General features: G+C 67.5%; 55 protein-coding genes (1 of these 55 cut by a window edge). 40 read left to right on the top strand and 15 right to left on the bottom strand.

Annotation, left to right across the window (positions count from 1 at the left end):
* Positions 1–818 carry the 3' portion of a cytochrome P450 gene (locus tag ACFWVD_RS15940; RefSeq protein WP_379243288.1) on the top strand. The gene continues 388 nt to the left of window position 1, outside the view, so the window shows 818 of its 1,206 coding nt (coding positions 389–1,206); the start codon falls outside the window, past its left edge; the stop codon is at positions 816–818.
* 105 nt (positions 819–923) lie between these two features.
* On the opposite strand, the gene ACFWVD_RS15935 is transcribed toward ACFWVD_RS15940, so the two are convergent.
* Positions 924–1,823: a RecB family exonuclease gene (locus tag ACFWVD_RS15935; protein ID WP_379243286.1), complete on the bottom strand. Its 900-nt coding sequence runs from the start codon at positions 1,821–1,823 to the stop codon at positions 924–926.
* 88 nt (positions 1,824–1,911) lie between these two features.
* On the opposite strand from ACFWVD_RS15935, the gene ACFWVD_RS15930 reads away from it, so the two are divergent.
* On the top strand, positions 1,912–3,066 hold the full coding sequence (locus tag ACFWVD_RS15930) for a hypothetical protein (RefSeq protein ID WP_379243284.1): 1,155 nt from the start codon (positions 1,912–1,914) through the stop codon (positions 3,064–3,066).
* A gap of 78 nt (positions 3,067–3,144) precedes the next feature.
* On the top strand, positions 3,145–3,978 hold the full coding sequence (locus ACFWVD_RS15925) for a tRNA (adenine-N1)-methyltransferase (protein ID WP_379243282.1): 834 nt from the start codon (positions 3,145–3,147) through the stop codon (positions 3,976–3,978).
* Here the strand turns inward: ACFWVD_RS15925 and ACFWVD_RS15920 are convergent.
* The gene (locus ACFWVD_RS15920; RefSeq protein ID WP_379243280.1) at positions 3,941–5,263 is read right to left on the bottom strand and encodes an acyltransferase; all 1,323 of its coding nucleotides are present in this window, start codon (positions 5,261–5,263) and stop codon (positions 3,941–3,943) included. The two genes, ACFWVD_RS15925 and ACFWVD_RS15920, sit on opposite strands and share 38 nt — an antisense overlap.
* 272 nt (positions 5,264–5,535) lie before the next feature.
* Here ACFWVD_RS15920 and ACFWVD_RS15915 point away from each other — a divergent pair, with 272 nt between their 5' ends.
* Genes ACFWVD_RS15915 through ACFWVD_RS15900 form a run of 4 tightly spaced genes read left to right on the top strand, consistent with a single transcriptional unit; the run spans position 5,536 to position 10,841 of the window.
* A complete protein-coding gene (locus ACFWVD_RS15915) occupies positions 5,536–6,798 on the top strand; it encodes a glycosyltransferase (protein WP_379243278.1) in 1,263 nt (420 codons plus the stop codon).
* Positions 6,795–8,381, top strand: a complete 1,587-nt coding sequence (locus ACFWVD_RS15910; RefSeq protein WP_379243276.1) for an ArnT family glycosyltransferase — start codon at positions 6,795–6,797, stop codon at positions 8,379–8,381. The genes ACFWVD_RS15915 and ACFWVD_RS15910 overlap by 4 nt, the downstream gene beginning before the upstream one ends.
* Complete coding sequence (locus ACFWVD_RS15905) at positions 8,371–10,431, top strand: galactose oxidase-like domain-containing protein (protein WP_379243274.1); 2,061 nt, start codon at positions 8,371–8,373, stop codon at positions 10,429–10,431. The genes ACFWVD_RS15910 and ACFWVD_RS15905 overlap by 11 nt, the downstream gene beginning before the upstream one ends.
* Positions 10,428–10,841, top strand: coding sequence for a hypothetical protein (locus ACFWVD_RS15900; RefSeq protein ID WP_379243272.1), 414 nt, complete (start codon positions 10,428–10,430; stop codon positions 10,839–10,841). Before ACFWVD_RS15905 ends, ACFWVD_RS15900 begins: the two co-directional genes overlap by 4 nt.
* Positions 10,842–10,924: 83 nt before the next feature.
* On the opposite strand, the gene ACFWVD_RS15895 is transcribed toward ACFWVD_RS15900, so the two are convergent.
* A complete protein-coding gene (locus ACFWVD_RS15895) occupies positions 10,925–11,461 on the bottom strand; it encodes a hypothetical protein (protein ID WP_379243270.1) in 537 nt (178 codons plus the stop codon).
* Between the two features lie 188 nt (positions 11,462–11,649).
* Between ACFWVD_RS15895 and arc the strand changes: the two genes are divergently transcribed.
* On the top strand, positions 11,650–13,410 hold the full coding sequence (arc, locus tag ACFWVD_RS15890; RefSeq protein ID WP_379243268.1) for a proteasome ATPase: 1,761 nt from the start codon (positions 11,650–11,652) through the stop codon (positions 13,408–13,410).
* A 310-nt stretch (positions 13,411–13,720) separates the two neighbouring features.
* Here the strand turns inward: arc and ACFWVD_RS15885 are convergent, their stop codons facing one another.
* The 3 genes from ACFWVD_RS15885 to ACFWVD_RS15875 all read right to left on the bottom strand — a co-directional run bounded on the left by ACFWVD_RS15885 (position 13,721) and on the right by ACFWVD_RS15875 (position 17,368).
* A complete protein-coding gene (locus ACFWVD_RS15885; protein ID WP_379243266.1) occupies positions 13,721–14,533 on the bottom strand; it encodes a peptidylprolyl isomerase in 813 nt (270 codons plus the stop codon).
* 133 nt (positions 14,534–14,666) lie between these two features.
* Complete coding sequence (locus ACFWVD_RS15880; RefSeq protein WP_379243264.1) at positions 14,667–15,464, bottom strand: methyltransferase; 798 nt, start codon at positions 15,462–15,464, stop codon at positions 14,667–14,669.
* 509 nt (positions 15,465–15,973) lie between these two features.
* Positions 15,974–17,368, bottom strand: coding sequence for a PLP-dependent aminotransferase family protein (locus ACFWVD_RS15875; RefSeq protein WP_379243262.1), 1,395 nt, complete (start codon positions 17,366–17,368; stop codon positions 15,974–15,976).
* Between the two features lie 123 nt (positions 17,369–17,491).
* Here ACFWVD_RS15875 and ACFWVD_RS15870 point away from each other — a divergent pair, with 123 nt between their 5' ends.
* The 9 genes from ACFWVD_RS15870 to ACFWVD_RS15830 all read left to right on the top strand — a co-directional run bounded on the left by ACFWVD_RS15870 (position 17,492) and on the right by ACFWVD_RS15830 (position 25,594).
* Entirely contained in the window at positions 17,492–18,331 is an 840-nt protein-coding gene (locus ACFWVD_RS15870; protein WP_379243260.1) for a nitrilase-related carbon-nitrogen hydrolase, read from the top strand.
* The gene (gene hydA, locus ACFWVD_RS15865; RefSeq protein ID WP_379243258.1) at positions 18,331–19,749 is read left to right on the top strand and encodes a dihydropyrimidinase; all 1,419 of its coding nucleotides are present in this window, start codon (positions 18,331–18,333) and stop codon (positions 19,747–19,749) included. The genes ACFWVD_RS15870 and hydA overlap by 1 nt, the downstream gene beginning before the upstream one ends.
* 26 nt (positions 19,750–19,775) lie before the next feature.
* Positions 19,776–20,819, top strand: coding sequence for a TIGR03842 family LLM class F420-dependent oxidoreductase (locus ACFWVD_RS15860; RefSeq protein WP_379243256.1), 1,044 nt, complete (start codon positions 19,776–19,778; stop codon positions 20,817–20,819).
* Positions 20,820–20,928: 109 nt separating this feature from the next.
* On the top strand, positions 20,929–21,873 hold the full coding sequence (locus tag ACFWVD_RS15855; RefSeq protein WP_379243254.1) for an ABC transporter permease: 945 nt from the start codon (positions 20,929–20,931) through the stop codon (positions 21,871–21,873).
* A 44-nt stretch (positions 21,874–21,917) separates the two neighbouring features.
* Positions 21,918–22,751, top strand: a complete 834-nt coding sequence (locus tag ACFWVD_RS15850; RefSeq protein WP_379243252.1) for an ABC transporter ATP-binding protein — start codon at positions 21,918–21,920, stop codon at positions 22,749–22,751.
* Positions 22,748–23,512, top strand: coding sequence for an ABC transporter permease (locus ACFWVD_RS15845; protein WP_379243250.1), 765 nt, complete (start codon positions 22,748–22,750; stop codon positions 23,510–23,512). The genes ACFWVD_RS15850 and ACFWVD_RS15845 overlap by 4 nt, the downstream gene beginning before the upstream one ends.
* Positions 23,513–23,525: 13 nt before the next feature.
* Positions 23,526–24,662 carry an ABC transporter substrate-binding protein gene (locus tag ACFWVD_RS15840; RefSeq protein WP_379243248.1) on the top strand — a complete coding sequence of 379 codons (1,137 nt, stop codon included), beginning with the start codon at positions 23,526–23,528 and terminating at the stop codon, positions 24,660–24,662.
* Between the two features lie 100 nt (positions 24,663–24,762).
* Positions 24,763–25,119, top strand: coding sequence for an arsenate reductase family protein (locus ACFWVD_RS15835; RefSeq protein ID WP_379243246.1), 357 nt, complete (start codon positions 24,763–24,765; stop codon positions 25,117–25,119).
* Between the two features lie 166 nt (positions 25,120–25,285).
* Positions 25,286–25,594 (top strand): hypothetical protein, encoded by a 309-nt coding sequence (locus tag ACFWVD_RS15830; protein WP_379243244.1) that lies wholly within the window; start codon positions 25,286–25,288, stop codon positions 25,592–25,594.
* A gap of 1 nt (position 25,595) precedes the next feature.
* On the opposite strand, the gene ACFWVD_RS15825 is transcribed toward ACFWVD_RS15830, so the two are convergent.
* The 3 genes from ACFWVD_RS15825 to ACFWVD_RS15815 all read right to left on the bottom strand — a co-directional run bounded on the left by ACFWVD_RS15825 (position 25,596) and on the right by ACFWVD_RS15815 (position 27,447).
* Positions 25,596–26,147, bottom strand: a complete 552-nt coding sequence (locus ACFWVD_RS15825) for an NUDIX domain-containing protein (RefSeq protein ID WP_379243242.1) — start codon at positions 26,145–26,147, stop codon at positions 25,596–25,598.
* 27 nt (positions 26,148–26,174) lie between these two features.
* Complete coding sequence (yidC, locus tag ACFWVD_RS15820; protein ID WP_379243240.1) at positions 26,175–27,053, bottom strand: membrane protein insertase YidC; 879 nt, start codon at positions 27,051–27,053, stop codon at positions 26,175–26,177.
* A 94-nt stretch (positions 27,054–27,147) separates the two neighbouring features.
* A complete protein-coding gene (locus tag ACFWVD_RS15815; RefSeq protein ID WP_379243238.1) occupies positions 27,148–27,447 on the bottom strand; it encodes a DUF6412 domain-containing protein in 300 nt (99 codons plus the stop codon).
* A 159-nt stretch (positions 27,448–27,606) separates the two neighbouring features.
* Here ACFWVD_RS15815 and ACFWVD_RS15810 point away from each other — a divergent pair, with 159 nt between their 5' ends.
* Positions 27,607–28,335 (top strand): TetR/AcrR family transcriptional regulator, encoded by a 729-nt coding sequence (locus ACFWVD_RS15810; protein ID WP_379243236.1) that lies wholly within the window; start codon positions 27,607–27,609, stop codon positions 28,333–28,335.
* Between the two features lie 3 nt (positions 28,336–28,338).
* Here the strand turns inward: ACFWVD_RS15810 and ACFWVD_RS15805 are convergent, their stop codons facing one another.
* On the bottom strand, positions 28,339–29,526 hold the full coding sequence (locus ACFWVD_RS15805) for a DUF418 domain-containing protein (protein ID WP_379243234.1): 1,188 nt from the start codon (positions 29,524–29,526) through the stop codon (positions 28,339–28,341).
* A gap of 216 nt (positions 29,527–29,742) precedes the next feature.
* Here ACFWVD_RS15805 and dop point away from each other — a divergent pair, with 216 nt between their 5' ends.
* The 5 genes from dop to pafA all read left to right on the top strand — a co-directional run bounded on the left by dop (position 29,743) and on the right by pafA (position 34,687).
* Positions 29,743–31,242 carry a depupylase/deamidase Dop gene (gene dop, locus ACFWVD_RS15800; RefSeq protein ID WP_379243232.1) on the top strand — a complete coding sequence of 500 codons (1,500 nt, stop codon included), beginning with the start codon at positions 29,743–29,745 and terminating at the stop codon, positions 31,240–31,242.
* A 120-nt stretch (positions 31,243–31,362) separates the two neighbouring features.
* Entirely contained in the window at positions 31,363–31,557 is a 195-nt protein-coding gene (locus ACFWVD_RS15795; RefSeq protein WP_019047503.1) for a ubiquitin-like protein Pup, read from the top strand.
* Positions 31,554–32,399 (top strand): proteasome subunit beta, encoded by an 846-nt coding sequence (gene prcB / locus ACFWVD_RS15790; RefSeq protein ID WP_379243230.1) that lies wholly within the window; start codon positions 31,554–31,556, stop codon positions 32,397–32,399. The genes ACFWVD_RS15795 and prcB overlap by 4 nt, the downstream gene beginning before the upstream one ends.
* Positions 32,396–33,163 (top strand): proteasome subunit alpha, encoded by a 768-nt coding sequence (gene prcA / locus ACFWVD_RS15785; RefSeq protein WP_379243228.1) that lies wholly within the window; start codon positions 32,396–32,398, stop codon positions 33,161–33,163. Before prcB ends, prcA begins: the two co-directional genes overlap by 4 nt.
* Before the next feature lie 165 nt (positions 33,164–33,328).
* Positions 33,329–34,687, top strand: a complete 1,359-nt coding sequence (gene pafA / locus ACFWVD_RS15780) for a Pup--protein ligase (protein ID WP_379243226.1) — start codon at positions 33,329–33,331, stop codon at positions 34,685–34,687.
* Between the two features lie 92 nt (positions 34,688–34,779).
* On the opposite strand, the gene ACFWVD_RS15775 is transcribed toward pafA, so the two are convergent.
* Positions 34,780–35,415, bottom strand: coding sequence for a TetR/AcrR family transcriptional regulator (locus ACFWVD_RS15775; RefSeq protein WP_379243224.1), 636 nt, complete (start codon positions 35,413–35,415; stop codon positions 34,780–34,782).
* 128 nt (positions 35,416–35,543) lie between these two features.
* Here ACFWVD_RS15775 and ACFWVD_RS15770 point away from each other — a divergent pair, with 128 nt between their 5' ends.
* From ACFWVD_RS15770 to ACFWVD_RS15745, 6 genes are all read left to right on the top strand, one after another.
* Positions 35,544–36,695 carry an acyl-CoA dehydrogenase family protein gene (locus ACFWVD_RS15770; RefSeq protein ID WP_379243222.1) on the top strand — a complete coding sequence of 384 codons (1,152 nt, stop codon included), beginning with the start codon at positions 35,544–35,546 and terminating at the stop codon, positions 36,693–36,695.
* Between the two features lie 16 nt (positions 36,696–36,711).
* On the top strand, positions 36,712–37,461 hold the full coding sequence (locus ACFWVD_RS15765) for an SDR family oxidoreductase (RefSeq protein WP_379243220.1): 750 nt from the start codon (positions 36,712–36,714) through the stop codon (positions 37,459–37,461).
* A gap of 16 nt (positions 37,462–37,477) precedes the next feature.
* Complete coding sequence (locus ACFWVD_RS15760; RefSeq protein WP_379243218.1) at positions 37,478–38,635, top strand: acyl-CoA dehydrogenase family protein; 1,158 nt, start codon at positions 37,478–37,480, stop codon at positions 38,633–38,635.
* Positions 38,632–39,831 (top strand): 3-oxoadipyl-CoA thiolase, encoded by a 1,200-nt coding sequence (gene pcaF / locus ACFWVD_RS15755; RefSeq protein ID WP_379243216.1) that lies wholly within the window; start codon positions 38,632–38,634, stop codon positions 39,829–39,831. The genes ACFWVD_RS15760 and pcaF overlap by 4 nt, the downstream gene beginning before the upstream one ends.
* A gap of 99 nt (positions 39,832–39,930) precedes the next feature.
* Positions 39,931–41,424, top strand: a complete 1,494-nt coding sequence (locus ACFWVD_RS15750; protein ID WP_379243214.1) for a long-chain fatty acid--CoA ligase — start codon at positions 39,931–39,933, stop codon at positions 41,422–41,424.
* On the top strand, positions 41,421–41,876 hold the full coding sequence (locus tag ACFWVD_RS15745; protein WP_379243212.1) for a MaoC family dehydratase: 456 nt from the start codon (positions 41,421–41,423) through the stop codon (positions 41,874–41,876). Before ACFWVD_RS15750 ends, ACFWVD_RS15745 begins: the two co-directional genes overlap by 4 nt.
* A gap of 111 nt (positions 41,877–41,987) precedes the next feature.
* Here the strand turns inward: ACFWVD_RS15745 and ACFWVD_RS15740 are convergent, their stop codons facing one another.
* Positions 41,988–42,293, bottom strand: coding sequence for an MTH1187 family thiamine-binding protein (locus ACFWVD_RS15740; protein WP_379243210.1), 306 nt, complete (start codon positions 42,291–42,293; stop codon positions 41,988–41,990).
* 98 nt (positions 42,294–42,391) lie between these two features.
* Here ACFWVD_RS15740 and ACFWVD_RS15735 point away from each other — a divergent pair, with 98 nt between their 5' ends.
* From ACFWVD_RS15735 to ACFWVD_RS15705, 7 genes are all read left to right on the top strand, one after another.
* Positions 42,392–43,387 carry a helix-turn-helix transcriptional regulator gene (locus ACFWVD_RS15735; RefSeq protein WP_379243209.1) on the top strand — a complete coding sequence of 332 codons (996 nt, stop codon included), beginning with the start codon at positions 42,392–42,394 and terminating at the stop codon, positions 43,385–43,387.
* The gene (locus tag ACFWVD_RS15730) at positions 43,384–44,361 is read left to right on the top strand and encodes a helix-turn-helix transcriptional regulator (RefSeq protein ID WP_379243207.1); all 978 of its coding nucleotides are present in this window, start codon (positions 43,384–43,386) and stop codon (positions 44,359–44,361) included. Before ACFWVD_RS15735 ends, ACFWVD_RS15730 begins: the two co-directional genes overlap by 4 nt.
* On the top strand, positions 44,358–45,386 hold the full coding sequence (locus tag ACFWVD_RS15725) for a 2-dehydropantoate 2-reductase (protein ID WP_379243205.1): 1,029 nt from the start codon (positions 44,358–44,360) through the stop codon (positions 45,384–45,386). The genes ACFWVD_RS15730 and ACFWVD_RS15725 overlap by 4 nt, the downstream gene beginning before the upstream one ends.
* A gap of 91 nt (positions 45,387–45,477) precedes the next feature.
* Complete coding sequence (tatA, locus tag ACFWVD_RS15720) at positions 45,478–45,747, top strand: Sec-independent protein translocase subunit TatA (protein ID WP_379243203.1); 270 nt, start codon at positions 45,478–45,480, stop codon at positions 45,745–45,747.
* 90 nt (positions 45,748–45,837) lie between these two features.
* Complete coding sequence (gene tatC, locus ACFWVD_RS15715; protein WP_379243201.1) at positions 45,838–46,791, top strand: twin-arginine translocase subunit TatC; 954 nt, start codon at positions 45,838–45,840, stop codon at positions 46,789–46,791.
* A 3-nt stretch (positions 46,792–46,794) separates the two neighbouring features.
* Entirely contained in the window at positions 46,795–49,494 is a 2,700-nt protein-coding gene (locus ACFWVD_RS15710) for a DEAD/DEAH box helicase (RefSeq protein WP_379243199.1), read from the top strand.
* Between the two features lie 120 nt (positions 49,495–49,614).
* Positions 49,615–50,409, top strand: a complete 795-nt coding sequence (locus tag ACFWVD_RS15705; protein ID WP_379243198.1) for a DUF4333 domain-containing protein — start codon at positions 49,615–49,617, stop codon at positions 50,407–50,409.
* Positions 50,410–50,473: 64 nt separating this feature from the next.
* Here the strand turns inward: ACFWVD_RS15705 and ACFWVD_RS15700 are convergent, their stop codons facing one another.
* Positions 50,474–51,448, bottom strand: a complete 975-nt coding sequence (locus ACFWVD_RS15700; RefSeq protein WP_379243196.1) for a 5'-3' exonuclease H3TH domain-containing protein — start codon at positions 51,446–51,448, stop codon at positions 50,474–50,476.
* Between the two features lie 124 nt (positions 51,449–51,572).
* Between ACFWVD_RS15700 and ACFWVD_RS15695 the strand changes: the two genes are divergently transcribed.
* Positions 51,573–52,700 carry a M24 family metallopeptidase gene (locus ACFWVD_RS15695; RefSeq protein ID WP_379243194.1) on the top strand — a complete coding sequence of 376 codons (1,128 nt, stop codon included), beginning with the start codon at positions 51,573–51,575 and terminating at the stop codon, positions 52,698–52,700.
* 16 nt (positions 52,701–52,716) lie between these two features.
* On the opposite strand, the gene ACFWVD_RS15690 is transcribed toward ACFWVD_RS15695, so the two are convergent.
* A complete protein-coding gene (locus ACFWVD_RS15690) occupies positions 52,717–53,115 on the bottom strand; it encodes a TIGR03618 family F420-dependent PPOX class oxidoreductase (protein ID WP_379243192.1) in 399 nt (132 codons plus the stop codon).
* A 62-nt stretch (positions 53,116–53,177) separates the two neighbouring features.
* Between ACFWVD_RS15690 and ACFWVD_RS15685 the strand changes: the two genes are divergently transcribed.
* The 3 genes from ACFWVD_RS15685 (at position 53,178) to ACFWVD_RS15675 (ending at position 56,162) form a co-directional block, all read left to right on the top strand.
* A complete protein-coding gene (locus ACFWVD_RS15685; protein ID WP_379243190.1) occupies positions 53,178–53,927 on the top strand; it encodes an SDR family NAD(P)-dependent oxidoreductase in 750 nt (249 codons plus the stop codon).
* Entirely contained in the window at positions 53,906–55,156 is a 1,251-nt protein-coding gene (gene cbiE / locus ACFWVD_RS15680) for a precorrin-6y C5,15-methyltransferase (decarboxylating) subunit CbiE (protein ID WP_379243188.1), read from the top strand. The genes ACFWVD_RS15685 and cbiE overlap by 22 nt, the downstream gene beginning before the upstream one ends.
* A gap of 253 nt (positions 55,157–55,409) precedes the next feature.
* Positions 55,410–56,162: a cobalt-precorrin-6A reductase gene (locus ACFWVD_RS15675; protein WP_379243333.1), complete on the top strand. Its 753-nt coding sequence runs from the start codon at positions 55,410–55,412 to the stop codon at positions 56,160–56,162.
* A gap of 90 nt (positions 56,163–56,252) precedes the next feature.
* On the opposite strand, the gene ACFWVD_RS15670 is transcribed toward ACFWVD_RS15675, so the two are convergent.
* Entirely contained in the window at positions 56,253–56,795 is a 543-nt protein-coding gene (locus ACFWVD_RS15670; RefSeq protein WP_379243186.1) for a PadR family transcriptional regulator, read from the bottom strand.
* Between the last annotated feature and the right edge of the window lie 205 nt (positions 56,796–57,000).

The raw sequence follows: 57,000 nt of genomic DNA, 5'->3' as shown, positions 1-57,000 counted from the left end.
ACGCGGGCAGCGTCGACCTAATTGCCGAATTCACCACGCGCTACCCGGTTCTGGTGATCACCAGGTTGCTCGGGCTGCCCGTGCAGGACGAGTCCACGGTGCTGCGGTGGGCGCACGATCTGTTCTATTTCCCGCTGGATCCGCCTGCGGCCCAACGTGCTTCACAAGAGTTCGCCGACTATGTCGTGCCGATCATCGCCGCGCGCCGCAGCGATCCCGGCGATGATTTGATCTCGAAGCTGGTCACCGAATCCGTTGACGGGACAACGCTTTCCGACGACCAAGTGCTGGCGTTCCTGCGTCTGCTGTTCCCCGCAGGCGCCGACACCACGATGCTGGCCTTAGGAAACACATTGTCGGCCTTGCTGACTCACCCCGATCAGCTCGCCGCGGTCGCCGCCGACCCGGAGGAGCAAGCGCAGTGGGCGATCTGGGAGGGCCTGCGCTTCGAACCTCCGGTGGGCCTGCTCCCGCGCGCGTGCCCGACCGCCGTGCACTGGCAGGGCCTGGACATCCCCGCGCTGACCCCGGTCATCTTCGCCATCAACGCCGCCCACCGCGATCCCGTGAAATACCCTGAGCCACACCGGTTCGACATCACCCGCCGCGTCACCACGATGCTGTCGTTCGGTCAAGGCCCCCACAGCTGCCTGGGCAGTTGGCTGGCCTTGGCCGAACTCCGCACCGGCCTGACAGCCCTGGTTCAACGACTACCGGGACTCCGGTTGGCGGACAACGCGCACGACGACGCGGTGATCACCAGCCAGGTCGGCACGGCACTTCGCGGCCCGAGCGCGCTACGCGTCGAATGGACGTAACACCCTGAGTCGGCGCGTTCCCTCGGCAGGGGGCGGCTGTGCGTCCACACTTACCCAAGGGGGCTCCCTTCTCTATCGGGTCCGGCCGACAGGTGAGCCCGGAGTTCACAGGTCTTCCGGGAGCCGGTCCGTCGGAAGATCAGCCGGAACCGCCGCCTGCACAGGCCATCCCGGATAAGGCGGGGGCGTGCCGCCGTACTCGGGGCACAGCGTTTTGAAGTCGCAGAACTTGCACATCGAATTGCGGGTGGGCGGGAAGTCCCCGGTGCTGCCGGCCTCGAGGATGGCCTGCCACAACGCGGTGAGAATGCGCTGGAAACGGTCGAGCTCATCGCGATCAGGCGTGTAGGTGAGCACGCTCTTGTCGGCGAGGTAGATCAGGCGCAATTGGGCGGGCACGATGTCGCGGGTGCGCAGGATCATCAGGGCATAGAACTTGAGCTGGAACAGCGCGCGCGCCTCGTGCATCGGGCCGGGGGAGCGCCCGGTCTTGTAGTCCACCACGCGCAGCATCCCGTTGGACGCCACGTCGATCCGGTCCACGAATCCGCGCAGCGGCACATCACCGTCCAGATCCACCTCGACCCGTTCCTCGAGCGAATGCGGTTCGAACCGTCGCGGGTCCTCGAGTTCGTAGTAGCTGGCCACCAGCTTGCGCACTTCCCCGAACAGCGCCTCGGGCCCGCTCTCGGCCACCAGCTCGTCCACGCCGTCCCGTTCGGCGCGCACCCGCTCCCACGCTGCCGGCACCAGTTCCGCCGCCCGCTCCGGCTGACGTTCGTCGGCGGGTAACCCGAATAAGTCCTCGAGTACCGCGTGCACCACAGTCCCGCGCACCGCAGCCCGCGACGGTGGTTCGGGCACCCGATCGATCGCGCGCAACCGATATTTCAACGGACACTGCTTGAAATCGCTTGCCCGCGAAGGGGACAACGCCGGACGCGACCGGCGAACCGGCACGTCGACGGTGGCGTCGGCAGGGGGTGAAGACACGGGCACTGACATAGTTCGCAGATTAGACGCACCCACTGACAACCTTGCCCGATCCGGCCCTGGGGGCGAAGGTTCGCGCCAGGTCTGTCAGGATCGCGGGATGCAACTGGTATTGCGGGTGGGGGCGGTCATGGCCGCGGTGATCATGGTGAGCGCGTGCGAGGACCCGCAGCCACCGGTCCCGGCGCCGGTGAGCACCACCACGACCACGGCGACACCGACCACCACGGTGCGCAACGATGAACAGCGGTTGCACGCGGGCAAGCTCGCCGAAGGCGCGCGGATGGCCGAGGTGCTGACACTGCCCACCGACATCGACCCCGCGTTCGTGCGGGCCGGGCAGACCGGCGTGCTCACCGAACCGATGCTCACGATCATGACCGACCACAACAACGCCCTGGGCGCCGCGGCGACCGAGCACGGGATGCTCACCGGTTTCGTCAGCCAACGCTCCAACGGTGCGAGCATGCGCGGTGACATCAGCTGGCTCACGCACGGCATCCTGCGTTTCCCCGACACCGAGGCCGCACAGGCGGCGGCAACGGCGCTGGCCACCACCGCCACGACCCAGAGCGGAATGCTGCAGTCCGGCGTCTGGGCCGCCACCGGCCTGCCCGACGAACCCGACGCGCGTGTGCTGACCATGGACAACCGCGGCAAACTCGAAGGCATGGCCTTCACCCCGCACGCAGAGTTCGTGGTGTTCACCAAGATTCGTGCCGGCGGTGGTCTGCCCGAGATCGAACGGACCGTGCGCGCCGCACTGGCCCTGCAACGCCCCGCGCTGGATTCGTTCACCGCCACTCCCGTGGCCGACCTGCCCGATCTGCCCTACGACCCCACCGGCATCCACGCCCTTGCGGTCGGTGACGGCAGCGCCAGCAGCGGTTCGTTCGGGCCGCACGGCGCGCTGCTGTTCGCCGACGATCAACAGGCCGCGGTGACCCTGTATCGCGAGGTGGGGGTCAGCGCGCTGGGTCGCAAGGACAGCGCGGTGTATCGCACCGCCGACGCGGCAGCAGCAGCAAAATTGTCGGCTGTCACCGCCGCGCAGATCGGTGGGCAGACCGACTGGAAGCAAGCGCCCGCGCCGGCCTCGGTGCCCGGCTCGGCGTGCTGGACCGATGCCGATGCCAGCCGGTGGTCGTGCACGGTATCGAGCGGACCCTACTTCGCATTGGTGTGGGCGAAGTCCCAGGACGAGGCGCACACGCTGACCGGCCAGCAACACACAGCGCTGGCCGCCGCGAAATAGCTGACCCGTCGACCGCGCGGATCCCCGGGCCTGGCAGGCTGGAGTCTTCCTTCGGAGACTTCGATGAACGGGAGATTCATGACGGCCAGACGGACCGGTCCATTCGCGATCGGGGACCGCGTGCAGCTGACCGATGGCAAAGGTCGCCTCTTCACGGTGGTGCTCGAGGAGGGTAAGGAATTCCATACCCATCGCGGCGGCATCAAGCACGACGACCTCATCGGCAAGGACGAGGGCACCGTGGCGAAGTCGGTCAACGGGACCCCGTATCTGGCCCTGCGCCCGCTGCTCACCGACTATGTGCTGTCGATGCCGCGCGGCGCCGCTGTCATCTACCCCAAAGACGCCGCCCAGATCGTGCACGAGGGCGACGTGTTCCCCGGTGCGCGCGTGCTGGAAGCGGGTGCCGGTTCGGGTGCGCTGACCTGCTCGCTGCTGCGCGCGGTCGGCCCCGAGGGCGAGGTGATCTCGTACGAGATCCGCGACGATCACGCCGAGCACGCGGTGCGCAATGTGGAGACGTTCTTCGGTGAACGTCCGCCGAACTGGTCGATCACCATCGCCGACGTGGCGAACTACGACGGCGAACCGGTCGACCGGGTCGTGCTGGACATGCTCGCGCCGTGGGACGCGCTGCCCGCGGTGTCCAAGGCGCTGGTTCCCGGCGGTGTGCTGGTGGTGTACGTCGCCACGGTGACGCAGCTGTCGAAGGTGGTCGAGGCGCTGCGTGAGCAGGAATGCTGGACCGAACCGCGTTCGTGGGAGTCGATGGTGCGCGGCTGGCATGTGGTGGGTCTGGCGGTGCGTCCCGAGCACCGGATGCAGGGGCACACGGCGTTCCTGGTGAGCGCGCGTCGCCTGGCCGAGGGCACGGTCACCCCGAAACCGCAGCGGCGTCCGTCGAAGGGCTGACCGTCGCGACACGGTTGAGCAGGCGGGCGGCCACCAACAGTGCCGCCGCGCCTGCGAACCACGTCCAGCCGTCGGGGGTGAGTCCCCAGCGGGTGGCCTGCAGAATCGCCAGGCCCGCCGCGATCACCGCGAACACGGTCGCGGCGGACCTGGCACCGTGTACTGCGGCGACCGGGCCGTCCCACCAGGGCAGCGGCTTGTTTTCGAGGCCGCGCAGGGCGAGGAACAGAAAACCGGTCAGCACGGCGGTCGACACCAGCTGCACCGCGGTGAGCGACCAGAAGCCGGGTTCGGTCGGTGCGGTGCGGTCGATGCCTGCCACATGGCTGAGCACCAGCACCGTCAGCAGGGCGGGCATGTGCCACAGGTACAGCGTCATCGCGCCGGTGTTGCCGATGACGGTGAGCCACCAGACCCGCGGCCGCTGCGCCACCGCACGCAACCAGGGCGCCACGGCCACCGCCGCGCAGCACAGCACCACCGCGTGCCCCGCCAGCAACAGCGACGGTGGCGCCAGGTTCGACAATCGCTGACCCGGCACGGTGACCAGGCTCGCCTCGTACGGGCCGACCACCACCAGCAGCACATCCACGACCAGCACCGCGCACGCCAGCACCGCCGCCGACCTTCGCGCCAATAGTCCACGCAGATAACCGATTCCGAGCACTGCCGGAATCAGCCAGACGATCACATTCGCGTAGCCGAGCTCGCCCGGACCACCGGTGAGCCGCACCGCGTCCACGATCGCCGCCACCACCACGATCACTGCCACCGTCGCGAACATCCGTCGCGCACTGCTGACAAAGCCTGCGAGCAACGGCGTACACGCCAACACCGCCAGATACATCCCCAGAAACCACAGCAGCTGCACACCGGTCACCGCCAGCGGCCGATGCCACCCCGGCGCGAGCACGAGATCGGTCACCGCCAGCAGCACCGCCGAGGCGGCCACGAAATAGCCCAGCGGACGCACCAGCCGCTGCGTGCGCCGGAAAAGCCAAGCGCCCCACGAGGTTCCGGGATCGATGCCGCGCGCCCCCGCGGCCACGCCGGCGAAGAAGAATAGCGGCAGAACCTGCAGTACCCACGTGAGCGGCTGCAAGATCGGCAGATCGGCGAGGATGTTGCCGAAATGCACCTGGTCGCCCGACACGTGCACGGTCAGCATCAGGCAGTGGCCTACGACCACGACCACCAGCGACGCAATGCGCAGCAGATCCAGGAACCGGTCACGATCGGCCGGGGTGTTGGCGGCGACCACCGCGACACTGGGAAGCGAACTCATGGCATCGACTATCGCGCACTCGCCGCGGGCACCACAGCGCGGAACTACCCGGGCCGTGGGGGGAACTACTCGAGGCCGCGCCTGCAATCTTGCGTAGCGGGTCCGTGAACTGTTGGCACGCAAGGGAATTGCCTGCTGAATGCAGGTATTCCTTAACCTCGAGTTCACACGGGCGAACGTGCGGCATGACGTCGGGCACGTTACGGTGAGTGCGCGACGTCGGGGGCGACTGTCGCACCGCCACCCGGTTCGGGTAAGCCATTGGGGGCTCGATGCTTTCGCTTGTTCTTGTTGTGCTGTCGCTTGCCTTGTTCGCCAACTCCGTGGCCACGCTGACCTGGATGCTGCACGCCTGGCGCACTCCGGAAAACCTTGCCGCGACGCGCTTTCCGGATCCCGATGGTCCCGGCGAACTGAAATTCTCGCTGCTGGTGCCTGCCAGGCACGAATCGGCGGTGCTGGGGCACACCCTGCGCGGGCTGCTGGAAACCAACCACACCAACATCGAGATCGTGGTCATCGTGGGGCACGACGATCCCGACACCGCCGCAGTCGCCGAAGCGGTCGCGGCTACCGCGCCTGACCGCCTGCGGGTGGTCGTGGACTACCACACGGTCAAGAACAAACCCAAGGCGCTCAACACGGGCCTCGCGGTGTGCACCGGCGACGTGGTCGGGGTGTTCGACGCCGAGGATCACGTGCACCCGGACCTGCTCGACCACGTGGACTTCGCGTTCCGCAGCGAAGACGCCGACGTGGTGCAGGGCGGGGTGCAGCTGGTGAACTTCCATTCCAGCTGGTACGCGCTGCGCAACTGCCTGGAATACTTCTTCTGGTTCCGCAGCAGACTGCACCTGCACGCCGCGCAGGGGTTCATCCCGCTGGGCGGCAACACCGTGTTCGTGCGGTTGCCGCTGCTGCGCGCGGTCGGCGGCTGGGACGAGAACTGCCTGGCCGAGGACTGCGAACTGGGCACCCGCCTGTCCAGCCGCGGCGCGCGCACGGTCGTGGCCTACAACTCCGCCCTGGTCACCAGGGAGGAAACCCCCGGTTCGCTGTACGCGCTGTTCAAACAGCGGTGCCGCTGGAACCAGGGTTTCATGCAGGTCTATCGCAAGCGGGAATGGCGTGCGCTGCCCACGTTCACCCGGCGCCTGCTCGCCCGGTACACCCTGGCAAGCCCGTTCCTGCAAGCCTTTTCGGGCATCGCGATGGTGATCGGCATCTTCGTGGGCCTGTTCGTGAAGGTGCCCGACGGCGTCGCGCTGATCACCTTCCTGCCGTTGGTGCCCACCCTGGCCACGCTGGCGTTCGAAATCGTCGGATTGCAGGACTTCGGCAGGCAATTCGGCGTGAAGGTGCGATTCGGCCATTACGTGAAGTTGGTCGTGGGCTCGGTGTTCTACAACCTGGTGCTCACCGCGGCGGCCGCCCGCGCGGTCTGGCGTGAGTACACCGGGCGCAACAACTGGGAACTGACCGCGCACGTGGGCGCGCATCTGACCGGCACACGCACAGCGGAGGTGGCGTCATGACCCTGACAGAACTGCGGCCGGTCCCTGAAATCGTCGCTGCGCCAACGCCACCCGAGCCGACCACCGGGCTGCGCGGGAAGGTCGACGGTGTGGTGTTGGCGGTGCTGTTGCCGCTGATCGCGATCGTGCAGGGCACCAATATCGGCAACTACCCGGCCTTCAGCGACGACGAGGGCACCTACCTCGCCCAGGCCTGGGCGGTGGGCACCGGACACGGCCTGACCCACTACACCTACTGGTACGACCATCCGCCGATCGGGTGGATCCAGATCAGCCTGTTCTCGTGGCTGCCGGAAATACTGTCGCCGTACGAAATGACCGCTGCCAACGGCAGATTCGTGATGTTGGGTGCGGTGCTGGTGTCGGCGACGCTGCTGTACGTGCTGGCGCGACGGTTGTCGATGCGGCCGTGGGCGGCGGGGCTGGCCGTGGTGTTGTTCGCGCTGTCGCCGCTGTCGGTGGAACTGCAACGCCAGATCTACCTCGACAGCATCGCGGTGCCGTGGATGCTGGGCGCGTTCGTGCTGGCGACCTCGCCGCGTCGCGGCCTCGGTGTGCACATGGCGGCCGGATTGTGCGCGGCGATGTCGGTGCTGTCGAAAGAGACCATGGTCCTGGTGATTCCGGCGCTGGTCTACACCCTGTGGACGTCGAGCCATCCGACCACCCGCAAGTTCACCGTCATCGGTGCCGGCGTGTCGTTCGTCCTCGCGATCGCGTTCTACCCGCTGTACGCCCTGTTGAAGAACGAACTGCTGCCCGGTAGCGGCCACGTGTCGATGCTGGACGGGGTGGCGTGGCAGCTGCACAGTCGCGCGGGGACCGGCGCGCTGTGGGCGTCGGATTCGTTGGCGTACATGCTGTTGACGAAATGGTTGACCGTGGACGCGGTCATTCTCGTCGGCGGTGCGGTCGCTGTTGTTGTCGCACTGGCGGTTCGGCGACTGCGTGGCATCGCACTGGCGGGGGTGTTGCTGATCGCGGTTGCCCTGCGCCCCGGCGGCTACCTGCCGACCATGTACGTGCTGCAGCTGCTGCCGTTCTTCGCCCTCGCACTGGCCGGGGTGATCGAAATCGGTGCGCGACAAGGCATTGCGGCACTGGAACGGGTCGACGTGGGGCAGCGGGTGGCAACCGCCGCGGTGCTCGCGGTCCTGGCACTGGTCGGGCTCTCGGTGGTCGCGCCGCGCTGGGTGGCGGGCAACGAGCAGGCGATGACCGAGGGCCGCGCCGACGCCTACGTCAGCGCCGTGCAGTGGATGGGCGCGAACCTGCGCGACAACGGGACCAAGAAGATCGTGGTCGAGGACGTCATCTGGCTGGACATGGTCGATCTGGGCTTCTCGCCGGGAATGGGCGCCATCTGGTTCTACAAACTCGACGTCGACCCCGCGGTGCGCCTGGACAACGGCTGGCGCGATGTCGACTACGTCGTGTCCAGTCCCTTCGTGCGCGGCTCGGCCGCCGAACTGCCCACGCTGCGTGAGGTATTGGAGAATTCGTACCCCCTTGCCGTGTTCGGCACGGGGGAGGGCCGCGTGGAAGTGCGCGCCGTGGACAAGGACGGTACCCATGCCGACTAACTCGATCCTGCGCCGTGTCGCACTGGTCGCCGTGCTCGCGGTGGTCGTCATCGCCCCACCGGTGGCCGCACAGCCGACCAACGTGGTGAGCAACGCGGGCATGGAAACCCTTGGCGGCGACGGCTTTCCGCAATGCTGGGAGAAATCCGGTTGGGGCACCCACGATTTCACCTTCACCGTCACCCCGCAGGCACACACGGGCACCTCGGCCATGCGGATCGAGATCGGCGCGCACACCTCCGGTGACCGCAAGGCGATGATGCTCGAAAGCCCTGCCTGCGCACCGACGGTCACCGTCGGACACCAGTACGACCTGTCGGTGTGGTACACCACCACGACCCCGAACACGGTGTTCACGGTGTTCCGCCACGACATCACCACCGGCTGGCAGTACTGGACCGACTTGGCGTCGCTACCCGTGGCAGGCACCTACACCGCTGCGCAGGTACGCACCCCCGTCGTTCCACCCAATACGGATCAAATCTCCTGGGGCGTCACGATTTACGGTACCGGCGTGCTCACCACCGACGACTACGCCATGTCCGACGCCACGATCACCCCGGAACCGCCGACCTGCACCGGCACCCAGGTCCAGTGCGCCAAGGGCAGCTGGGAGGTGCTGGCCATGCCGTCGCCGGTGCGCGCGGTGCACGCCGCGGTGTTGCCGACCGGCAAGGTGCTGCTCATCGCCGGTTCGGGCAACGACCCCGACGCTTTCGCCGCGGGCACCTTCAAAACCGCCCAGTTCGACCCCGCGACCAACCAGTTCACCGAACTGGCAACCCCCTGGGATGTGTTCTGCGCCGGGCACGCTCAACTACCCGACGGCAAGCTACTGGTCATGGGCGGCACGCAGGCCTACACCGCGCCGGAGCACGGGTACAAGGGGCTGCGCGACTCCTACATCTTCGACCCGGCCACCTCGTCGTACACCCGCACCAACGACATGCTCGCCGGCCACTGGTACCCCTCGGCGACCACGATGGGCAACGGCGACATCCTGTCGCTGGGCGGGCTGGGCGAAGACTCCGCAGGCACCGTGGTCACCGAACGGTTCTCCGCCGCGCAGAACCGGTGGCTCGGGTTCGGCGAAACGAAGCAGACCTGGGCCTGGTGGGGTCTGTACCCGGCGATGATCCTGCTGCAGGACGGACGCCTGTTCTATTCCGGCGCACACGTTTTCGGCAGCGGCCTCGACGGCACGGGCGCCTCGATCTACGACTACGACGCGGGCACCATCGTCGACGTTCCCGGCCTGCAGAACAAGGACGAACGCGACCAGTCCATGAGCGTGCTGCTGCCGCCCGCCCAGGACCAACGCGTGCTCACCATGGGCGGCGGCAACACCTTCACCAACCCCGACGCCAACCGCCTGACCGACCTGATCGACCTCAAACAGGGCAACCCGACCTACCACGCGGGCCCGCCGATCCCCACCGGCACACTCACCGGCGGCGTCGCGCAAACCGCCGCCCAGGGCAAGATGTACCCCTCGGCGGTGATCCTGCCCGACGGCATGGTCCTGGAAACCGGTGGCGCCCTACACAATCGGACCGACCCGGTCTTCGAGGCCTCGATGTTCGACCCCGCCACCAACACCTTCGCCGCGGGCATGGCCACCGATCCGGTACCGCGCGGCTACCACTCCTCGGCGTTCATGCTGCCCGACGGACGCGTCATGGCCGTCGGCGAGAACCCGGCCGACGGATCCTTCGACCAGCGGGTGTCGATCTACTCACCGCCGTACCTGTTCAAGGGCGCGCGCCCGCAGATCACCGCCGTGGCCAGTCAGGCGTGGAGCTACGGCAGCGCGCAGCAGCTCACGGTGAACGGCCCGGTGGTGAAGGCGTCGCTGATCCGGCCCGCGGCGGTCACGCACTCCTCCGATCCCAACCAGCGGTACGTGGACCTGCCGCTGACGGTCGCGGGCGGCACCCTCACCGCCAACGTCACCTCCAACCCCAATATCGCGCCGCCGGGCTGGTACATGCTCACGGTCGTGAACGCGGCCGGGGTGCCCTCGGTGGCCCAGTGGATCCACCTCGGATGAAAGGCCCGACAGTGCCGCGTAGATATCTCACCGGGACCGCCGCAGCCGTGATCGCCGCCGCGGTGGCGTTCACGATGTTCGCCGATACCGACCAACCGGCCTCGGCCGCGCCCGCCTCGACACCCGCCCCGCACATCCTGCCGTTCGCCGACACGCCCAAGGGGCCCAAACACGGGCCTTCGGGACACGGCAACATCAGCAAGAAGGTCGAGTCGAGCATCGACGGCTGCGACCACCGCTACGGGACCGCGGCCCAGTGCGTGCCGTGGACACTGCCCGCCGGGATCAAGAACAAAGACCACTGTTCGTGGCTGGGCGAGCACGGACTGCGGGCGTTGCGCGTGGTCGGTGACGACCGGCTGAAACTGGACCGCAACCACGACGGGATCGCCTGCGGCACCGGCGACTGAGATTCCACACGCGATCTTGATGGGCTAGCCGGCTCACAGCGCGACCGGCAGACCCGGACGGTGTATCGGGGTGGCGAGAGAGGTCAGGCGGGCGTGCAGGGCGCCTGAGCGAAACCCAGCAGCAGGCAACCGCTGGTGTTGGACAGCTTCCAGGAGTGGCCGTCGCGCTGCCAGGTCATCGGGAACGAGGGCGCGGTGCCGTGCGGGGAGGTGATCGTCACGTCGGCGGTGGCGGCGTTGTTGTTGTCGCTGGTAGTGACGTTGTCGACCGCGAAAGTCAGGGTGTAGCCGCCCAGTTTGGCGTTCATCTGGTCGATGCTGGCCTTGTGCTTGTCCCCGTCGACGAACAGCTTCGCCTTGTCGTCGGTGGACACCGACGGATCGGCGAACTGCACCAACGTGGCCTTCAGGGAATCCGCGGTGGGGGGTGCGGCGTTGTCATCGGCAGGGGCCGAAGTTGGCGAAACACTGGACCCAGCGGCGGAAATGCTGGTACTGCTCGTGGTGGCGTTCGTCGAGGAATCGTCGGAGTCGCCGCAACCGGTCAGTGCGACGGTGACAGCGAGTGCCGCAGCGGCGGAAGCGACGGTGACACGGATCGTGCGGGGAGCAAGGAGCATGCGAGAGCAACCTTTCGACTCGTTGGGCGAGTGCCCCGTACGGGCTGTTAGGGGAGCCTAACAGGTGCGATTTTGTGGTTCTTGTCGTACCGACCGTACAAGATGTGATCACGACGAAACCATGTCGGAAAGCGAGAACGGACCGCGCCCGGTAGCGTTGATAGACCGGGACTGGGAGGAGCAGCATCATGAGCCCCAACGAGAATTCGGATTCGGCGGCCTGGCGAGAGCTCGAGGCGGTACGCGCCGAGTCGGCTGCACTCCGCAGGCAACTCGCCGACTCGCCGGATCGCGCACGCGAATTGGAAGCCAGGATCGATTCGCTGACCATCCGCAACGGCAAGTTGATGGACACGCTCAAAGAAGCGCGTCAGCAACTGATCGCCCTGCGTGAGGAAGTCGATCGCCTGGGCCAGCCGCCCAGTGGATACGGCATCATCATCAAGGTGTACGAAGACCAGACGGTCGACGTGTTCACCTCCGGCCGCAAGATGCGCCTGACCTGCTCGCCCAACATCGACGCCACCGAACTGGAGTACGGCCAGACCGTGCGCCTCAACGAAGCGCTCACCGTGGTCGAGGCCGGAAGTTTCGACGCCATCGGCGAAATCGGCACGCTGCGTGAGATTCTCGACGACGGCCGCCGCGCCCTGGTGGTCGGCCACGCCGACGAAGAGCGGGTGGTGTGGCTGTCGGGTCCGCTGTCGGAGATCGCCGAAGTCGACGACATGACCGACCCCGATCGGCCCATTCGCAAACTGCGGCCCGGTGATTCGCTGCTGGTGGACTCCAAGGCCGGCTTCGCGTTCGAGCGGGTGCCCAAGGCCGAGGTCGAAGACCTTGTGCTGGAAGAGGTTCCCGATGTCGACTACACCGACATCGGTGGCCTGGGTCGCCAGATCGAGCAGATCCGCGACGCGGTGGAACTGCCGTTCCTGCACAAGGATCTGTTCCGCGAGTACGCACTTCGCCCGCCCAAGGGTGTGCTGCTCTACGGTCCGCCCGGATGTGGCAAGACGCTGATCGCCAAGGCCGTGGCCAACTCGCTGGCGAAGAAGATCGCCGAGTCGCGCGGGCAGGATGCCAAGGAAGCCAAGTCGTTCTTCCTCAACATCAAGGGCCCCGAGCTGCTGAACAAGTTCGTCGGCGAGACCGAACGGCACATTCGGATCATCTTCCAGCGGGCACGCGAGAAGGCGTCCGAGGGCACCCCGGTGATCGTGTTCTTCGACGAGATGGACTCGATCTTCCGTACCCGCGGTTCGGGTGTGTCCTCCGATGTGGAGACCACCGTTGTGCCGCAGCTGCTTTCGGAGATCGACGGCGTGGAAGGGCTCGAGAACGTCATCGTGATCGGTGCGTCCAACCGCGAGGACATGATCGACCCCGCGATCCTGCGACCGGGTCGACTGGACGTGAAGATCAAGATCGAGCGTCCCGACGCGGAATCGGCGCAGGACATCTTCTCCAAGTACCTCACCGAGACGCTGCCGCTGCACGAGAGCGATCTGCGCGAGTTCGACGGCGACAAGCAGGCGTGCGTGGAGGCGATGATCGAGAAGGTCGTCGAGCGGATGTACGCCGAAAGCGACGACAACCGGTTCCTCGAGGTCACCTACGCCAACGGTGACAAGGAAGTCCTGTACTTCAAGGACTTCAACTCCGGCGCGATGATCCAGAACATCGTGGACCGGGCGAAGAAGTACGCGATCAAGTCGGTTCTCGACACGGGCAATCCGGGTCTGCGGATCCAGCACCTGTTCGACTCGATCGTGGACGAGTTCGCCGAGAACGAAGACCTGCCCAACACCACCAATCCCGATGACTGGGCACGCATTTCGGGCAAGAAGGGCGAGCGGATCGTCTACATCCGCACGCTCGTGACGGGCAAGAACGCCTCGGCCAGCCGGGCGATCGACACCGAGTCCAATACGGGTCAGTACCTGTAAGTCATGCACAGCGAAGGCCGCGTTCCGGACGGGACGCGGCCTTTGTGGTTTTGTTCAGATTTCTTTCACCCAAAACGCTCCGCGAGTACAAGTGAATAAGGCACGCTTCACTTGTTCGTTCTCACCTGATGAAGACTCGTTAACTAGGAGTGTTGCCATGTCCGGTTCGGCCGCCGAATTTCTCGCCGACGTGATCTTGCAGGTCATCCAGGGTCTGTTCAGCTCGATCAGCGCGGGCTGACCAGCAGAAACCCTCAGCTTTCGCCAAGGGCCGCGTCTCCAGTGTCGGAGATGCGGCCCTTGTCGTTGGTCAGCCCTGTGCGGTGGTGACCGCGTTGAAGACCACGTCGGCCACCGGCGCACCGTCGGCGCCGCCGCCCGCCACGCCCGCGTTCGCGACAGTGGTGATCGAGTCCAGGCCCTGCGTGATCGTCCCGAACGGGGTGTAGTTCGGGGGCAGCTGGGTGTCGCGGTAGACCAGGAAGAACTGGCTGCCGTTGGTGCCGGGGCCCGCGTTGGCCATGGCCACGGTGCCGGCGGGGTAGACCGCGCCCGCCAGGTTCTCGTCGCCGAACTTGTAGCCGGGACCGCCCATGCCCGTGGCGGTGGGGTCGCCGCACTGCAGCACGAAGATGCCCTGGGTGGTCAGGCGGTGGCAGCGGGTGTGGTCGAAGTAGCCCTCGCCTGCCAGGAAGGCGAACGAGTTCACCGTGCGCGGGGCCGCGGCGGCGTCGAGTTCGACAGTGACTGTGCCGCAGGTGGTTTCGAGGGTGGCGGTGTGGCTCGCGGCGGTGTCGATGGTCAGTGCCGGTTCGGTGGGCCACTGTTTGCCGTTGGGCACACCCGCCATCGCCGGGGTGCAGCCCGGAATGACCGCCTGGTGCTGCGGTGCGGTCTGCGCGGCGGGCGCGAGCGCCACCAGGGCGGCCGCGACGGCGCCGATGCCGAACAGCGCGCGAATATGGGATCGGTGCTGCGAAATGCTGGTCACCTTGGTGAGATCTCCTCGAAAACGGGTGGCACTGGACGGTGTACCGCGCATCCTGCCAGTCCGACCCGTCGCGTGGGTGTCGACCCGGGAGAACGGTGCGCCCGCAGCGCCTTCGGGCTCGGCGGTGCGCACGCTCGTCCGACTCCGTAGGCGCCATGATGACGCTCGAGGTGGTCGAGACACCGCCCGCGGCGGTCCGCTCGAGCGCGCCGATGCTGTGCCCGGCGTGATGTCGACCGGTGCGGCGCCGAGCACAGCGCCTCGGCTAACGCGCCCGCAATCGCCACAGGGTCGTGGTTTCCGCGGTGCGGGCGGCGGCTAGGGGGTCGTCGCGGTCGGTGGCGCGGGGGTGGCGGGGGCGGGTGGTGAGTTTGCCCAGCACGCGCAGGCCCGCGTCGTCGAGCAGGCGGGGGATGTGGTCGGCGGGGCGAAGGCCCAGTAGTTCGGCCAGGTCCGACAGCACCAGCCAGCCTTCGCCGTGCGGGGTGAGGTGCTCGCGCAGGTCGCGGGCGAACTCGGTCAGCATCGACTGATCCTGGTCGTAGACACCACGTTCCAGGTCCGAGGTGGGCACGCCGGGCAGCCACGGCGGGTTGCACACCACCAGATCGGCGCGGCCCAACGGATACAGCGCGGGCCCGGTGACCGCGATCTTGCGGCCGAAACCCAGGCGTTCGGCGTTGTCCTTGGCGCAGCGCAGCGCGCGCGGGTTGATGTCGGTGCCCACGATCTCCGGCACGCCACGCTTGGCGAGCAGGGCGGCCAACACGCCGGTGCCCGTGCCCAGATCGAAGGCGGTGCGGATCTCGGGATCCAGGGGCGCGTCGGCGACCAGGTCCACGTATTCGCTTCGGGTGGGCGAGAATACGCCGTACCCGGGGTACACGCGCGCACCCAACGCGGGCACCTCGACACCCTGCTGCTGCCAGCGGTAGGCGCTGAGCACGCCTAACAGTTCGGTGAACGTGACCACGCGTTCGGCGTTGGCCGGTCCATAAGCCGCCGCGCACGCTGCCGCCACGTCGGGCGCGCGGCGCAGGTCCAGCTCGTAGCCGGGGCCCAAACGAATCAGCAGACTGCCGAGAATGCTTGCGCGAGTACGCCTTTTGACGCGCTCGTACTCGTACAGCGCGCCCAGACCGCCCGAGGTCGGCTTCTTCGCCGGTTTACGGTCCGCGCGTCGGCCCAGCGCCTGCAGCAGTTGCCGCCCGTTGTTGTAGTCACCGCGCCACAGCAGCGCCTGGCCCGCCTTGATGCGGCGGTAGGCGTGATCGGCGGAGAGTTCGTCGTCGGCGATGGTGACGGTGTGCGGCGCGGGCGCGCCGTTCTCCGAATGCCAGACGGCGGTGCGTCGACTGTTGTCTTCGGTCCAAGCAATGGTGGACAGCGGTATCTCCCGGTGATAGGCAGTGGTCCATTCTGCCGTACGGGTGCGCGACGACGCAGGTCAGGGTCGGCGGAGGGGATGTCGACGGGGTCGGCGGTCGGCGACTCGGTGACGCCGGCTCGGATCGAGGGCGGCGGATGCGCTCTCTGGCGGCGGTCTGGCGCGGTCGGGGTGTCGCCTCGGGATCAGGGTCGGCGGATGCGCCGGTAGGTCGGCATGGCGGTGGCCGCGGTGGCAAGTTCGGTGGCCAGCCAGGCGATGTCGGTGTCGCCCAGCGCACCCAGGGTCAGGCGTAGGTGGTCGGTGGCGGGGCGGTCGCCTGCTTCGAAGGGGCCGCCGGGGGCGGCTTTGATGCCCGCGGCGGCGAGGCTGATCATGGCGGCGTTCTCGTCGGAGACCGGCAGCCACAGGTTGATGCCGTCGCCGACGGCCACGATGACGTCGTGGCGGGCCAGTGCGCGGCGCAGAACGGTGGCACGTCGGCGGTATTCCAGGCGCGCGCCGGCGACGGTGGCGCACGCGTCGTCGTCGTGCAGCATCGTCAACAGCACCCGCTGCAGCAGTCGGCTGGACCATCCCGGTCCGAGCATGCGGCGTTCGACCACGGGATCCAGCAGTGCCGCCGGACCGCCCGCCACGGCCAGTCGCAGGTCGGCGCCGTGCGATTTGGAATAGGAGCGAATGTAGACACCGCGTTCGGGGAAACGGGAGGCAAGCGATCGCAGCGGGGTGGTCGCTATGCCCGCGGAGTGATCGTCCTCGATGATCAGCGTCGGGTGTGGGTCCAGCACCGCGGCCAGTTCGCGGACCCTGGCCGCGCCCAGCGACGCGCCGGTGGGGTTGTTGGCGCGCGGCTGTAAGATCACCGCGCGCGGGGTGGGTCCGTCGAAGGCGCGCGCGAATTCCACAGGGCGGAAACCGGATTCGTCCAGCGGCACCGGGATCGGGCGGGCACCCAGTCGAGCCAGCAGGTCGAGGAACGGCGGGAAACACGGGTCCTCCACGATCACCGGGTCGCCGAAGCCCACGTGCGCGGCCAGCAGTCGATCCACCGCGTCCAGGGCACCGTCGAGCACGGTGAGCCGCTCGCAAACCCACGGCCAGTCCGCGCGCAGGGTCTGGGCCAGATCGGGCAGCACCGCCTCGCCCATATAGTGCGCGGAAAGATCGCCGGGCGCGGTGTCGCGGGACAGCGCGTGCAGGGCGGCGGCGAGGTCGGGCAGCAGGGCCGGATCGGGGGTGCCGCGCGACAGGTCGACGCGAAAAGCGTTGTCGGAGTGCGAATGCAGGCGCTGATACCGGCCGACCGGCGCCTGCGGCGTTTCCCCCACGAAGGTGCCCGCTCGCCCGCGCGCGGTGATCGCGCCGGTCGCGGCCAGCGCACGCCAGGCCTGGCTGACGGTGGCGGGGGACACCCGCAGTTCGCGTGCCATCTCTCGCACGGTCGGCAGACGGGTACCCGGAGCCAGCGCGCCGGAACGGATTCGGCGGCCGATCCCCGCGGCGATCCCCGCGGCGGTTCGTTCGTCGAGGTCCCCGGCGAAATCCGCGGGCAGTGCGGTCGGCGAGGCTTCGGTCATAGGCTCATTCTGCGGGGTTGTGCGCGGCCGATCCGGGGTGCACCGCCAAGGTTTACGGCACCGAAACTGTTTCCGCACTCTTGTAACACAACGGAATCAGTTGTAGGTGCAGTATAACAAAGCATGGGAATCGTTAGAGCGGCGCTCGTCCAGACCAGTTGGACCGGCGACAAAGAATCAATGATCAAAGTTCACGAGGACTACGCACGGGAGGCGGCGGCGCAGGGAGCGCAGGTGATCTGCTTCCAGGAATTGTTCTACGGTCCGTACTTCTGCCAGCTCCAGGACACCAAGTTCTACGAATACGCCGAATCGGTCCCCGGCCCGACTACCGAACGGTTCGCCGCGCTCGCCGCGGAACTGAACATGGTGATCGTGCTGCCGGTCTATGAGCGCGAAATGGACGGGCTGCTCTACAACACCGCGGCGGTGATCGACGCCGACGGCTCCTACCTGGGCAAATACCGTAAACACCATATTCCGCAGGTGGCCGGTTTCTGGGAGAAGTTCTACTTCCGGCCGGGCAATTCGGGCTGGCCGGTGTTCGACACCGCGGTGGGCAAGGTGGGCGTCTATATCTGTTACGACCGCCATTTCCCGGAGGGCTGGCGAGCGCTGGGCCTGGCGGGCGCGGAAATCGTGTTCAACCCGTCCGCGACGTCGAGGGGGCTTTCCAGTTATTTGTGGAAGCTCGAGCAGCCGGCCTCGGCGGTGGCCAACGAGTATTACATCGGCGCGATCAACCGGGTCGGCATCGAAAGCGAATACGGCGACGACGACTTCTACGGCACCAGCTATTTCGTGGACCCCGAGGGGAAGTTCGTCGGCGAGGTCGCCTCCGACACCTCACCGGAATTGGTTGTTCGTGATCTCGATATGGATCTGATCAAGACCGTGCGCGAGAGATGGGCCTTCTATCGCGATCGCCGCCCGGATGCCTACGGACCGTTGGTGAACCCCTGATGCGCACGTTCATTCACGGCGGGACGGTGGTCAGCGCCACCGGGTCCCAGCTGCTCGATGTGTTGATCGAAGACGAGACCATTGTCGCTGTGCTGCAGCCGGGTTCGACTGCGCTGGGCGCGGACCTGATCGCCGACGCCGACACGGTGATCGACGCGACCGGCAAGTATGTGATCCCCGGCGGCGTCGACGGGCACACGCATATGCAGTTGCCGTTCGGCGGCACCGAGGCCAGCGACACCTTCGAAACCGGCACCCGGGCCGCGGCCTGGGGTGGCACCACCACGATCGTGGACTTCGCGGTGCAGAAACCGGGTCAGCGCGTGCAGGACACCCTGGCGGAATGGCACGGCAAGGCCGCGGGGCAGTGCGCGATCGACTACGGGTTCCATCAGATCATCGGCGAGGTCAACGACGAATCCCTCAAGGGGATGAGCGAACTCGTCAACGAGGGCGTGACCAGCTTCAAACTGTTCATGGCCTATCCGGGGGTGTTCTACTCCGACGACGGCCAGATCCTGCGCGCCATGCAATCCGCGGGTGACCTCGGTGCGTTGATGATGATGCACGCGGAGAACGGCATCGCCATCGACGTGTTGGTCGAACAGGCCCTGGCCCGCGGCGACACCTCGCCCTACTTCCACGGCACGTCGCGCCCGTGGCAGATGGAAGAGGAGGCCACCCATCGCGCGATCATGTTGGCGCAGTTGACCGGTGCCCCGCTGTACGTGGTGCACGTGTCGGCGAAACAGGCCATGGAGCAGATCGCCGCGGCACGGGGCAAGGGGCAGAACGTGTTTGCCGAAACCTGCCCGCAGTACCTGTACCTGTCGCTGGAAGAACAGTTGGGCGCACCGGGTTTCGAGGGCGCCAAGTGGGTCTGCTCGACACCGCTGCGCTCGCGGGAGGAAGGGCATCAGGACGAGCTGTGGCGGTTCATTCGCACCGGTGACGTCACCGCCGTGAGCACCGACCACTGCCCGTTCTGCATGAAGGACCAAAAAGAGCTCGGCGTCGGCGATTTCAGCAAGATCCCCAACGGAATCGGCGGGGTCGAGCACCGGATGGACCTGCTGTTCCAAGGCGTCAAGGACGGGCGGATCTCCCTGGAACGGTGGGTGGAGGTCTGCTGCACCACCCCCGCGCGGATGTTCGGCATGTACCCGCGCAAGGGCGTGATCAGTCCGGGTGCCGACGCCGACGTGGTGATCTACGACCCCAACGGGCACACCAGCATCGGCGTGGGCAAGACCCATCACATGAACATGGATCACTCGTCCTGGGAGGGCTTCGAGATCGACGGCCACGTCGACACGGTGCTCTCGCGCGGCGCGGTGATCGTGGACAACGGCGCCTACCACGGGCGCGCCGGGCACGGCCGGTTCCTCCGGCGCGGGCTGTCGCAAAACCTGATCTAGACCCTGATCCGAAACGGAGAGTACCCATGGACATCGGTGTGGTCCTGCAGTGCACACCACCCGCGTCGCGGGTGATCGAACTGGCCAGAGTGGCTGAGACGCATGGGTTCTCGCATGTGTGGACCTTCGACTCGCACCTGCTGTGGCAGGAGCCTTACGTGATCTACAGCCAGATCCTGGCCGCCACCAGGAAGGTGATCGTGGGCCCCATGGTCACCAACCCGGCCACCCGCGATCAGACGGTGACCGCGTCGACCTTCGCCACGCTCAACGAGATGTTCGGCAACCGCACGATCTGCGGCATCGGGCGTGGCGACTCGGCCATCCGAACGCTGGGCGGCAAGCCGACAACGCTTGCGACACTGCGTGAATCGGTGGAGGTGATCAGGGAACTGGGCAATGGTCGCAGCGCTCGGATCGGTGATACCGAGGTGCGGTTCCCGTGGGCTGCCGATTCGCGGCTGGAAGTGTGGGTGGCCGGGTACGGGCCGAAGGCTTTGGAACTGACCGGTCAGGTCGCCGACGGGTTCATCCTGCAGCTCGCCGATCCCGACATCACCGCCTGGACCATCGCGAAGGTGCGTGCGGCGGCCGAGGCGGTGGGGCGTGATCCGGCGTCGGTGAAGATCTGTGTCGCCGCGCCCGCGTACGTCACCGACGGGTCGGCCGCCGCGCTCGAGCACGCCCGTGATCAGTGTCGCTGGTTCGGTGGCATGGTCGGCAATCACGTGGCCGATATCGTCGCGAAATATGGTGCGGGCGGCGATGTTCCGGCCGCGCTGACCGACTACATCGCGGGCAGGCAGGGGTACGACTACAACCAGCACGGGCGGGCGGGCAACACGCACGCCGACTTCGTGCCCGACGAGATCGTGGACCGGTTCTGCCTGATCGGCACCCCCGACGAGCAACTGGCGCGGCTGTGGGAGCTGGAGAAGCTGGGCGTGGACCAGTTCGCGGTGTATCTGCAGCACGACGCCAAAACCGCCACCCTCGAAGCGTATGGCGAACAGATTCTGCCGCGCCTGCATCAGCCGGTCACCGCGACGCAAGAGGCCGGTCCGGCATGACTGTCGACATCGCGCTGCTGTGGGCGCTGTACACGATCGGTCTGGGTGGGTTCGCGATGGCCGCGGCCCTGGACGGACATCGGCGAGCGAACCGCGAGGTGGTAGTTCGGTGGTGACAACGACAACCATCGATCCGGCGACAGCTGTTGTCCCGCCGAAGATTCGGGCCGCGACCGCGTCGAAGACCCGGGTGTTGCGTGCGGTCTACGCGGTGAGCGCGTTCGTGCTCGTGGCGGTGATCTGGGAACTGGTGAAGGTGCTGGTCCCCGCTGATGGGGTGAGTATCGCGGGCACTCGCATTCTGCCGCGCACCACCGACGCCGCACTCCCGCACGTGTGGTCGGTGTTCACCGTGCTCGGCGAGGCCGACGGCAAGGGCACCGTCGGCGAAACACTGTTGCGCACAGGGATGTTCACCCTCGGACTGTCGCTGCTGGCCCTGCTGTTGGGTGCGGTGGTCGGGGTGGCATTGGCCGTGGCGATGCAACGGTTCGGTTGGCTCGAACGGGGACTGCTGCCCTATGTGGTTCTCTCTCAAACGGTTCCGCTGATCGCGCTGGCACCCCTGGTGGCGGCGTGGGGCGGGAAGCTGTCCATCGGCGGCGAACCGTGGCGGCCGTGGATGAGCATCGTGGTGATCGCGGCATATCTGGCCTTCTTCCCGATCGCGATCGGGATGCTGCGCGGGTTGCAGGCGCCGTCGGCGGCCTCGGTGGAATTGATGCGCAGTTGCTCGGCCGGATGGTGGGCGACATTGTCGCGCTTGCGTTTTCCCGCCGCCGTGCCTTCGTTGATCCCCGCGCTGCGACTGGCGGCCGCGGCCGCGGTGATCGGCGCGGTCGTGGCCGAGATCTCCACCGGCACCGCGGGCGGGATCGGCAGGCAGATCATCGTGTTCTCCCAGCAGGCCACCGGCGACGCCTCCCGCCTCTACGCCGCCGTGCTCGCCGCGGCGCTGCTGGGCGTGGTCCTGACCGCACTGGTCGGACTGGTGGAACTGGCCCTGCGCCGCTACAGCCACCCGCCCGGCACCAGCGCATCGAACGACCGCTGATGAGCGAAACATTCTCCGCCACAACGTTTCAGGAAGTAGCACCTATGAGCACGTCCGTCGTGGAACCCGACAGTCCGGTGTCGCCTGCCGCGGTCGAACTGAGCAACCTCGGCAAGACCTTCGCCGCCGGGGACGTGACCGCATTGTCCGACGTCTCGCTGACCGTCGCACCCGGGGAGTTCGTGTCGCTGATCGGGCCGTCGGGGTGCGGCAAGTCCACGCTGCTGCGGATCATCGCCGACCTCGAGACGCCCAGCAGCGGAACAGTCACCGTGCACGGCAAGCCGGCGCGGCAGGCCCGGATCGACCAGGACTACGGCATCGCGTTCCAGCAGGCCGGTCTGCTCGAATGGCGCACCGTCGCAGCCAATGTCGAGCTGCCCCTCGAACTGCACCGGGTCCCCAAAGCGCAGCGCAAGGCACGCAGTGCCGAACTCCTGGACATGGCGGGGCTGAGCGAATTCGCGGATCGGTATCCGGCGGAACTGTCCGGGGGTATGCAACAGCGGGTCGCGATCGCCCGTGCGCTGGCCCGCAAGCCGTCGCTGCTGCTGATGGACGAACCGTTCGGCGCGCTGGACGAGATGACCAGGGAACGGATGCAGGGCGAGTTGCTGCGGATCGCGGGGGAGACCGGCGCCGCGGTGGTGTTCGTGACGCACTCGATTCCCGAGGCGGTGTACCTGTCGGACCGGGTGGTGGTGCTGTCGGCACGACCGGGACGGATCAGCGACATGGTGACCACCGGCGGCTGGGATCGACAGTCCGACACCGACGTTCGCGCTTCCACGGAGTTCTTCGCCGCCGTGGCCGCGGTGCGCGCGGCACTGCGCGGCGAGCACGACGAGACCGCGGTGGCCGGACGGGATCTGCGATGAAGACCTGGTTGCCACCCCTGCTCGTCGGTGTCATCGCCCTGGTGCTGTGGCAGGTGCTCACCGTGGTCGCGGGCGTGCCGTCGTTCCTGCTGCCCGCGCCCAGCGCGATCGCCACCCAGTTCGTCGAGAACGCGGGCCGGATCTTCGACGCGTCGCTGGCGACCGGCACCAACGCGCTGATCGGGTTCGTCGCGGGAACCGTGCTCGGCCTCGTAGCGGCGGTAATGGCGGTGCGGTTCAACGTAATCGACGGATTACTCACTCCACTGGCCGCCGCCGCTGCCGCCGTGCCGATCGTGGCGCTGGCACCGCTGCTGAACTCGATGTACTCCACCACCACCGAGACCCCGCGACGCCTGGTCGTCACCATCGTCGTGTTCTTCCCGGTGTTCGTCAGCACCGCCCGCGGGCTGCGTCAGGTGCCCAAGGTGCAGGCCGACCTGATGACCTCCTACGCCGCGTCGGGCTGGCAGATCACCCGCACCGTCCGCCTGCCCGCCGCGCTGCCGCACCTGTTCACCGGGCTGCGGATCGCGGCACCGGGCGCGGTCATCGCGGCCATCATCGCCGAGTACTTCGGCGGCCTGCAGAACGGTCTCGGCAGCCGAATCACCTCCGCCGCCGCCAACACCGCCTACCCACGCGCCTGGGCCTACGTCGTCGGAGCGATGTGCGTGGGCCTGGTCTTCCTGGCAGCAGTGCTGCTGCTGGAACAACTGCTCCGCCGACCCCGAACCCCCCTGCTGTCCACGATCCGATGAGGGAGATCCATCCATGAGCAAGACCGCATACCGGTTGTGCAGCGCGGTGGCCGCGGCCGCCGTGGCCGCCGCCGCACTGACCGGCTGTAGTACCACCGAATCCGAGACCACCGCCGACGGCCTCACCAAGGTGACCCTGCAGCTGCAGTGGTTCAAACAGGGGCAGTTCGCGGGCTACCTGGCCGCGGTGGATCAGGGCTTCTACAAGGAGCAGGGCCTGTCGGTCGAGATCCTCGACGGCGGCACCGACATCGTCCCGCAGACCGTGCTGGCGCAGGGTCAGGCCGACTACGCGGTCGCCTGGGTGCCCAAGGCCCTTGCCTCCCGCGAGGCGGGCGCGGGGATCACCGAGATCGCGCAGATCTTCCAGAAATCGGGCACCAAGCAGGTGTCGTTCAAAGCCGACAACATCACCGGGCCCGCCGACCTGCGTGGCAAAACCGTCGGAAACTGGGGCTACGGCAACGAATTCGAGCTGTTCGCCGGCATGACCAAGGCCGGCATCGACCCGGCCAAGGACGTGAAACTGGTCCAGCAGCAGTTCGACATGAACGCGTTCCTGGCCAAGGACATCGCCGCCGCCCAGGCCATGTCCTACAACGAATACGCCCAGCTGCTGGAAACCAAGAACCCCGCCACCGGAAAGCTGTACACCGCAGACGATTTCAGCACCATCGACTGGAACGACCAGGGCGTGGCCATGCTGCAGGACGCCCTGTGGGCCAACACCGAGAAACTGCAGGACACCAAATATCAGGAGCAGACGGTCAAGTTCCTGGTCGCCTCGCTCAAGGGCTGGGCCTTCTGCCGCGACAACCTCGACAAGTGCCGCGACATCACCGTCGCCGCGGGCGCGACTCTGGGTGCGGGACACCAGCAATGGCAGATCAACGAGGTGAACAAGCTGATCTGGCCCTCACCCGCGGGCATCGGCACCATCGACAAGACCGCATGGGATCGCACGGTGTCGATCGCCAAGAGCACCAAGAACGCTGACGGCGCAACGGTTCTCACCAAGGACCCCGACGCACAGGCGTCGACTTCGGAGTACGTCACCAAGGCGCTCGAGCAGTTGAAGGCCGCCGGCGTCGACGTGACGGGCGCGAGCTACCAGCCCACACAGGTCACCCCGACCGAGGGCGGAAAGTAGGAGTGCGCGGGATCGCTGCCTGATCCACCCGACTCGACGGCCCATCGGCAGCACGCCGATGGGCCGTCGCGGCGTTGTGGGCGCCTATTACGCTGCGACCATGACCGAGATCTGGCACAACCCCCGCTGCACGAAGAGCCGCAACGCCACCGCGCACCTGGATGCGGCCGCGGTGGAGTACACCGTGCGCCGGTACCTCGACGATCCGCCGACCGTGGTGGAATTGCGGGCGGTGTTGGCGCGGTTGGCTGCGCAACCGTGGGATATCACCCGCACCGGGGAGCAGATCGCCAAGGATCTGGGGATGGCGCAGTGGGGGCGGACCGAGGCGGATCGCGAGCGGTGGCTCACCGCGCTGGCCGAGAATCCGAAGCTGATCCAGCGGCCGATCGTGCTGCTCGCCGACGGTTCCGCGGTGGTGGCACGCGATGAGGAATCGTTGCGTGCGCTGGACTGATTCGACGATTGCCCGTAGGTAACTATTGCGGCACGGGCGTAACGTAGACAGCGGATCGAGGGATGTAGCTGACATCACAGGAACACCGTGTGCCTGTGCGAATAATCGGACCGAGCGTGAAACTGCCGCGGGGTTGGATGCGGACACTTCACGCATGGAGGTTGTCATGACATCGCTTCGTAAACTCGCAGTCGGCGCCACCGCGGCCGGGCTCATCGGCGCTTCGACGTTGCTGATCGCGCCCGCTCAGGCGCAGGGGCCGGGCCATTGTTCGGTGAACCCCATCGCGGCCACCGGCGCCTTCTCTCAGTGCGGCTCACCGGTCTGGCATCAGGTGCGGGTGACCTGTTGGGCCTGGTGGAACTGGGGTGCCAGCTATGAGCGCTACGGCCAGCCCGCGCACGGCGGGTACCACTCCGAAACCGCGTGTGACCTGCCGTTCAGTATGCAAACCTGGCAGGTTCACACCTGGTAGATCAGCGTCGGGGGCCGTCGTACTCGGTGAGCAGGCCGTTCAGCACGGTCCGCGTATCGGGAACGAAGGGCCACGCGGGGTCGTTCAGGTGTGCGCGTAGTTCGGCATCGGTCCACCACCAGCCGTCCGCGATCTCGGACGGCTGGTGGACGATCGGACCGTCGTACCGGTACTCGAAACCGAACAGGTGACACCGCAGCGCGCGCCCGGCCCAGTCACCATCCCAAGAAGCCTTGGCGCGCAACGGAAGTACGGTGCCGTCGGGAACGGCGATGCCGAGCTCTTCGCGCAATTCGCGGATCGCGGTGTCGGCGGGGTCCTCACCCGCGTCGACCACGCCACCCGCCATACAGTCGTGCATCCCCGCGAACACGAGTTTGCTGTCGGTGCGCCGATGCACGTACACGCGGCTGCCGTCGACCGATCGAACGAGCACGCCGGCACTGGCGTGCCACAGGCCCTCGCGATAGACGGTGCCTCGATCGGCCGCACCGATCACCCGCCCGTCGGCATCGTAAACGGCGAGCAGTTCGTCCTCCGGATTCGCTGACACCGCCCGAGGGTAACCGCCGAGGCGCTGTCACCTCTTGTGTCGCTGCGGCTTCACCCCCGGTCGCGGCGCGGCGGCGCGGGCCACGACCACCTGTTTGTCCGCGGCGGTTTCGGCGTCGAGCTTGCGGCGGATCAGATACTGCTGGCCGCACGTCCACACCGCATTGGTGGCGAAGTAGACGAGCACGACCACCGGCAGGATCGCGCCGCCGATCAACGCACCCGCCGGGAACACCCACAGCGACAGGGTGCGCAGGATCGCGGCCGTGCTGTTGTCGCCGGTTGGCGGGGTGATCCTGGCCGTGAGGTGTGTGGCCAGCGCGGCGATGACGACCAGCGGAACGGCCAAGACCGCGACCGCGACGAACACTTCGCCCGCGTCGGACAGCGTCGCCGACAGCGGTGCGCCGAACAACGTCGCGTCCAGGAACGCGCGGACCTCGGGTACGCCGAACAGGTAGTTCGCGGTGGCGCTGTTGGTCTCGATCGACAGCGGGGTATCGGTGGCGGTGAACGGGCCCACCGCGTAGGTGCCGGTGCGATCGAACGAGCGCAGGACGTGGAACAGGCCGAGGAAAACCAGTCCCTGGGCGATCAGCGGGACGAATCCGGCGAACATGCTGACGCCGTTGTCGCGATGCAGTTGTCGGACCTTCTCGGCCTGCGCGCGTGGATCGTCGCGGTGGGTGCGGCGAATGGTGTCCATCTGTGGTTGCAGGGAACGCAGAATTTTCTGGGAGCGAGCTTGTCGCAGCGCGGTGCGCACCAGCAGCGCGCGGACGGTGACAACCAGCGCGATCACGGCGAGCAGCCACGCGACACCACTGGCCGGCCCGAGCGGAATCGCGAACAGCTGATGCCAGCACCACAGCACCGCGGAGACGGGGAAATAGACGAAATCGAGCATGACGGGACGACCTGTCCGTGCAGCGTGCGCGAACGCACGAAAGGGGGAGTGGGATCACGAAGACCGACAGGCGGCGCCGAAAGCGCTGCACCTGTCAGTGGTGATCGATCCCCGGTGCTCGTGGACGTGGCCGACCCGCGGCATCCGGATTGCTCTGTCGCAGAAAGGAACCGCGTAATCGACGCTGCGCCGACGGCGGTGGACCCACCGATGCGACCCGGACCGGCAGGTGTGTGCGCCCGGTGATCGCGACCAGCGCGCACACCATCGCGGCGGCGACCGCACCGAACGCGAGCATGCGCGCGGACTCACCGCCGGGCGCGGCAACCAGCACGAAGGCGGGCAGCACGCACGCGAGAACCGCGTACGCCATCACCATCGCCCGTGCCTGCATGGATTCGAGCATACCGACGTCCGCCGCGAGCTGTTCCGAACCAGGGATTACCCTAGGTCGCGCAGTCCGAGCACCGCGAAGTATGTGTTACATCAAGTAACGTTCAGGTTAATGGAACGCGATGTCACGGCCAATTTCGGCACGGGTATCGTTGATGCGGTGACTGCACCATCCGCGCACGCCGATCAGACCGCCAGCGACGGTCGCGCCACCCGCTGGCACGGCCACAAGGAACGCCGCCGTGCGGAGATGATCGATGCCGCCATCGAGGTGGTCGAGGAGCACGGGCTCGAGATCTCGGTGCAGCTGATCGCCGAACACCTGTCACTGCCGCGACCGGTGGTCTACCGCCACGTCGGTGGCCGTGCCGAACTCGACGCGCTGTCGCGTCAGCGGATCCTGGAACTGCTGCTCGCGGAACTGCTGCCCGCGCTGCAGTCCGACGGCACGCTCAAAGACGCCGTGCGCGGCGCGATCGGCAGCTACCTGGGCTGGATCGAAAAGCATCCGAACCTGCACCGCTTCCTCGGCGATGCCGCCCCGCAGGGCGCGGTGACCACTCTGGGTGGCGCCGGGCGGGTGGTGAGCGGCCAGCTGGCCGACATCTTCGCGGCGAGCCTGGCCCGCTTCGGCATCGACCCCGCCCGTGGACGGCCGATGGCGTTCGGCATGGTCGGCCTCGTCGATGGTGTGGTCACGAGCTGGCGTGCGGAAACCGAGGCGGTGCTGTCCACCGAGCAGGTGCAGGGCATTCTGACCGAGTCGGTGCTGTCGCTGTTCGAAGGCAATGCCCGCAGTCTCGGCGTTCCGCTGCAACGGGATTCGCTGGTCTCGGAACTGCTCGTTGCCCCCGATGCCGCACCGCCGCCGGGGGAGCGACTGCGCTGAAACTCAGCCGGTCGGCGCCAGCGCGCGAAATGTTCTGTGCCACAACCATTCCACGGGGCCACGCTCGAAACGGCGCAACCACAGGTGGGCGAAGACCATGATCACCAGAGCAACTGCCAGGTACATCGCGATGGTGAACGGCACCCGCGCCGACTCCGATACCTGGGCCGCGAGCCCGAAACCCCAGCCGTAGCACAGCATTCCGGCGATCAAGTTCTGCCCGATATAGCAGCTCAGCGCGGTGCGGCCCACTTCGCTCAGCCGTGCGCCCGCGAAACCGACGCGGGGTCGGCGCAGATAGAACGCGGCGACGGCGGCCAAGATGCCCAGGGCGACCAACGGAGCGGTGCCGTACCCGGTGAACAGCACGACATCGCCGCCGATCGCGATACCCGCCGCCAGATCCACGGGTGCGGCGATGCCGAGCCCGATCACCATGAGCCACCGGCGAATTCGCGCACCCTCGGGTGCGAACACGCCCGCCCGGAACAGTCGCGCACCGACCAGGAACAGCGCGATCGACATCGGGAACACGAAGATCGTTTCGAGTCGGAACATCAGCGCGTGGTCCACGCGAAACAGCACCAGATCCCAAAAGGAGCCGTCCGTATAGGGATTGGGGTCAAGCGCTGCCGAGGTGGCGCTTTCCTGCATCGGCGCGAAGGCCAGCGCTGCCGCGATCAGCGTCAACATCGTCACGTGGACCGAGGCCGCGATGATCAACCAACGACGTTGTGCCCGTTCACTTGTCGCCAGCACATAGGCCACAACAAGGCCGGTGACCGCGTACCCCATCAGCACATCGAATTCGGCCACGAACAGGAAGTTCAGCAACCCGTCGAGGAACAGCAGCCCCGCGCGAATCGGGTACTTGCCCGGCCACGCCCGCCCGGCCCGCCGCGCCGAACCCTGCTGAATGGCAAGGCCGATCCCGAACATCACCGTGAGTAGACCGAGGAACTTGCCCTGCGTCAGCTGCTGCAGCACCCGCTCGGACCACATCCAGGCGTTCTCGGGTGTCGCGGCGAGCTCGTCGAGGTAGCCGATCATGCCCGCGGGACTGGTGAAGATCCAGATATTGGTGCCCAGCGTGCCCAGAATCGCGATGCCGCGCAACACATCCAGCGCGATCATGCGCGCGGGCCGGCTCGCGACGGGCGCTTCGGCGGTGGGTGCGACGGCATCGGTCATCCATCGAGTATCAGCGGCTGAACGGCCCACCGGATCGCCCACGAGGACCATCTCGGGGTCCGCCTAATGGGGACGTGCGAGGGCCCCAGGGGCACCGCTGCGCCGAGATGCCGGTGCACCCCCGGCGCGTCGCCTAGGCGTACCTCCGCCTTCGCTCCGGCCGTGCGCAAAGGGACTTAGGACCGCTGCGCGTCTGCACCCATTAGGCTCGACACCATGCAGCGCATCATCGGAATCGAGGTCGAATACGGCATCTCGACCCCCACGGAGCCGGCGGCCAACCCCATCCTCACCTCCACGCAGGCCGTTCTCGCCTACGCGGCCGCGGCGGGGTTGCCGCGAGCCAAGCGGACCCGCTGGGACTACGAGGTGGAATCGCCCCTGCGTGACGCGCGCGGTTTCGACCTGAGCCGGATGAGCGGGCCCGCCCCGATCATCGACGCCGACGAGGTCGGTGCGGCCAACATGATCCTCACCAACGGCGCCCGGCTCTACGTCGACCACGCACACCCCGAATACTCCGCCCCCGAGGTCGTCGACCCCCTCGACGCGGTCATCTGGGACAAAGCAGGCGAACGCGTCATGGAGGCCGCCGCCCGGCACGCCTCGAGCGTGCCCGGTGCGCCGCGGCTGCAGCTGTACAAGAACAACGTCGACGGCAAGGGCGCCTCCTACGGCACCCACGAGAACTACCTGATGAGCCGCGACACCCCGTTCAGCCACATCATCGCGGGCCTGACCCCGTTCTTCGTCTCCCGTCAGGTGATCTGCGGGGCGGGCCGGGTCGGCATCGGCCAGTCCGGTGACCGCGCCGGCTTCCAGCTGTCGCAGCGCGCGGACTACATCGAGGTCGAGGTCGGCCTCGAGACCACGCTCAAGCGCGGCATCATCAACACTCGCGACGAACCGCACGCCGACGCCGACAAATACCGGCGCCTGCACGTGATCATCGGCGACGCCAACCTGGCCGAGATGTCGACCTACCTCAAGGTCGGCACCACCGCGCTGGTGCTGGACATGATCGAAGCGGGCGAGAACCTCTCGGAGTTCCAACTGGCCCGCCCGGTCACCGCCGTGCACCAGATCAGCCACGACCCCACCCTGCGCGCCACCGTGGCACTGGCCGACGGCCGCGAGCTGACCGGCCTTGCGCTGCAACGCCTTTACCACGAGCGCGCCGCCAAATTCGTGCACCGCGAAGGCAACGACGACCCGCGCGTGCTCGACATCCTCGACAACTGGGCGATGGTTCTGGACCTGCTCGAGCGCGACCCGATGGAAGCCGCGCACCTGCTGGACTGGCCCGCCAAACTGCGCCTGCTCGAAGGCATGCGCACCCGCGAGGGCCTGGGCTGGGCCGCGCCGAAACTGCACCTGATGGACCTGCAGTACTCCGATGTGCGCCTGGACAAGGGTCTGTACAACCGCTTGGTCGCGCGCGGTTCGATGAAGCGTCTGGTCACCGAGCAACAGGTGCTCGACGCGATGACCAACCCGCCCACCGACACCCGCGCGTACTTCCGCGGCGAATGTCTGCGTCGCTTCGGCGCCGATATCGCCGCCGCCAGTTGGGATTCGGTGATCTTCGATCTGGGTGGTGATTCGCTGGTGCGGATCCCGACCCTGGAACCGCGTCGAGGCACGAAAGCGCACGTCGGAAAGCTTCTCGACGCCTCGCGCACGGCCGCGGAACTGGTCGAACAGCTCACCCACTAAGCGGTTTCGCAGCACGACCGCGCGACAATCCGACCACTATTCGACCAAGTTGTCGGATCGGCTCGGTAGGGTTGTGGGACACACACGATCATCGTGATGAGGAAGAGGAGGTCGGCTGCCATGGCACAAGAGCAGACCAAGCGCGCCGGGGGTGGCGACGAGGACGAGGGCCCCGAGGGCGTAGACGCGGCAGGGCAGGAACGCCGCGAGAAGCTCGCGGAGGAAACCGACGACTTGCTCGATGAAATCGATGACGTGCTCGAAGAGAACGCCGAGGACTTCGTGCGGGCATATGTGCAGAAGGGCGGCCAGTGACCCCAGGTGACCCCTTGCGCCTCCACGCGGGGCGGGCTCTCTCCTCGTTCACCGAACATCTGCGCATGCACGCACCGGACCTGTTGCCCGCCAACAAGTTCCCGGCCTCGGATCTGACCGCGACGAAGGACCTGGCGCCGCACGGCACCACCATCGTCGCGGTCACCTACCGCGGTGGCGTGCTGATCGCGGGCGACCGCAGGGCCACCATGGGCAACCTGCTGGCCAGCCGCGACACCGAGAAGGTGTACATCACCGACACCTACTCGGCGGCAGGGATCGCGGGCACCGCGGGCATCGCGATCGAGATGGTTCGACTGTTCGCGGTGGAGCTGGAGTACTACGAGAAAATCGAAGGTGTGCCACTGACCTTCGACGGTAAAGCCAACAAGCTGTCGAAGATGGTTCGCGACAACCTGCCCGCTGCCATGCAGGGGTTGGCCGCGATCCCGCTGCTGGTCGGTTTCGACGACCAGATCCTGGACCTGGACCGGTCCGGGCGCATCGTGTCCTACGACGTGGTCGGCGGGCGCAGCGAGGAACGGTTCGGCTACACCGCCGTGGGTTCGGGTTCGATGTTCGCGAAGTCGTCGCTGAAGAAGCTCTACCAGCGCGGCATCGATCAGGATCGGGCCCTGCGGATCGCGGTGGAATCACTGTTCGACGCCGCCGACGACGACACCGCCACCGGTGGACCCGACATGCTGCGCGGGATCTACCCGACCGCGGTGGTCATCGACGGCGACGGCGCGGCCGAGATCGGCGAGGACCGTCTCGCTGAGATCGCCCGTGCGGTGATCGCCGACCGGGAAGCCGCCGAAGAAGGGGGCGCCGTCCTATGACGCTGCCGTATTACGCCTCGGCCGAGCAGATCATGCGCGACAAGACCGAGCTCGCCCGCAAGGGCATCGGTCGCGGTCGCAGTGTGATCGTGCTCGTCTACGCCGACGGCGTGCTGTTCGTCGCCGAGAACCCCTCGGCGACGCTGCACAAGGTCAGCGAGCTCTACGACCGCGTCGGGTTCGCCGCGGTGGGCAAGTACAACGAGTTCGAGGCCCTGCGCCGCGGCGGCATCCTGCAGGCCGATCTCAAGGGTTACCAGTACGACCGGCGCGATGTCACCGGGCGTGGGCTGGCCAACCTGTACGCGCAGACTCTCGGGTCGATCTTCACCGATCAGCTCAAGCCCTACGAGGTGGAGATCTGCGTCGCCGAAGTGGGGTATCCGGAACAGTCACCGACCTCGGTGCTGTACCGGATCACCTTCGACGGGTCCATCGTCGACGAACGCGAGTACGTGGTCATGGGCGGCACCACCGAGCCGATCCTGACCCAGCTCAAGGCCAGCTACAAGCCGGGATTGTCCCTGGACGACGCGCTGAAGGTGGCGATCGGCGCCCTGCTGGCCGGGCAGCCCGAAGCCGACAAGGACAAACGGTCGCTGGGTGAGGCCTCGCTCGAGGTGGCCACGCTGGAACAGCAGCGGCCGCGTCGCGCGTTCCGTCGACTGCAGGGCCCGGCCCTGGAGTCGGCGCTGGCCGCGACCAAGCCCAAGCCGGTGAAAGAGGCGGAGCTGCCAGAACCCGATTCCGACGCGGGGAAGTAGCCCACCGTCACGATCATGATCGGACCTGCGAACCATAGTGCTTCGCAGGTCCGATCTCGTCGTGCGCGCGCCGGTCGTTGCCTGTTCGAATCGTTGTGAACACGTAGGCGAATGGGATGTCAACACCGCCGCGCGAGCACTGGTCATGGCTGTACTGTCGATAATGTGCAGCGACGAATCATGGGGATCGAGACCGAGTTCGGTGTGACATGCACCTTCCACGGTCACCGTCGGCTGTCCCCCGACGAGGTAGCCCGGTACTTGTTCCGCCGGGTGGTGTCCTGGGGCCGCAGCTCCAATGTCTTCCTTCGCAACGGTGCCAGGTTGTACCTCGATGTCGGTTCGCATCCGGAGTACGCCACCGCCGAATGCGACAGCCTGGTGCAGTTGGTCACCCACGATCGAGCAGGCGAGCGGGTGCTGGAAGACCTGCTCATAGACGCCGAACAGCGCCTGGCCGAAGAGGGCATCGGCGGTGACATCTACCTGTTCAAGAACAACACCGACTCCGCGGGCAACTCCTACGGCTGCCACGAGAACTTCCTGGTGGTGCGCGCGGGCGAGTTCTCCCGGATCTCCGATGTGCTGTTGCCGTTCCTGGTCACCCGCCAGCTCATCTGCGGGGCCGGAAAGGTGCTGCAGACACCCAAGGCGGCCACGTTCTGCCTGTCGCAGCGTGCCGAACACATCTGGGAGGGCGTCTCCTCGGCGACCACCCGGTCGCGCCCGATCATCAACACCCGCGACGAACCGCACGCCGACGCCGAGAAGTACCGGCGCCTGCACGTGATCGTGGGCGATTCCAACATGGCCGAACCGTCCACCATGCTCAAGGTCGGCACCGCCTCGCTGGTGCTGGAGATGATCGAAGCCGGGGTGTCGTTCCGCGACTTCGCCTTGGACAACCCGATCCGGGCCATCCGCGAGGTCAGCCACGACCTCACCGGCCGTCGCCCCGTGCGACTGGCCGGCGGACGTCAGGCCAGCGCCCTGGAAATCCAGCGCGAGTACTACGCCCGCGCCGTGGAACACCTGCGCAACCGCGACCGCGACCCGCAGGTCGACGCGGTGGTTGACCTGTGGGGTCGCACCCTGGACGCGGTCGAGGCGCAGGATTTCGCCAAGGTCGACACCGAGATCGACTGGGTGATCAAGCGCAAGCTGTTCCAGCGCTACCAGGACCGCTACAGCATGGAGATGTCCGATCCCAAGATCGCCCAGCTGGATCTGGCCTACCACGACATCAAACGCGGCCGCGGGGTCTTCGACCTGCTGCAGCGCAAGGGTCTGGCCAAGCGGATCACCGAGGACGACGCCGTCGACGCCGCCGTGGACACCCCGCCGCAGACCACCCGGGCCAAGCTGCGCGGTGACTTCATCACCGCCGCCCAGGACGCGGGCCGCGATTTCACCGTCGACTGGGTGCACCTCAAGCTCAACGATCAGGCGCAGCGCACCGTGCTGTGCAAGGATCCGTTCCGCTCGGTCGACGAACGCGTCGACCGGCTGATCGCCTCGATGTAGGCGAACCCCTAGACGGGGGGACCAACGACAGAACCGGTGGCGCATGGGAGCGAATGCGTAGGTGCCACCGGTTCCGTCGTGTGTAGGGGCGGTCAGTCCGCGGTGACCACGGTCGCATAGGTGGCGGACAGGCCCGCGATGAAGGCGTTCAACGCCAATTCGAAACTGTCGTCATCGATTTCGTCGGCGATCGCGCGCAACAGGTGCGCCTGGTTCAGGTGCGGGTACCGGTCGCGATAGACCTGCACGTCATCGGCGAAACCGCCGGCGAACGAGCCGACCGTGGAACCCATCACCAGGTAGCGGGTGGCCGCACCGATCATGGTCGCGTAGCGCGGGGGCCAGCCCGCGCCGACCAGACCACCGTGCACGGCATCGGCCGCGCGCAGGTTCTCCGCGCGTCGGCCGGGGCCGGTCGCGAGATACGGCACGAAATTCGGGTGGGTGGCCAGGGCGGTGCGGTAGCTGCGCGCCCAGTCCGCCAGGGCTGCGTCCCAGCTCATGGTGCCGAACGCCGACGTGTCGACCGTTCGCATGATGCCCGCGGCGATCTCGTCGAACAGTTCGTCCTTGTTCGGATAGTGGCCGTACAGCGACGCCGCCTGCACGCCCAGTTCCGCGCCCAGCTTGCGCATGGAGACCTCGGACAGGCCGTCGCGGTCGATCAGCACCAGTGCGGCGTCGCGAATGCGCTCGCGGCTCAACAGCGGTACGCGCGGCCTTGCCATGCGCCACTCCATCTCTCGTCGGGAAACGAACCGTATCACCGATGGCGAAAACGACCCTTGATTAACCGAACGGCGTTAGGCTACGGTGCCCGAGTAAACCTAACGCCGTTTGGTTCAGGAGTTGTTCCGTGGATTTCCAGATCACGCCCGCACAGTCTGACCTGCGCGAACTCGCCCGCACCTGGGTGGACAAAGAAGTCGTGCCCTACGCCGCGCAGTGGGACCGCGACGAGTCGGTCGACCCGGCGATCGTCGGAAAGCTCGGGGCGCTGGGCTTCCTCGGGATCGGGATCGACGAGGAATACGGCGGTTCCGGCGGCGACACCTTCGACTACTGCCTGCTGCTCGAGGAACTGGGGCGCGGTGACAGCGCGGTGCGCGGCATCGTGTCGGTGTCGCTGGGATTGTTCGGCAAGTCGGTGGCCGCGTACGGCACCGAAGAGCAGAAGATGCGGTTCCTGCCCGGAATCTGCGCCGGTGAACGGCTGGGTTGCTTCGCGTTGACCGAACCCGGCACCGGTTCGGATGCCGCGAGCCTGGACACCCGCGCCACCCGTGACGGGTCGGATTGGGTCATCTCCGGCACCAAGATCTTCATCACCAACGGCACCTGGGCCGATATCGCGCTGGTGTTCGCGCGCACCGGGGGACCGGGGCCCAAAGGTGTCACCGCGTTCCTGGTGCCCACGGACACACCGGGTTTCGGCCGCACCGAGATCAAGGGCAAGCTCGGTTTGCGCGGCCAGGCCACCGCCGAACTCGTCTTTGACCAGGTTCGCGTGCCGGATTCTTTGCGCCTGGGCGAGGAGGGTCAGGGGTTCCGGATCGCGATGGGCGCGCTGGACAAGGGGCGCATCGGTGTCGCGTCCGGCTGCGTCGGCGTGGCCCGTGCCTGCCTCGAGGCGTCGGTGCGCTACGCCGGTGAACGCGAACAGTTCGGCAAGCCGATCGCGGGCTACCAGCTGGTCCAGGAACTGCTGTCCGACATCGCCGTGGAAACCGACGCCGCACGCCTACTCGCTTGGCGCGCAGCCGATCTCGCCGATCGGGGTGAATCGTTCGGCACCGCCGCGTCAATGGCCAAACTGTTCGCCTCCGAAGCCGCGGTCAAAGCCGCCAACAACGCGATCCAGGTGTTCGGCGGGTACGGCTACATCGACGAATACCCCGTCGCCAAGTATTTGCGCGACGCTCGCGTGCTGACCCTCTACGAGGGCACCACCCAGATTCAGAAACTGCTCATCGGTCGCGCCCTCACCGGCGTGAATGCCATTGTCTGACACAGGAGTACACGCAATGACCAAAACTGCCTTCGTCACCGGCGGTGCACGCGGCATCGGCGCCGCCACCGCCGCCAAGCTGGCCGCCGACGGATTCGCCGTCGCGGTAGTCGATCTCGACGCCGACGCCGCGGTGGCCGCCGCCGAGAAGATCAACGCCGACGGCGGCACCGCGATCGGCCTCGGTTGCGATGTCGCCGACGAGGCGCAGGTGAACGCCGCGGTGGCGCGCACCGTCGCCGAGCTCGGCTCGCTGGACGTGCTGGTGAACAACGCCGGTGTGCTGCGCGACAACCTGCTGTTCAAGATGTCGGTCGAGGACTGGGACACCGTCATGGCGGTGCACCTGCGCGGTGCGTTCCTGTGCAGCAAGGCGGCGCAGAAGCACATGGTCGACAATGGCGGCGGCGCCATCGTCAACACCTCGAGTGTCTCGGCGCTGGGCAACCGTGGCCAGGCCAACTACGCCGCGGCCAAGGCCGGCATCCAGGGCCTGACCCGCACTCTCGCCATGGAATTGGGCCCGTTCGGCATCCGCGTCAACGCCGTGGCACCCGGCTTCATCGTCACCGAGATGACCGCCGCCACCGCCGAACGCATGGGCATCACCTCCGAGGTCATGCAGGCCAAGACCGCCGAGATCACCCCGCTGCGTCGCGTCGGCCAGCCCGCCGACATCGCCAATGTGGTCGCCTTCCTCGCCTCTGACAACGCCGGATTCGTCACCGGACAGACCGTGTACGTCGACGGCGGACGCCGTCTCTGATTTTCGGAGAAACATCATGCAGAGAACAGTTTTCAACGAAGAGCACGAAGCCTTCCGCAAGACCGCGCGCGCGTTCATCGAATCGCAGGTCACCCCGGTCTACGACCAGTGGTACGAAGCAGGCATCGTCCCGCGCGAGTTCTACAGCAAGCTGGCCGACCTTGGCGTGTTCGGGATCGAGGTGCCCGAGGAATACGGCGGCGCCGGCATCGAATCGTTCAAGTTCCAGGCGATCTTGTTGGAGGAAACCACCCGCGCCGGTGTGTCTTTCGGCGGTTCGGGTGTGCACGTGGGCCTGTGCCTGCCGTACCTGAAGAACCTGGCCACCGAAGAACAGAAGCAGCGCTGGTTGCCGGGATTCGTCTCGGGCGAGATCATGTTCGCGATCGCGATGACCGAGCCCAGCACCGGTTCCGACCTGGCCGGAATGCGCACCACCGCAAAGCTTTCCGAAGACGGCACGCACTACGTGCTCAACGGGTCCAAGACCTTCATCACCGGTGGCGTGCACGCCGACCGGGTGATCGTGTGCGCACGCACCGCCCCGCCGTCGGAAACCGATCGCCGCCACGGCATTTCGCTGCTCGTGGTCGACACCAAGTCGCCCGGCTACGCGGTGGGTCGCAAGCTGGACAAGCTGGGCCTGAAGGTGTCCGACACCGCCGAACTGTCCTTCACCGACGTGCGGGTCCCGGTCGCGGACCTGCTGGGCGAAGCGAACAAGGGGTTCAGCTACCTGGGGCAGAACCTGCCGCAGGAACGCCTGTCCATCGCCATCGGCGCCTACGCCCAGGCCAAGGCCGCGATCCGTTTCACGCTCGAATACACCAGGGGCCGTACCGTTTTCGGTCAGGCGGTCGCGCAGTTCCAGAACACCAAGTTCGAACTGGCCGCCTGTCAGGCCGAGGTCGACGCGGCCGAAGCGGTCGTGGACCGGGCCCTGGAAGCCCTCGATCGCGAGGAGCTCACCGCCGCCGACGCGGCCTCGGCCAAACTGTTCTGCTCCGAGGTGGCCTCACGGGTGATCGACCGCTGCCTGCAGCTGCACGGCGGCTACGGGTACATCAACGAGTACCCGGTGGCGCGGCTGTACGCGGACAACCGGGTGAACCGGATCTACGGTGGCACCAGCGAGGTGATGAAGATGATCATCGCCAAGGACATGGGCTTGTGACGGGCACCGCGTACCTGGTCGACGGGATTCGCACGCCCTTCGGCCGCTATGGTGGAGCGCTGGCCGGTGTTCGCCCCGATGATCTTGCCGCGCACGTGATTTCGGATCTGATGAAACGGCTGCCGGGTGTGGACTTCGGTGCTGTCGATGATGTGGTGTTCGGCTGTGTGAATCAGGCAGGCGAGGACAACCGCAACGTCGCGCGGATGGCCTCGCTGCTGGCGGGGCTTCCCGTGACAGTGCCCGGCGTGACGGTCAACCGGCTGTGCGCTTCGGGTCTCGATGCCGTGGGTTACGCGGCCAGGGCGATTCGGGCCGGTGACGCGGATCTGATGATCGCCGGTGGGGTGGAATCGATGACCAGGTCGCCGTATGTCATGGCGAAAGCTGGTGCGGCATGGGATCGTTCGCCGCAGATAGTCGACACCACCATCGGGTGGCGGTTCGTGAATCCGCGGATGCACGCGCAGTACGGCACCGACACCATGCCCGAAACGGCGCAGAACATCGCCGACGAATACGGCATCGCTCGTGCCGATCAAGACGCGTTCGCGTTGCGGTCGCAGCAGCGCGCGGCGGCCGCGATCGCGCGGGGCAGGCTCGCCCGTGAGATCACCGCGGTGCCGGTGCCGCAACGTCGAGGTGAACCGGTGCTGGTGGATCGCGATGAGCATCCGCGCGAGACCAGTGCCGAGTCGCTGGCGGCGTTGCGGGCGGTGGTGCCCGGTGGGTCCGTCACCGCGGGTAACTCCTCGGGGATCAACGACGGTGCCGCGGCGCTGTTGATCGCCTCCGAAGATGCCGTTCGCCGGTACGGACTGACTCCGCTCGCCCGGATCGGGGCGGTCGCCGCTGCCGGTGTCGCGCCGCGCACGATGGGCATGGGGCCGGTTCCCGCCGTCGAAAAACTGCTCGCCAGAACAGGTTTGGGCCTCGGCGAGATCGACGTGTTCGAACTCAACGAAGCCTTCGCCGCGCAGGCGCTCGGTGTGTTGCGTGGGCTGGGCCTGCCCGATGACGCCGACCACGTCAACCCCAACGGCGGGGCGATCGCCCTGGGCCATCCGCTGGGAGCCAGCGGGGCGCGCCTGGCGCTGACCGCCGCGCTGGAACTGGAAGAACGCGACGCCCGCCATGCCGTCGCCACCCTGTGCGTGGGTGTCGGCCAGGGACTCGCCGTACACCTTCACCGTTGACCGGTGCGGTGATCGCGAACAGCGCCTCGATGCTCGCGATCACCGCCTCGCCGCGCAACAGCACTGTCTCGCCATCGCTGTCGAAACCCTAGGAATCTCGTGAACGCCACTCTCTCCCTGGCGAGCATCCTCGCCGAACCCGCCCGCCGACGCCCCCACCACCTCGCGCTCGTGGAAGGCGAACAGCGCATCACCTTCGCCGACCTGTGGCAGCAGGCCCGCGAACAAGCCGGTGCCCTGATCGCCCGCGGCGTGAAACCCGGTGACCGCGTGGCACTGCTGTGCCCCAACACCGCCGACTTCCCCCGCGCCTACTTCGCCATCCTCGCCGCGGGCGCCACCGTGGTGCCGGTGCACCTGCTGCTCACCGCACCCGAGATGGAATACGTGCTGCGCGACAGCGGCGCGTCACTGCTGATCTGCCACCCGATCGTCGCCGCGAACGGCACCGAAGCCGCCGCCGGTGCGGGAATCGGGGTAGTTGCGCCCGATGAGCTTGTCGGCGAAGCCATTTCGAACTACCTGTCGCGCAGCCCCCTCGACACCGCCGTTGTCTTCTACACCAGCGGCACCACCGGCCAGCCCAAAGGCGCCGAACTGAGCCACCTCAACATGGTCATGTGCGCGACCGTGAACACGTTCGACGCCAACGAGATTCACCGCGACGACATCACCCTCGGCGCGCTGCCGCTGTTCCACGTATTCGGGCAGACGGTGTCGATGAACTCGCACTGGCGCGCCGGCGGCACCCTGGTGCTCATGCCCAGATTCGATGCGGCAACGGCTGTTTCGTTGATGGTGGCCGAAAAGGTCAACATCTTCCACGGCGTGCCCACCATGTATCTGTCGCTGATCGAGGCCGCCGCGAACGCGCCGGAACTGCCGCCGCTCAAACTCGCGATCAGCGGTGGTGCGGCGCTTCCCGTCGCGGTCCTAGAGGATTTCGAACGGCTGTACGGTGCGCAGGTGCTCGAGGGGTACGGCCTGTCGGAAACCTCGCCGACCGCCACGGTCAACCAGCCGGTCTACGGCGTCGAAGCGGGCACCGTCGGACATCCGGTGTGGGGTGTGGACGTCGAGATCGCCGATCCGAACGTCGTCGACCGCATCGACATGCTGCCCATCGGTGAAGTCGGCGAGGTCGTGGTGCGCGGACACAACGTGTTCAGCGGCTACACCGGCAGGCCCGAAGCCACCGCCGCGGCCGTGATCGACGGCTGGTTCCGCACCGGCGACCTGGGCACCCGCGACAAGACCGGCCGGGTGCGCATCGTGGACCGGATCAAGGAGATGATCCTGCGCGGCGGCTTCAACGTGTACCCCACCGAGGTCGAAGGCGCCCTGATCCGGCACCCGAACATCGCCCAGGTCGCGGTGATCGGCGTGCCCGACGCGCACTACGGTGAGGAAATCGTGGCGGTCGTGGTGCCCGACGGCGAGGTGACCGAGCAAGAAGTGATCGACTTCGCCAAACTGCAAGTAGCCAAATACAAGTACCCGCGCCGAGTCGAATTCGTCACCGAACTACCCCTCGGCCCCACCCACAAGGTGCTCAAGCGCGAACTGCGCCAACGTTTCGGAGGAGCGGCATGACCACGGACTTCCCTGATATCGACGCCCTGCGCGCCGCCGTCGGCCTCGAACTGGGCCCCAGCGACTGGATCACCGTCGACCAACGCCGCATCGACCTGTTCGCCGAAGCCACCGGCGACCACCAGTGGATCCACGTGGACCCCGACCGCGCCGCCGCGGGCCCCTACGGCACCACCATCGCCCACGGCTTCCTCACCCTGTCCCTGATCGTGCCCATGACCCAAGAAATCATGAGCGTCAGCGCAGCGAAAGCCGGCATCAACTACGGCCTGGACAAAGTCCGCTTCCTCACCCCCGTCCCCGTCAACAGCCGAATCCGAGCCCACCTCACCCTCACCAAGGTCACCGAAGTCCCCACCGGCGTCCAAATCCACCGCCACGTCTCCGTAGAACTGGAAAACGCCCCCCGCCCAGCCTGCGTAGCCGACTCCATCGCCCGCTGCGTGTTCTGAGGTCCTTCGCGGCGAGCGCGCCGGCCCCACGCCGACCGCTCGCTGCGACGGTGCAGTCGCGGTAGCGAAAGTGTTTTACGCACAGTCGAATTCGACGCTGCGGAAGCAGGGTTATCCGTCGGCCAGGTAGCGGTCGATGGTTTCGACCTTGGTGTCGAGGGCGTTGGTGACGCCGGGGCGGATGTCGGCTTTGAGGACCAGGCTGCAGCGGGGGGAGGTGGTGAGGATGGCGTCGGTGGCGGATTTGATCACCGCCATGACTTCGTCCCACTCGCCTTCGATGGTGGTGAACATCGCGTCGGTGCGGTGGGGCAGGCCGGAGGCGCGGACTACGCGGATGGCTTCGGCTACGGCGTGGCCGACGGAGCCGTCGGCGTCGGAGGTTCCACTGGGGGCTACGGAGAAGGCGACGAGCATCGTGGTCCTTTCGGGTGGGTGGGTTCCATGGTCGCGCAGGCGGGCTCAACTGTGCGCCGACGCGCGGGGGAACGGGTGCGACCATTACCCTCTATCGGGTGGCGATATCCAAGGTCGAGCGGCTGATGAATCTGGTCATCGCGCTGCTGTCGACCAGGCAGTTCCTGAGTGCGGAGCGCATTCGCACCAGCGTGGCCGGTTACGAGGACTCCGGGACCGACGACGCGTTCAGCCGGATGTTCGAACGGGACAAGAACGAACTGCGCGATCTGGGCATTCCCCTCGAAGTCGGTCCGGTGGGGCGGTTCTCGACGTTGGAGGGGTACCGGATCAACCGGGACGCCTACGAACTGCCCGACATCGACCTGTCCAGTGAAGAGGCCGCCGCGGTCGCTGTCGCGGTGCAGATGTGGGCGTCGCCGGAGCTGGCGGGCGCGGCCGAGGGCGCGTTGCTGAAGCTGCGCGCCGCCGGGGTCACCGTCGAAACCGACAACGTCGGAGTGTCGGTGCCCGCCGTGCCCGCGCGCACCCGCGGCTCGGAACCGGTGTTGCGGGCACTGCTGGCGGCCATCGACGCGGGGCAGGCGGTGCGCTTCGGCCATCACAGCGCCGTCACCGACCCGTTCGTGACCCGCGATGTCGAACCGTGGGGCGTGGTGACCCGGCACGGACGCTGGTACCTGGTGGGACACGACCGCGAACGTGACGCCGTGCGCACCTTCCGACTGTCACGGATCGGCGGCCAGGTCCAGGCCTACGGACCGCACAACGTCGTGCACAAACCCGACCACACCGACCTGCGCGCGATCGTGGACCGCGTCACCGGCGACACCCCGGTCACCGGCTCGGCCACGGTCTGGGTCGCCAAGGGCCGCGGTCGCGAACTGCGCCGCATCGGCACCGAAGTCGACACCCGCGACCTGGGCGGACGCCCCGGCTCGGTCCTGGAAGTACCTGTGCGCTCCCGCGACTGGGTGGCACGGCTGATCACGGGCCTCGGCCCCGATGTCCTGGTTCTCGAACCACCGGAACTGCGCGCCGACGTGATGAACCGGCTACGGTCGGTACTGCACCACACGGAGGTCAACTCGTGAGTTCGCGCCTGTCCCTACGTCTTTCGCGCCTGTTGAACATGGTGCCGTACCTGCTCGCGCACCCGGGCATCAGCGCCGCCGAGGCCGCCGCCGAACTGGGCGTGACCACCAAACAGCTGATGAGCGACCTGAATCAGCTGTGGATGTGCGGGCTTCCCGGCTACGGTCCCGGCGATCTGATCGACCTGTCGTTCTCCGAGGAGAGCATCGAGGTCACCTTCTCCGCCGGCATCGAACGCCCGCTGCGCCTGACCTCCACCGAGGCCACCGCCCTGCTGGTGGCCCTGCGCTCGATCGTGGAAATGCCCGGCATGGTCGACCCGACCGCCGCGCACGCCGCCATCGCCAAGATCGAATCCGCGATCGCCAGCACCGACGCCGTGGTCGAACCCGCGCAAATCCCCGTCGAGAAGCCCGCGGTGGCCACCGTGCGCGCGGCCCTCGCCGACGCGCGAACCCTGCGCCTGGTCTACTACTCGGCCAGCCGCGACGAGGTGTCCGAACGCATCGTCGACCCGATCCGCGTGGTGTTGGTGGACAACAACAGCTACCTGCAGGCCTGGTGCAGGCAAGCCGAAGGCGTGCGCCTGTTCCGGTTCGACCGGATCGAAGACGCCACCGAACTCGACGAACCCGCGCACCCGCCCAGCCACGCCGCCGCCGACGCGGCCGCGCTTGACCTGTTCCAGGACGACCCGGACGTGCCACTGGCCACACTGCGCATCCGCGCCGACTACGCGTGGGTGCTGGATCAATACCCCATGCACCGCATCCAATCGCGTCCCGACGGCAGCATCGACGCCGGTATGCGGTTCGCCTCGCCGGACTGGATGGCCCGACTGCTGCTGGGCTTCGGCACCGGCGTCACCGTGCTGGGCCCACCCGAACTGGTGGCCGCGGTCCGCGACCGCGCCGACGCCGCACTGGCCGCCTACGCGGCCGCCGGACTGGTAGGGGAGACCGAACCCGCGTGAGTCAGCGAGTACTGGTCCTCGGCGCCGGCAGCGTCGGGGTTTTCATCGGCGGACACCTGGCCGCCGCGGGCATGGAAGTGATCTTCGTGGGCCGTCAGCGGATCCTCGACGACATCGCCGAACACGGCCTGCGCCTGACCGACCTGGACGGCGGCTCGACCGAAGTCCCACCCGACCGCTTCGGCCTGGCCCTGGAACCCGACGAACCCGAACTGGCCGACCTGGTCCTTGTCACCGTGAAATCCGCCGACACCGCCGCCGCCGTGCGCGCGGTCTCGGGCCGATTACGTCCGGGCACGCCGGTGGTGAGCCTGCAGAACGGCATCGGCAACGCCAGCCTGATCAGGGAGATCCTGCCCACCAGCGTGGCACTGGCCGGGATGGTCATGTTCAACGTGGTGCATCGCGGCCGCGGATGTTTCCACCGCGCCAGCGACGGCGTGCTGGCGATCCAGGACGACCAGATCGTCGACCGGTTCGCTGACCGCTTCGAAGCCGCCGGGCTGCCGTTGCGTCGCCACCGCGACCTGCGCCCGGTCCAGTGGGCCAAGTTACTGCTGAATCTGAACAACCCGATCAACGCGCTGTCGGGCAGGCCGCTGCGCGAGGAACTCGCCGAACGTGACTACCGCCGCTGCCTCGCGCTGGCCCAGTCCGAAGCCCTCGCGGTGATGAACACTGCGCGAATTCGGCCCGCCGCGCTCACTCCTGTGCCCCCCGAGTTGATGGTGCATCTGCTGCGCGTGCCCGACCCCGTTTTCCGGCGGGTGTTCGGTCGGGTGTTGGCCATCGACCCGCTCGCGCGTTCGTCGATGGCCGATGATCTCGCGCTGGGTCGCCGCACCGAAATCGCGTGGTTGTGCGGGGAAATCGTGCGCCTGGGCGAGATGGTGGGGCGTCCGACACCGGTCAACCGGCGGCTGACGGAGCTGATCCGGATCGCCGAATCCGGCGACACCGCGCGGTTCACCGGAAGCCGGTTGTTTGCCGAGCTGACCGGGGCGATGGCGGCCGCGCGGGGTTGAACGCGTGGCGAACACCGCTTCGGCCGGACAGTCACCGGGGTTCGATCCCAGGTAGGATTGGTAATCACCACATCTTTGGAGGTATCTGATAATGGGCTCGTTCAGTTGGACGCACCTGCTGATCATCGCGGTGCTGTTCGTACTGCTCTTCGGCGCGAAGCGGCTCCCGGACGCCGCGCGCGGCCTGGGCCGTTCGCTGCGCATCTTCAAGAGCGAGGTCGGGCAGATGCAGGCGGAATCGGCGGCAACCGATGCCCCCGCGACCCCGGCCACCCCCGCGCCGCCGCAGCAGCTGTCCGCATCGGCGACGCAGGCGCAGACCCCGATCGTGGAACCGCAGCAGGGACACAAAACCCTCTGAGCTGCGCATCGACCCCGGGGCGGTAGCCACTGCTCCGGGGTGAAGTGCTGTGTAGTCGACCGAACCGAGGGTTAGAGGCCACCACCCACCATGCGCATCCCGTTCGATCCCCGGCGCGCCAAGCGCAGGACGAATCCCGACGGCACCATGTCGTTGGTCGAGCACCTGCAGGAACTGCGCACCCGGTTGCTGTTGGCACTGGCCGCGATCGCGGTCACCACACTGATCGGCTTCTACTGGTACGCGCACACCCTGTTCGGGCTGGAAAGCCTGGGCGAGATCCTGCGCGGCCCCTACTGTGCGCTGCCCGCGTCGGCGCGCGCGAGCCTGAGCCCCGACGGTGCCTGCCGGTTGCTGGCGACCGGACCGTTCGACCAGTTCATGCTCCGGTTGAAGGTGGGTTTCACCGCGGGCGTGGTCATCGCGACACCGTTCTGGCTGTATCAACTGTGGGCGTTCATCACCCCCGGCCTGTACGCGAAGGAACGCAAGCTCGCGGTCGGTTTCGTGGTGACGGGCACCGTGCTGTTCGTGTCGGGCGCGGTCCTGGCGTACGTGGTGGTCTCGCACGCGTTGTCGTTCCTGTTGACCATCGGTGACAACGTCCAGATCACCGCGCTGAGCGGTAACCAGTACTTCGGTTTCATCATCCAGTTGCTGATCATCTTCGGTGTCAGTTTCGAGACACCGTTGATCGTGATCGGCCTGAACCTGGTCGGGGTGCTGCCCTACGTCAAGCTCAAGGCGTGGCGGCGCGGGATGATCTTCGGGCTGTTCGTGTTCGCCGCGATCGTGACACCGCAGGACCCGTTCTCGATGCTGGCGCTGGCATTGGCGCTGACCGTGCTGTTCGAGTTCGCCGTGCAGTTCTCGCGCATCAGCGACGCCCGCAAGGCGCGCCGGGAAGCCAAGGACGGCTGGGGCGCGCTCGACGACGAGGAAGCCTCCCCGCTGCCCACCCCCGATCCGGTGTCCACCGCCGATCCGGTGGACGACCCGCAGAAATCCACGCGCCCGGTGTCGGACTACTCCGATACGCTCTGACATGTGACCGACTCTCCGGGGCTGCCCAGCGAACTGGCGAAATTCGCCGGTGAAATCTCCTTCGATCTGGACCCCTTCCAGCGCACCGCGTGTGCGGCCCTGGAAGAGGGCCACAGCGTGCTGGTCTGCGCCCCCACCGGTGCGGGCAAGACGATCGTGGGCGAGTTCGCCGTGCACATGGCGATGGCCTCGGGCGGAAAGTGCTTCTACACCACCCCGATCAAGGCATTGTCGAACCAGAAGTTCGCCGACCTGACCGCCCGCTACGGGCGCGACAGTGTCGGCCTGCTCACCGGTGACCAGTCGATCAACCCCGGTGCGCCGGTGGTCGTGATGACCACCGAGGTGCTGCGCAACATGCTCTACGCGTCCTCGGATTCGCTGCAGGGGCTGTCGTATGTGGTGATGGACGAGGTGCACTACCTGGCCGACCGGTTCCGCGGCGCGGTGTGGGAGGAAGTGATCCTGCACCTGCCCCCGGACGTGCGGCTGGTGAGCCTGTCGGCCACGGTGTCCAACGCCGAGGAGTTCGGTGCGTGGATGGAGACCGTGCGCGGTGACACCGCGGTCGTGGTCGACGAGACCAGGCCGGTGCCGCTGTCGCAGCACGTGATGGTCGGCAAGCGCATGTTCGACCTGTTCGACAACAAGTCCAGCGATCGCAAGATCGTGGTCGACGAAGATCTCGTGCGGTTCATCCGCCAGCGCGAGAACGCCGACCGCATGCACGGCTACGGCGGCCCGCGCGGACGTGGCGGGCGCGGCGGCAACTTCCGACCGCTGCCGCGACCCGACGTGCTCGCGCGGCTGGACGAGGAAAACCTGCTGCCCGCGATCACGTTCATCTTCAGCCGCGCGGGCTGCGACGGCGCACTGGCCCAGTGCCTGCGCGCGCGCCTGGACCTGAGCCGCCCCGGTGACGCCGAGCAGATCGAGGCGATCATCGAAAAGCACACCGGCGACCTGCCCAAGGACGACCTGGAAATCCTGGGCTACTGGGAGTGGCGCGACGCGCTGCACCGCGGGCTGGCCGCCCACCACGCCGGAATGCTGCCGGCCTTCCGGCACACCGTGGAAGAACTGTTCGTCAAGGGCATGGTGCGCGCGGTGTTCGCCACCGAAACCCTGGCGCTGGGCATCAACATGCCCGCGCGCACGGTGGTGCTCGAGCGGTTGGTGAAGTACAACGGGGAAACCCACGCCGAGCTCACGCCGGGTGAGTACACCCAGCTCACCGGTCGCGCGGGGCGGCGCGGTATCGATGTCGAGGGTCACGCGGTGGTGCTGTGGCAGCCCGAGGTCGACACCAGCGCGGTCGCCGGGCTCGCCTCCACGCGCACCTATCCGCTGCGCAGTTCGTTCAAGCCCGGTTACAACATGTCGATCAACCTGATCGACCGGATGGGCGCCCAGGAGGCACGCACCCTGCTGGAACGGTCGTTCGCGCAGTTCCAGGCCGACCGGTCGGTGGTGGGTTTGGTGCGTGGCATCGAGCGCAACGAAGGCGCACTGCGCAAACTCGAGAGTCAGCTCGGGGGCGTCGACGGCAAGTTCATGGAGTACATGGCCCTGCGCGACCGAATCAAGCAGCGCGAGCGCGAAATCCAACAGCAGGGCCGGTCCGACCGACGCGGTGCGGCGGTGAAGGCACTGATCGAATTGCGTCGCGGTGACGTGGTCGCGATTCCGGTGGGCAAGCGTGCGGGCCTTGCGGTGATTCTCGAACCCGACCAGACACCGGGGGACCCGCGTCCACTGGTGTTGACCGAAGACCATTGGGCCGGAAGGGTTTCCGCGGCGGATTTCCCTGAACCCGCCGAAGCGCTGGGGCGGATGGATCTGCCGCGACGCGTCGATCACCGGACCGCGCGCATTCGCCGCGATCTGGCCTCGGCGTTGCGGAGCACCGGAATTTCCACTCCGCGCAGGGGCAAGCGGACTGAACGGGTGCGCGGTGGCGAAGATCGTCAACTGTCGACCTTGCGGCGCAGTCTGCGTTCGCATCCCGCGCACGACCGTCCCGATCGGGAGCAACTCGGCCGCGTCGGCGAGCGGTATACACGCCTGGCACGCGAGACCGAGACGATGCGCCAGAAGGTTGCCGCGACCACGAATTCGTTGGCGCGCACCTTCGATCGGATCGTGGGACTGCTCGAGGAACGCGGCTTCGTCGCGCACGGTGAGGTGACCGCGGAAGGCAGGCGACTGGCCCGGATCTACGCCGAAAGCGACCTGGTCGTCGCGGAAGCGCTGCGGCAGGGATTGTGGCGCGGACTAGGCCCGGCCGAACTGGCCGCGGTGGTGTCCACGCTGGTCTTCGAGTCGCGGCAGGAGACCGGCCCGCTCACCCCCGCTGGCCCCACCGACCCCATCCGACGGGCGATCGCGGCCACCATCGAAGTGTGGTCGGACCTGCGCGCCGACGAAGCGCGACACAAGCTTCCGCCCACCCGCGAACCCGACCTGGGGTTCGTCACCGGGGTGTACAAATGGGCGCGCGGTGACGCGTTGGCCGAGTCGTTGCTGGCCAGCGGCGACCCGGGCACCACGATGTCGGCCGGCGATTTCGTGCGGTGGTGCAGGCAGGTGATCGACCTGCTCGATCAGATCCACAACACCGCCGACGACCCCGAGATCGCGTCCACCGCGGCCAAGGCGGTCCGGGCGGTGCGGCGGGGTGTCGTCGCGGTGGACGCCGCGTAGTCGGTACGTCTGTGATTTGATTTCTTCGCGTACCGACCGTGAGGCGGATGTCGTGCGAATGCGGCAGGCCCGGCGCGGGGGGCTACCGTATGAACTAATGATGCGAGTGGAGGCGAGTGGATGAGCGGCCCTTACGGACCGAACAACCCCGGGGAGGGGAATAACGACCCCACCCAGCACTGGGGGGGTCAGCAGGGGGCCGGTGGCGCCGGTCCCACCCAACATTGGGGTGGCGGGGCACAACCGCCGCAGCAGGGCGCACAGCCGCCGCAGCAAGGCGTACAGCCCACCCAGCAGTGGGGTGACCCGAACGCGCCGCAGCCCAATCAGCAGCAGCCGCAGCAGCAATGGGGACAACAGCCCCAGCAGCCGCAGCAGCAGTGGGGTCAGCCGCAGCACGGTGGCGTGCCGCCGCAGCAGGGCACCGGCCCACAGCAGCAGTGGGGTCAGACCCAGCCGCCGCCGCAGGACTGGAACAACCAAGCCGCACAGCCGCAGTGGGGGCAGCAGCCCGCACCGCAACAGCAGTGGGGCCAGCAGCCCGCGCCGCAGCAGCAGTGGGGGCAGCAGCCCGCACCGCAGCCGCAGCAGGCCGCCGGTGCCAAGAAGGGTAAGGGCCTGATCATCGGGCTCGGCGTGGCGGGCGTGCTCGTGGTCGCCGCCGTGATCGCCCTGCTGGTGGTGCTGCTGTCGTCGGATGAACTCGACAATGCGGCTGTGCAAGACGGTGTTTCGCGCGTGCTGAAGGACTCCTACGGCATCGCCGACGTGTCCGATGTCAGCTGCCCGTCGGGTCAGGCCGTGGAGGTCGATGCGACCTTCACCTGCGACCTGAAGGTCAGCGGCGAGGCGAAGAAGGTCACCGTCAAGATCACCAAGGAAGACGGCACCTACGAGGTCGGTCGACCGAACTAGGTTGCCGCACCGAGTTTGCCGGGCCGTCCGCGAATTTTGCGGGCGGCCCGGACTCGTTTCCGGTTCAGTCGGTGCCGGCCTTGGCCAAGGCGGTGACCAGGCGGGCGATCGGGCTTTCGGCGTTGTACGCGGTGGCCAGCGCGCGCAGCCGGTCCGGGTCAATGGGAGTGGCGGGCAAGATATCCGGGCCCGACAGCACGACGTCGGCGTCGCGGACCACCCGTACGACCGGGGCGGCGACCTTCAGATAGTCCTGCGCGGCAACGAGTTTCGCGCGCACACCCTTGGCGATATCGGAACCGGGATCGGCGACCGCGGCCATCAACGCGTCCAGCGAGCCGAATTTCGTGATCAGCTGGGCGGCGGACTTGTCGCCGATGCCCGCCACGCCGGGCAGACCATCGGAGGCGTCGCCGCGCAAGGTGGCCATATCGGCGTAGGCCGGGCCCGCATTCTGTTCGGGCACACCATATTTCGCCGACAGCTCGGCGGGACCGAATAGTTCGGCCTTGGCCAAGCCACGGCCGACGTAGAGCACCCGGACCGGCGGCGCGGGGTCGTCGCGCACCAATTGCAACAGGTCGCGGTCGCCGCTGACCACCACGACGGGGTCGGTGCGTTCCCGGCTGGCGAGGGTGCCCAGCACATCGTCGGCCTCGAGGCCCGCCGCGCCGCCGGTGGCGATCCCGGCCGCGTCCAGGACCTCGAGGATCATCGCGACCTGCGGGGTGAGCGTGTCGGGCACCTCTTCGGCGCCCGGTGCGGCGGCGGTGCTGGTGTCGAGGCGATGCGCCTTGTACGAGGGCACCAGCGCCACCCGGAACGGCGGCCGCCAATCCAGATCCAGGCCCACCACGAGCCTGCTGGGCCGGTGCTTGGTGATCAAAGAGGCCACCATGTCGGTGAATCCGCGCACCGCGTTCACCGAACGTCCTTCGGCGTCGCGGAGTTTGTCAGGGATCCCGTAGTACGCGCGGAACCACAGGCTGGCGCCATCGAGGATCAACAGGGGTCCGCGGGTGCTCTCGTCAACGGTCACACCGGAGATTGTGCACCGAGCCACCGACAATCCTGCGGTGGCAGTGCTCAGGCACGTCGCTCGTTGCTCGGTGTCGGTCGGGCTGCCGATCCCGCGAGCGGTCGGGCGGGTAACGTCGGATCTCATGAGTGCGCACACGGAGGCCAGGTTCGAGGCGAAGGTTTACGGGCAGCGGCTGGAACGGGCCGTGGAATTGATGCGGGCGGCGAGTTTGGACGCCCTGCTGATCACCCCCGGACCCGACCTGCGCTACCTGATCGGGTCGGCGGCGGAATCCTTCGAACGGCTCACCTGCCTGGTGATCCCCGCCGACGGATCGACACCGTCGGTGATCATCCCGAAACTCGAACTCGCCGCACTGGCCGATTCCGCGGCCGGCGAACTGGGCCTGCGGGTGCTGGACTGGGTCGACGGCGTCGATCCGTACCAGCTCGTGCGCTCGACCCTGCACGCCGGTTCGCGCATCGCGGTCGCCGACGCCATGCCCGCCCTGCACCTGATCCCCCTGGCCCAGGCCACCACCGGGCTGCCCGCCTCGGCCACACCGGTGCTGCGCCAGTCGCGCATGATCAAAGACGACGCCGAGATCGACGCACTGCGCCGCGCCGGTGCCGCCATCGACCGGGTGCACGCGCGAATGGGCGAATTCCTGCGCGCGGGACGCACCGAGGCCGAGGTGGCCGCCGACATCACCGCCGCGATCATCGACGAAGGCCACACCGAGGCGGCGTTCGTCATCGTCGGCAGCGGCCCGCACGGCGCCGACCCGCACCACGAGGTCTCCGATCGCGTGATCGAACCCGGTGACGTGGTCGTCATCGACATCGGCGGCCCCGTCGAACCCGGCTACTACTCCGACTCCACCCGCACCTACGTGCTGGGCACCCCGAGCCCACAGGTCGTCGAGCAGATGGCTGTCCTCGAAGCCGCCCAGGCCGCTGCCGTGGCCGCTGTCCGACCCGGCGTGACCGCGGAATCCATCGACGCGGCCGCGCGCACCGTGCTCGCCGACGCGGGCCTGGGCGACGCCTTCATCCACCGCACCGGGCACGGCATCGGCCTGTCGGTGCACGAGGAGCCCTACATCGTGGCGGGCAACGACATGGTGCTCGAGCCCGGCATGGCGTTCAGCATCGAACCGGGGATCTACTTCCGCGGCCAATGGGGCGCGCGGATCGAAGACATCGTGGTGGTCACCGAGGACGGTGTGGAGTCGATGAACAACCGGCCGCACGGTCTGACCGTGCTGTAAACGGTTCGCGCACAGGCTATTTCAGGGTTCCCGACGACAGCACCCGCCGCACCTGAATCGCGACGACGACGCGGGTAGGGTTCTCGCGCGGCACCCGGTAGCGCTGCGTGTAGCGGCGCACAGCCTCCGCGACGTCGGCGCTGTCGTCCAGCACCGTCGCCGGACCCTCGAGGGTGATCCACCGCGCCCCGTCGACCTGGCTCACCGCCGCATACCCACCGCGCCCGGCATTGCGCGCCTTCACCGACGCGCCGTCGGTGATCACGCGCGCGATCCCGCTCTCGGGATCCCACGTGAATCCCACCGCGACCACGTGCGGAGTGCCGTCGGCGCGCAAGGTGGTCAGCGTGGCCAGGTGTCGCTGCGTGACGAATTCGAGCGCGGCGGGGGACAGCTGGACGGTCGTGGTCGGCATGTCCGAAACGGTAGCCGCACCGGCTGAGATCGGTGGAATCGACCGGATGACACACTGGCACTATGGGAAAGCAGAACGACGGGCCGGTGCTGGTCCTGGGTGGGCGCAGTGAGATCGGCCTGGAAGTGGCGCGCAGGCTGGCACCCGGACGCGTGGTGATCCTGGCCGCCCGCCGCGCCGACGCACTGGACGCCGAGATCGAGCAGCTGCACGCGGCGGGCGCGGCAGCGGTCCACACCGCGGAATTCGACGCCGACGAGACCGCCACCCACGCACCCCTGCTGGAAAAGCTCGCCGCCGAACACGGCGGTATCGCCACCGCCGTCCTGGCGTTCGGCATTCTGGGCAACCAGGATCGGGCCGAGCAGGATCCCGCGCACGCGGTAGCCGTCGTACACACCGACTACGTCGCCCAGGTCAGCGTCCTGACGACCTTGGCGAACCTGATGCGCGCACAGGGCAGCGGCCAGATCGTCGTTTTCAGCTCCATCGCGGGCGTACGCGTGCGCCGGGCCAACTACGTCTACGGTTCGGCCAAAGCGGGCCTGGACGGCTTCGCCAGCGGCCTGGGCGACGCCCTGCACGGCACCGGCGTCCAACTGCTGCTGGTCCGATCGGGCTTCGTGATCGGCCGCATGACCACCGGCATGGACCCGGCGCCGATGTCCAGCACCCCCGACCAGGTCGCCGACGCGGTGGTCGCCAGCCTCGACAAGGGCGCCACCCGAGTCGCCATCCCCGGCCGCCTGGCCCTGGCCTTCTTCGTGATGCGTCTGCTCCCGCAATCGGTGTGGCGTCGGATGCCGCGTTGACCGAGCACTGGTCAGGTCACCCGGTCGTGGTAGCCGGGATCGGTGCCGACGGCTGGTCCGGACTGGGGGAGACGGTCCGGGCAGCTCTCGCCGACTGCGACGTGGTGTTCGGATCCGCACGCCAGCTGGCACTGCTCCCACCCAGCGAAGCCGAACGCGTCCCGTGGCCCACACCCCTGCTCCCCGCACTACCGGAGTTGTTCGCGCGCAACGCCGATCGCCGCATCGGCGTGCTGGCCAGCGGCGACCCCATGTTCTACGGAATCGGCGTGACCCTGGCCCGCAGGTTCGGCCCCGCGGCCCTGCGCGTGTTCCCGCAGCCCTCCTCGGCATCGCTGGCCTGCGCGCGACTGGGCTGGCCGCTGGCCGAAACTCCGGTCGTGAGCGTGGTTGCCCGACCATTGCCCACCATCGTGCCCGAATTGTCCGATGGTCGTCGCATCCTCGTCCTCAGCGAAGACCAGAACACGCCGAGTAGGGTCGCGGAATTGCTGCGCGACAACGGTTTCGGCGCCTCGACACTGACCGTGCTGGAACAACTCGGCGGCCCCACCGAACACCTGCGCACCGCCCCCGCCGCGCACTGGCCGCACCCACCGGGTGACCCACTCAACATCGTCGCCATCGACTGCCACGCCGACCCCGACACCCGCCGCGACACCCGCCTGCCCGGCCTGGCCGACACCGCCTTCACCGGCGACGGCCAACTCACCAAGGCCGAGGTCCGCGCCCTCACCGTCACCGCCCTGGCGCCCACACCGGGGGAAATGCTGTGGGATATCGGCGGCGGCTCGGGCAGTATCGCCATCGAATGGTGCCGCACGCACCCGCTGTGCCGCGCGGTCTCCTTCGAACGATTGCCCGCTCGCCGGGAACAAATCGCGACCAATTCCGTCGCGCTCGGCGTCCCGGGAATAACGATCCGCGGTGAAGTGAGCTCAGAGTTAGCCGAAGAAATGATCCCGGCGCCCGATGCGATATTTCTCGGCGGCGGCCTCACCCAGGACGGCATGTTCGACCGCTGCTGGCAGCGCCTGCGCCCCGGCGGCCGCCTGGTGGCCAATGCCGTCACTGCGGAATCGGAAGCGCTGCTACTCGAGTGGTCTGCCCGGTTCGGCGGCAGCCTGCGAAAATTTCAGATCTATCGCGGCGAACCGCTGGGCGGGTTCACGGCCTGGCGACCACACTTGCCGGTGGCCCAGTGGATTGTCAGAAAACCCGCTGGTTGACCGTGTGCGGGCCCGCCCGCCCGATCACGATCAGATCACGCGCAGATCACGATGAATCCGTTCCCGCAGGGTCCGCGGGCCGTAAAAGTTTCGGACCCCACGTGTAGAACGATCGGCTCGGGGGTAGGGTCGTTGCCGTTCCGGGTAATCCCTCGGTTCGGTTTTCCGTGATGGAGAGTTACATGAAGTACTCGAAGTTCGATAGCAGTGTTTGTCAAGGCGATACCCGTTCCGCTGATGTCGGAGGGGTGTCCTGAGAGTTCTGATCCTCGGCGGCACCAGTGAGGCCAGGGAGTTGGCGCGCGTAGCGTCCGGAGAGCGTGGACTCGACATCGTGTCGTCGCTTGCCGGGCGGGTCGCCAATCCGCGGCTTCCGGTCGGCGCGGTCCGCGTAGGTGGTTTCGGTGGTGTCGAGGGCCTCCGAACCTGGTTACGCGAGAACGCGATCGACGCTGTCGTGGACGCGACACATCCCTTCGCTGCGCAGGTCAGCGCGCACGCGGCCACCGCCGCGGCCGATCTGGACATTCCCGCGCTGCACGTGCGCCGCCCCGAGTGGGTGCAGCGGCGCGGTGATCTGTGGACCCGTGTGCCCGATCTGGAGTCGGCAGCCGCGGCGCTGAGCGCGCAGGACGAGCAGGTTCTGCTGACCATCGGCCGTCAGGGTGTCGGCGCGTTCACCGGGTGCACGGGGCACCGTTTCGTCATCCGCTCCATCGACGCGCCCGAGGTGCCGCTGCCGCCGCGTTCGCAACTGCTGCTGGCACGTGGGCCGTTCACGTTCGACGAGGAACTGGTGTTGATGTCGCGTCATCGCATCGATGTGCTGGTCACCAAGAACAGTGGTGGACAGCAGACCGAAGCGAAGATCTTCGCCGCGCGCACGGCCGGTCTGCCGGTGATCATGATCGACCGGCCGCCGCTGCCCGCGGGTGCGCACGCGGTGGCGCAGGTGAGCGAGGCCGTCGACTGGCTGCGCGAGTCCGCGTCGCATCGCGTGCGCTGACCTGCGCGGGTCGAACCGCGGGTCCTTGCACCGTCCGCATCGATGCGGTCTACGAGATCGACGCGGCCGGCCGTCGGCGCCGGGATCAGCTCAGTGCGGGGTGGACGCGGTGAAGATCGTGGGCAACTGGTCGAACCAGTGCAGCACCGCCCGCTCGTAGGCGATACCGAATTCGAGGGTGGCGCGCTGGTGCGGTGCCAGGGCGGTCTCGTCCTCGTCGAGGTAGCGGTCGAGGCGATCCTGGTGAATGTTCTTGTTGGCGGCGATGATTCGATCGCGGTGCGCAGGCTCGAGATGCTCGCCGAACGACAGCGTGAGCAGCAGCGGCACCCGGATGGTTTCTGCGCCGGGATCGCGGCTGATCCACTCCGCGAACGCATCACGTCCGACATCGGTGATCCGGTAGGGCGTGCGTTCCCTGGCGCCGCGTTCACCCTTGGTCACCAGGCCCGCGGCGTCCATCGTGGACAGCTCGCGATAGACCTGGCTTTGCGTGATGGTCCAGAAGTCGCCGATGCGTTGCTGGGCCTGCGTGGCCAGGTCCCAGCCCGATCTCGGGCCCTCGTGCAGGAACCCCAGTAGCGAGGCCGCGGTGGAGTTCAGCGGGCGGCGTCGAGTCTCGGTGTCGGTCAACGGTCAACTCCCTTCGAACTACATTCCTGTGTGGAATGTTACGCCTGGGTGCGCGGTCCACCAATCATGACCGGTTGCGGTGTGTTCGCCGGGAGCGGGGTGCGGGGGGGGGGGGTTTCATTTTGCGCGCCCACCCCCCCACACACTTTCCCCCTCCCCCTCCCCCACCCCCCCACCCCCCCAAAATCACACCCCGAGGACAAAG

The sequence above is a fragment of the Nocardia sp. NPDC058666 genome (assembly GCF_042714895.1).
Lineage (GTDB): Bacteria > Actinomycetota > Actinomycetes > Mycobacteriales > Mycobacteriaceae > Nocardia.
Note: the sequence above shows the minus strand (reverse complement) of the source record. Positions and strands in the feature narration are given on the sequence as shown.

Excerpts from the sequence above, each read along its gene's own strand:
- ACFWVD_RS15745 (WP_379243212.1), top strand. The coding sequence starts at position 41,421 with ATGACCACGGACTTCCCTGATATCGACGCCCTGCGCGCCGCCGTCGGC.
- tatC (WP_379243201.1), top strand. The coding sequence starts at position 45,838 with ATGCGCATCCCGTTCGATCCCCGGCGCGCCAAGCGCAGGACGAATCCC.
- ACFWVD_RS15925 (WP_379243282.1), top strand. The coding sequence starts at position 3,145 with ATGACGGCCAGACGGACCGGTCCATTCGCGATCGGGGACCGCGTGCAG.
- ACFWVD_RS15690 (WP_379243192.1), bottom strand. The coding sequence starts at position 53,115 with ATGCCGACCACGACCGTCCAGCTGTCCCCCGCCGCGCTCGAATTCGTC.
- ACFWVD_RS15795 (WP_019047503.1), top strand. The coding sequence starts at position 31,363 with ATGGCACAAGAGCAGACCAAGCGCGCCGGGGGTGGCGACGAGGACGAG.
- ACFWVD_RS15905 (WP_379243274.1), top strand. The coding sequence starts at position 8,371 with ATGCCGACTAACTCGATCCTGCGCCGTGTCGCACTGGTCGCCGTGCTC.
- ACFWVD_RS15835 (WP_379243246.1), top strand. The coding sequence starts at position 24,763 with ATGACCGAGATCTGGCACAACCCCCGCTGCACGAAGAGCCGCAACGCC.
- ACFWVD_RS15740 (WP_379243210.1), bottom strand. The coding sequence starts at position 42,293 with ATGCTCGTCGCCTTCTCCGTAGCCCCCAGTGGAACCTCCGACGCCGAC.
- ACFWVD_RS15705 (WP_379243198.1), top strand. The coding sequence starts at position 49,615 with ATGAGCGGCCCTTACGGACCGAACAACCCCGGGGAGGGGAATAACGAC.
- ACFWVD_RS15830 (WP_379243244.1), top strand. The coding sequence starts at position 25,286 with ATGACATCGCTTCGTAAACTCGCAGTCGGCGCCACCGCGGCCGGGCTC.
- ACFWVD_RS15765 (WP_379243220.1), top strand. The coding sequence starts at position 36,712 with ATGACCAAAACTGCCTTCGTCACCGGCGGTGCACGCGGCATCGGCGCC.
- ACFWVD_RS15840 (WP_379243248.1), top strand. The coding sequence starts at position 23,526 with ATGAGCAAGACCGCATACCGGTTGTGCAGCGCGGTGGCCGCGGCCGCC.
- ACFWVD_RS15895 (WP_379243270.1), bottom strand. The coding sequence starts at position 11,461 with ATGCTCCTTGCTCCCCGCACGATCCGTGTCACCGTCGCTTCCGCCGCT.
- ACFWVD_RS15845 (WP_379243250.1), top strand. The coding sequence starts at position 22,748 with ATGAAGACCTGGTTGCCACCCCTGCTCGTCGGTGTCATCGCCCTGGTG.
- hydA (WP_379243258.1), top strand. The coding sequence starts at position 18,331 with ATGCGCACGTTCATTCACGGCGGGACGGTGGTCAGCGCCACCGGGTCC.
- ACFWVD_RS15900 (WP_379243272.1), top strand. The coding sequence starts at position 10,428 with ATGAAAGGCCCGACAGTGCCGCGTAGATATCTCACCGGGACCGCCGCA.
- ACFWVD_RS15805 (WP_379243234.1), bottom strand. The coding sequence starts at position 29,526 with ATGACCGATGCCGTCGCACCCACCGCCGAAGCGCCCGTCGCGAGCCGG.
- ACFWVD_RS15685 (WP_379243190.1), top strand. The coding sequence starts at position 53,178 with ATGGGAAAGCAGAACGACGGGCCGGTGCTGGTCCTGGGTGGGCGCAGT.
- prcA (WP_379243228.1), top strand. The coding sequence starts at position 32,396 with ATGACGCTGCCGTATTACGCCTCGGCCGAGCAGATCATGCGCGACAAG.
- ACFWVD_RS15775 (WP_379243224.1), bottom strand. The coding sequence starts at position 35,415 with ATGGCAAGGCCGCGCGTACCGCTGTTGAGCCGCGAGCGCATTCGCGAC.
- ACFWVD_RS15910 (WP_379243276.1), top strand. The coding sequence starts at position 6,795 with ATGACCCTGACAGAACTGCGGCCGGTCCCTGAAATCGTCGCTGCGCCA.
- dop (WP_379243232.1), top strand. The coding sequence starts at position 29,743 with ATGCAGCGCATCATCGGAATCGAGGTCGAATACGGCATCTCGACCCCC.
- ACFWVD_RS15860 (WP_379243256.1), top strand. The coding sequence starts at position 19,776 with ATGGACATCGGTGTGGTCCTGCAGTGCACACCACCCGCGTCGCGGGTG.
- ACFWVD_RS15815 (WP_379243238.1), bottom strand. The coding sequence starts at position 27,447 with ATGCAGGCACGGGCGATGGTGATGGCGTACGCGGTTCTCGCGTGCGTG.
- ACFWVD_RS15875 (WP_379243262.1), bottom strand. The coding sequence starts at position 17,368 with ATGACCGAAGCCTCGCCGACCGCACTGCCCGCGGATTTCGCCGGGGAC.
- ACFWVD_RS15870 (WP_379243260.1), top strand. The coding sequence starts at position 17,492 with ATGGGAATCGTTAGAGCGGCGCTCGTCCAGACCAGTTGGACCGGCGAC.
- ACFWVD_RS15930 (WP_379243284.1), top strand. The coding sequence starts at position 1,912 with ATGCAACTGGTATTGCGGGTGGGGGCGGTCATGGCCGCGGTGATCATG.
- ACFWVD_RS15850 (WP_379243252.1), top strand. The coding sequence starts at position 21,918 with ATGAGCACGTCCGTCGTGGAACCCGACAGTCCGGTGTCGCCTGCCGCG.
- ACFWVD_RS15695 (WP_379243194.1), top strand. The coding sequence starts at position 51,573 with ATGAGTGCGCACACGGAGGCCAGGTTCGAGGCGAAGGTTTACGGGCAG.
- ACFWVD_RS15935 (WP_379243286.1), bottom strand. The coding sequence starts at position 1,823 with ATGTCAGTGCCCGTGTCTTCACCCCCTGCCGACGCCACCGTCGACGTG.
- tatA (WP_379243203.1), top strand. The coding sequence starts at position 45,478 with ATGGGCTCGTTCAGTTGGACGCACCTGCTGATCATCGCGGTGCTGTTC.
- ACFWVD_RS15915 (WP_379243278.1), top strand. The coding sequence starts at position 5,536 with ATGCTTTCGCTTGTTCTTGTTGTGCTGTCGCTTGCCTTGTTCGCCAAC.
- arc (WP_379243268.1), top strand. The coding sequence starts at position 11,650 with ATGAGCCCCAACGAGAATTCGGATTCGGCGGCCTGGCGAGAGCTCGAG.
- yidC (WP_379243240.1), bottom strand. The coding sequence starts at position 27,053 with ATGCTCGATTTCGTCTATTTCCCCGTCTCCGCGGTGCTGTGGTGCTGG.
- ACFWVD_RS15760 (WP_379243218.1), top strand. The coding sequence starts at position 37,478 with ATGCAGAGAACAGTTTTCAACGAAGAGCACGAAGCCTTCCGCAAGACC.
- ACFWVD_RS15920 (WP_379243280.1), bottom strand. The coding sequence starts at position 5,263 with ATGAGTTCGCTTCCCAGTGTCGCGGTGGTCGCCGCCAACACCCCGGCC.